Origin of the sequence: Kitasatospora sp. LaBMicrA B282, from assembly GCF_050325825.1 — a bacterium.
GTDB lineage: Bacteria > Actinomycetota > Actinomycetes > Streptomycetales > Streptomycetaceae > Kitasatospora.
In genome coordinates, this window is sequence record NZ_JBNQTI010000012.1 from 1 (window position 1) to 55,259 (window position 55,259).

At 73.7% G+C, this 55,259-nt stretch carries 48 protein-coding genes and 2 pseudogenes (2 of these 50 only partly in view); 22 read left to right on the top strand and 28 right to left on the bottom strand.

Features of this window, described 5'->3' with window-relative positions:
- Positions 1 to 489 (bottom strand): annotated as a pseudogene (locus ACQRUO_RS05950) (hypothetical protein); the annotation flags it as partial.
- Positions 490 to 621: 132 nt separating this feature from the next.
- Complete coding sequence (locus tag ACQRUO_RS05955) at positions 622 to 1,203, bottom strand: nucleotidyltransferase family protein (protein ID WP_428314739.1); 582 nt, start codon at positions 1,201 to 1,203, stop codon at positions 622 to 624.
- 208 nt (positions 1,204 to 1,411) lie between these two features.
- On the opposite strand from ACQRUO_RS05955, the gene moaA reads away from it, so the two are divergent.
- Positions 1,412 to 2,425, top strand: a complete 1,014-nt coding sequence (gene moaA, locus ACQRUO_RS05960) for a GTP 3',8-cyclase MoaA (RefSeq protein ID WP_428314664.1) — start codon at positions 1,412 to 1,414, stop codon at positions 2,423 to 2,425.
- 138 nt (positions 2,426 to 2,563) lie between these two features.
- Complete coding sequence (locus ACQRUO_RS05965; RefSeq protein WP_428314665.1) at positions 2,564 to 4,231, top strand: alpha/beta hydrolase; 1,668 nt, start codon at positions 2,564 to 2,566, stop codon at positions 4,229 to 4,231.
- 28 nt (positions 4,232 to 4,259) lie between these two features.
- Here ACQRUO_RS05965 and ACQRUO_RS05970 read toward each other — a convergent pair whose 3' ends face one another.
- Positions 4,260 to 5,417 (bottom strand): alpha/beta hydrolase, encoded by a 1,158-nt coding sequence (locus ACQRUO_RS05970; RefSeq protein ID WP_428314666.1) that lies wholly within the window; start codon positions 5,415 to 5,417, stop codon positions 4,260 to 4,262.
- A 175-nt stretch (positions 5,418 to 5,592) separates the two neighbouring features.
- Here ACQRUO_RS05970 and ACQRUO_RS05975 point away from each other — a divergent pair, with 175 nt between their 5' ends.
- A complete protein-coding gene (locus ACQRUO_RS05975; RefSeq protein ID WP_428314667.1) occupies positions 5,593 to 6,576 on the top strand; it encodes a hypothetical protein in 984 nt (327 codons plus the stop codon).
- Positions 6,577 to 6,591: 15 nt separating this feature from the next.
- Here ACQRUO_RS05975 and ACQRUO_RS05980 read toward each other — a convergent pair whose 3' ends face one another.
- Positions 6,592 to 8,601: a CocE/NonD family hydrolase gene (locus ACQRUO_RS05980; RefSeq protein ID WP_428314668.1), complete on the bottom strand. Its 2,010-nt coding sequence runs from the start codon at positions 8,599 to 8,601 to the stop codon at positions 6,592 to 6,594.
- Between the two features lie 167 nt (positions 8,602 to 8,768).
- Here ACQRUO_RS05980 and ACQRUO_RS05985 point away from each other — a divergent pair, with 167 nt between their 5' ends.
- Positions 8,769 to 9,902, top strand: coding sequence for a HoxN/HupN/NixA family nickel/cobalt transporter (locus ACQRUO_RS05985; RefSeq protein WP_428314669.1), 1,134 nt, complete (start codon positions 8,769 to 8,771; stop codon positions 9,900 to 9,902).
- Between the two features lie 34 nt (positions 9,903 to 9,936).
- Here the strand turns inward: ACQRUO_RS05985 and ACQRUO_RS05990 are convergent, their stop codons facing one another.
- On the bottom strand, positions 9,937 to 10,878 hold the full coding sequence (locus ACQRUO_RS05990; RefSeq protein WP_428314670.1) for an SGNH/GDSL hydrolase family protein: 942 nt from the start codon (positions 10,876 to 10,878) through the stop codon (positions 9,937 to 9,939).
- A gap of 296 nt (positions 10,879 to 11,174) precedes the next feature.
- Between ACQRUO_RS05990 and ACQRUO_RS05995 the strand changes: the two genes are divergently transcribed.
- From ACQRUO_RS05995 to ACQRUO_RS06005, 3 genes are all read left to right on the top strand, one after another.
- The gene (locus ACQRUO_RS05995; protein WP_428314671.1) at positions 11,175 to 12,830 is read left to right on the top strand and encodes an FAD-binding dehydrogenase; all 1,656 of its coding nucleotides are present in this window, start codon (positions 11,175 to 11,177) and stop codon (positions 12,828 to 12,830) included.
- Positions 12,831 to 13,039: 209 nt separating this feature from the next.
- Positions 13,040 to 14,125 (top strand): S-(hydroxymethyl)mycothiol dehydrogenase, encoded by a 1,086-nt coding sequence (locus ACQRUO_RS06000; RefSeq protein ID WP_428314672.1) that lies wholly within the window; start codon positions 13,040 to 13,042, stop codon positions 14,123 to 14,125.
- Positions 14,125 to 14,769 carry an MBL fold metallo-hydrolase gene (locus tag ACQRUO_RS06005; protein WP_428314673.1) on the top strand — a complete coding sequence of 215 codons (645 nt, stop codon included), beginning with the start codon at positions 14,125 to 14,127 and terminating at the stop codon, positions 14,767 to 14,769. The genes ACQRUO_RS06000 and ACQRUO_RS06005 overlap by 1 nt, the downstream gene beginning before the upstream one ends.
- A 165-nt stretch (positions 14,770 to 14,934) precedes the next feature.
- Here ACQRUO_RS06005 and ACQRUO_RS06010 read toward each other — a convergent pair whose 3' ends face one another.
- Positions 14,935 to 15,411, bottom strand: coding sequence for a peroxiredoxin (locus tag ACQRUO_RS06010; RefSeq protein WP_428314674.1), 477 nt, complete (start codon positions 15,409 to 15,411; stop codon positions 14,935 to 14,937).
- A 104-nt stretch (positions 15,412 to 15,515) separates the two neighbouring features.
- Here ACQRUO_RS06010 and ACQRUO_RS06015 point away from each other — a divergent pair, with 104 nt between their 5' ends.
- Positions 15,516 to 16,112 (top strand): TetR/AcrR family transcriptional regulator, encoded by a 597-nt coding sequence (locus tag ACQRUO_RS06015; RefSeq protein ID WP_428314675.1) that lies wholly within the window; start codon positions 15,516 to 15,518, stop codon positions 16,110 to 16,112.
- A 22-nt stretch (positions 16,113 to 16,134) separates the two neighbouring features.
- On the opposite strand, the gene ACQRUO_RS06020 is transcribed toward ACQRUO_RS06015, so the two are convergent.
- The 4 genes from ACQRUO_RS06020 to ACQRUO_RS06035 form a co-directional block, all read right to left on the bottom strand.
- Positions 16,135 to 16,467, bottom strand: coding sequence for a YnfA family protein (locus tag ACQRUO_RS06020; RefSeq protein WP_428314676.1), 333 nt, complete (start codon positions 16,465 to 16,467; stop codon positions 16,135 to 16,137).
- Between the two features lie 104 nt (positions 16,468 to 16,571).
- Positions 16,572 to 17,330, bottom strand: a complete 759-nt coding sequence (locus tag ACQRUO_RS06025; protein ID WP_428314677.1) for a maleylpyruvate isomerase family mycothiol-dependent enzyme — start codon at positions 17,328 to 17,330, stop codon at positions 16,572 to 16,574.
- 71 nt (positions 17,331 to 17,401) lie between these two features.
- Complete coding sequence (locus tag ACQRUO_RS06030) at positions 17,402 to 19,807, bottom strand: terpene synthase family protein (RefSeq protein ID WP_428314678.1); 2,406 nt, start codon at positions 19,805 to 19,807, stop codon at positions 17,402 to 17,404.
- Positions 19,808 to 19,993: 186 nt separating this feature from the next.
- Positions 19,994 to 21,205, bottom strand: coding sequence for a pyridoxal phosphate-dependent aminotransferase (locus ACQRUO_RS06035; RefSeq protein ID WP_428314679.1), 1,212 nt, complete (start codon positions 21,203 to 21,205; stop codon positions 19,994 to 19,996).
- Positions 21,206 to 21,291: 86 nt separating this feature from the next.
- Between ACQRUO_RS06035 and ACQRUO_RS06040 the strand changes: the two are divergent.
- Positions 21,292 to 21,642: pseudogene (locus ACQRUO_RS06040) on the top strand (winged helix-turn-helix transcriptional regulator); the annotation flags it as partial.
- A 143-nt stretch (positions 21,643 to 21,785) separates the two neighbouring features.
- On the opposite strand, the gene ACQRUO_RS06045 reads toward ACQRUO_RS06040, so the two are convergent.
- Positions 21,786 to 22,670, bottom strand: a complete 885-nt coding sequence (locus tag ACQRUO_RS06045; RefSeq protein WP_428314680.1) for a MerR family transcriptional regulator — start codon at positions 22,668 to 22,670, stop codon at positions 21,786 to 21,788.
- Between the two features lie 209 nt (positions 22,671 to 22,879).
- On the opposite strand from ACQRUO_RS06045, the gene ACQRUO_RS06050 reads away from it, so the two are divergent.
- Complete coding sequence (locus ACQRUO_RS06050; protein WP_428314681.1) at positions 22,880 to 25,543, top strand: S53 family peptidase; 2,664 nt, start codon at positions 22,880 to 22,882, stop codon at positions 25,541 to 25,543.
- A gap of 125 nt (positions 25,544 to 25,668) precedes the next feature.
- Here the strand turns inward: ACQRUO_RS06050 and ACQRUO_RS06055 are convergent, their stop codons facing one another.
- A complete protein-coding gene (locus tag ACQRUO_RS06055) occupies positions 25,669 to 26,373 on the bottom strand; it encodes a helix-turn-helix transcriptional regulator (protein ID WP_428314682.1) in 705 nt (234 codons plus the stop codon).
- Between the two features lie 34 nt (positions 26,374 to 26,407).
- Positions 26,408 to 27,331, bottom strand: coding sequence for an alpha/beta hydrolase (locus tag ACQRUO_RS06060; RefSeq protein ID WP_428314683.1), 924 nt, complete (start codon positions 27,329 to 27,331; stop codon positions 26,408 to 26,410).
- 105 nt (positions 27,332 to 27,436) lie between these two features.
- On the opposite strand from ACQRUO_RS06060, the gene ACQRUO_RS06065 reads away from it, so the two are divergent.
- The gene (locus ACQRUO_RS06065) at positions 27,437 to 28,234 is read left to right on the top strand and encodes an SGNH/GDSL hydrolase family protein (RefSeq protein WP_428314684.1); all 798 of its coding nucleotides are present in this window, start codon (positions 27,437 to 27,439) and stop codon (positions 28,232 to 28,234) included.
- A gap of 88 nt (positions 28,235 to 28,322) precedes the next feature.
- On the opposite strand, the gene ACQRUO_RS06070 is transcribed toward ACQRUO_RS06065, so the two are convergent.
- Positions 28,323 to 29,216: a hypothetical protein gene (locus ACQRUO_RS06070; RefSeq protein ID WP_428314685.1), complete on the bottom strand. Its 894-nt coding sequence runs from the start codon at positions 29,214 to 29,216 to the stop codon at positions 28,323 to 28,325.
- A gap of 122 nt (positions 29,217 to 29,338) precedes the next feature.
- Between ACQRUO_RS06070 and ACQRUO_RS06075 the strand changes: the two genes are divergently transcribed.
- Both ACQRUO_RS06075 and ACQRUO_RS06080 read left to right on the top strand, forming a co-directional pair.
- Complete coding sequence (locus ACQRUO_RS06075) at positions 29,339 to 31,042, top strand: AMP-binding protein (protein ID WP_428314686.1); 1,704 nt, start codon at positions 29,339 to 29,341, stop codon at positions 31,040 to 31,042.
- A 117-nt stretch (positions 31,043 to 31,159) separates the two neighbouring features.
- Positions 31,160 to 33,604, top strand: coding sequence for a Tex family protein (locus ACQRUO_RS06080; protein WP_428314687.1), 2,445 nt, complete (start codon positions 31,160 to 31,162; stop codon positions 33,602 to 33,604).
- Positions 33,605 to 33,658: 54 nt separating this feature from the next.
- On the opposite strand, the gene ACQRUO_RS06085 is transcribed toward ACQRUO_RS06080, so the two are convergent.
- Positions 33,659 to 34,210 carry an NUDIX domain-containing protein gene (locus ACQRUO_RS06085; RefSeq protein WP_428314688.1) on the bottom strand — a complete coding sequence of 184 codons (552 nt, stop codon included), beginning with the start codon at positions 34,208 to 34,210 and terminating at the stop codon, positions 33,659 to 33,661.
- 168 nt (positions 34,211 to 34,378) lie between these two features.
- On the opposite strand from ACQRUO_RS06085, the gene ACQRUO_RS06090 reads away from it, so the two are divergent.
- Positions 34,379 to 36,013: an isovaleryl-CoA dehydrogenase gene (locus tag ACQRUO_RS06090; RefSeq protein ID WP_428314689.1), complete on the top strand. Its 1,635-nt coding sequence runs from the start codon at positions 34,379 to 34,381 to the stop codon at positions 36,011 to 36,013.
- 58 nt (positions 36,014 to 36,071) lie between these two features.
- Here ACQRUO_RS06090 and ACQRUO_RS06095 read toward each other — a convergent pair whose 3' ends face one another.
- From ACQRUO_RS06095 to ACQRUO_RS06105, 3 genes are all read right to left on the bottom strand, one after another.
- Positions 36,072 to 36,674 (bottom strand): GNAT family N-acetyltransferase, encoded by a 603-nt coding sequence (locus ACQRUO_RS06095; RefSeq protein ID WP_428314690.1) that lies wholly within the window; start codon positions 36,672 to 36,674, stop codon positions 36,072 to 36,074.
- 52 nt (positions 36,675 to 36,726) lie between these two features.
- A complete protein-coding gene (locus ACQRUO_RS06100; protein ID WP_428314691.1) occupies positions 36,727 to 37,380 on the bottom strand; it encodes a nitroreductase family protein in 654 nt (217 codons plus the stop codon).
- 87 nt (positions 37,381 to 37,467) lie between these two features.
- Entirely contained in the window at positions 37,468 to 39,105 is a 1,638-nt protein-coding gene (locus ACQRUO_RS06105; protein ID WP_428314692.1) for an ABC-F family ATP-binding cassette domain-containing protein, read from the bottom strand.
- Positions 39,106 to 39,455: 350 nt separating this feature from the next.
- On the opposite strand from ACQRUO_RS06105, the gene ACQRUO_RS06110 reads away from it, so the two are divergent.
- On the top strand, positions 39,456 to 41,066 hold the full coding sequence (locus ACQRUO_RS06110) for an ABC-F family ATP-binding cassette domain-containing protein (protein WP_428314693.1): 1,611 nt from the start codon (positions 39,456 to 39,458) through the stop codon (positions 41,064 to 41,066).
- A 56-nt stretch (positions 41,067 to 41,122) separates the two neighbouring features.
- Here the strand turns inward: ACQRUO_RS06110 and ACQRUO_RS06115 are convergent, their stop codons facing one another.
- Together ACQRUO_RS06115 and ACQRUO_RS06120 are read right to left on the bottom strand one after the other, a co-directional pair.
- Positions 41,123 to 42,187, bottom strand: a complete 1,065-nt coding sequence (locus ACQRUO_RS06115; protein WP_428314694.1) for a hypothetical protein — start codon at positions 42,185 to 42,187, stop codon at positions 41,123 to 41,125.
- A gap of 82 nt (positions 42,188 to 42,269) precedes the next feature.
- The gene (locus tag ACQRUO_RS06120; RefSeq protein ID WP_428314695.1) at positions 42,270 to 42,803 is read right to left on the bottom strand and encodes a SigE family RNA polymerase sigma factor; all 534 of its coding nucleotides are present in this window, start codon (positions 42,801 to 42,803) and stop codon (positions 42,270 to 42,272) included.
- A gap of 100 nt (positions 42,804 to 42,903) precedes the next feature.
- Between ACQRUO_RS06120 and ACQRUO_RS06125 the strand changes: the two genes are divergently transcribed.
- Complete coding sequence (locus tag ACQRUO_RS06125; RefSeq protein WP_327069763.1) at positions 42,904 to 43,131, top strand: hypothetical protein; 228 nt, start codon at positions 42,904 to 42,906, stop codon at positions 43,129 to 43,131.
- Positions 43,131 to 43,502, top strand: coding sequence for a toxin Doc (locus ACQRUO_RS06130; protein WP_428314696.1), 372 nt, complete (start codon positions 43,131 to 43,133; stop codon positions 43,500 to 43,502). Before ACQRUO_RS06125 ends, ACQRUO_RS06130 begins: the two co-directional genes overlap by 1 nt.
- Positions 43,503 to 43,523: 21 nt before the next feature.
- On the opposite strand, the gene ACQRUO_RS06135 is transcribed toward ACQRUO_RS06130, so the two are convergent.
- Entirely contained in the window at positions 43,524 to 43,991 is a 468-nt protein-coding gene (locus ACQRUO_RS06135) for a hypothetical protein (RefSeq protein WP_428314697.1), read from the bottom strand.
- A gap of 109 nt (positions 43,992 to 44,100) precedes the next feature.
- Positions 44,101 to 44,559 carry an Lrp/AsnC family transcriptional regulator gene (locus ACQRUO_RS06140; RefSeq protein ID WP_428314740.1) on the bottom strand — a complete coding sequence of 153 codons (459 nt, stop codon included), beginning with the start codon at positions 44,557 to 44,559 and terminating at the stop codon, positions 44,101 to 44,103.
- A gap of 91 nt (positions 44,560 to 44,650) precedes the next feature.
- Here ACQRUO_RS06140 and ACQRUO_RS06145 point away from each other — a divergent pair, with 91 nt between their 5' ends.
- Positions 44,651 to 45,577, top strand: a complete 927-nt coding sequence (locus tag ACQRUO_RS06145; RefSeq protein ID WP_428314698.1) for an SMP-30/gluconolactonase/LRE family protein — start codon at positions 44,651 to 44,653, stop codon at positions 45,575 to 45,577.
- Positions 45,578 to 45,653: 76 nt separating this feature from the next.
- Here ACQRUO_RS06145 and ACQRUO_RS06150 read toward each other — a convergent pair whose 3' ends face one another.
- The 4 genes from ACQRUO_RS06150 to ACQRUO_RS06165 form a co-directional block, all read right to left on the bottom strand.
- Positions 45,654 to 46,364: a Pr6Pr family membrane protein gene (locus ACQRUO_RS06150; protein ID WP_428314699.1), complete on the bottom strand. Its 711-nt coding sequence runs from the start codon at positions 46,362 to 46,364 to the stop codon at positions 45,654 to 45,656.
- Between the two features lie 83 nt (positions 46,365 to 46,447).
- Positions 46,448 to 47,185, bottom strand: a complete 738-nt coding sequence (locus ACQRUO_RS06155; protein WP_428314700.1) for a response regulator — start codon at positions 47,183 to 47,185, stop codon at positions 46,448 to 46,450.
- 55 nt (positions 47,186 to 47,240) lie between these two features.
- Entirely contained in the window at positions 47,241 to 48,503 is a 1,263-nt protein-coding gene (locus ACQRUO_RS06160; RefSeq protein WP_428314701.1) for a sensor histidine kinase, read from the bottom strand.
- A gap of 64 nt (positions 48,504 to 48,567) precedes the next feature.
- Positions 48,568 to 48,726 carry a hypothetical protein gene (locus ACQRUO_RS06165; protein ID WP_428314702.1) on the bottom strand — a complete coding sequence of 53 codons (159 nt, stop codon included), beginning with the start codon at positions 48,724 to 48,726 and terminating at the stop codon, positions 48,568 to 48,570.
- A 298-nt stretch (positions 48,727 to 49,024) separates the two neighbouring features.
- Between ACQRUO_RS06165 and ACQRUO_RS06170 the strand changes: the two genes are divergently transcribed.
- From ACQRUO_RS06170 to ACQRUO_RS06180, 3 genes are all read left to right on the top strand, one after another.
- Positions 49,025 to 50,158: a CaiB/BaiF CoA transferase family protein gene (locus ACQRUO_RS06170; protein WP_428314741.1), complete on the top strand. Its 1,134-nt coding sequence runs from the start codon at positions 49,025 to 49,027 to the stop codon at positions 50,156 to 50,158.
- A gap of 77 nt (positions 50,159 to 50,235) precedes the next feature.
- On the top strand, positions 50,236 to 51,447 hold the full coding sequence (locus ACQRUO_RS06175) for an acetyl-CoA C-acetyltransferase (RefSeq protein ID WP_428314703.1): 1,212 nt from the start codon (positions 50,236 to 50,238) through the stop codon (positions 51,445 to 51,447).
- Between the two features lie 37 nt (positions 51,448 to 51,484).
- Positions 51,485 to 53,662 carry a 3-hydroxyacyl-CoA dehydrogenase NAD-binding domain-containing protein gene (locus tag ACQRUO_RS06180; protein WP_428314704.1) on the top strand — a complete coding sequence of 726 codons (2,178 nt, stop codon included), beginning with the start codon at positions 51,485 to 51,487 and terminating at the stop codon, positions 53,660 to 53,662.
- Between the two features lie 78 nt (positions 53,663 to 53,740).
- Here ACQRUO_RS06180 and ACQRUO_RS06185 read toward each other — a convergent pair whose 3' ends face one another.
- Entirely contained in the window at positions 53,741 to 54,694 is a 954-nt protein-coding gene (locus tag ACQRUO_RS06185) for a helix-turn-helix domain-containing protein (RefSeq protein WP_428314705.1), read from the bottom strand.
- Positions 54,695 to 54,805: 111 nt separating this feature from the next.
- Here ACQRUO_RS06185 and ACQRUO_RS06190 point away from each other — a divergent pair, with 111 nt between their 5' ends.
- Positions 54,806 to 55,259, top strand: partial view of a hypothetical protein gene (locus ACQRUO_RS06190; protein ID WP_428314706.1) — the 5' portion only. It continues 8 nt past the right edge of the window; only the first 454 of its 462 coding nucleotides appear in the window; it begins with the start codon at positions 54,806 to 54,808; its stop codon lies beyond the right edge, outside the window.
- Positions 55,209 to 55,259: the 3' portion of a hypothetical protein gene (locus tag ACQRUO_RS06195; protein WP_428314707.1), read on the bottom strand. The gene runs 933 nt beyond the window's last position; the window shows 51 of its 984 coding nt (coding positions 934-984); its start codon lies beyond the right edge, outside the window — the gene reads right to left on this strand; it ends in the stop codon at positions 55,209 to 55,211. The two genes, ACQRUO_RS06190 and ACQRUO_RS06195, sit on opposite strands and share 59 nt — an antisense overlap.

The following is a 55,259-nucleotide window of genomic DNA, read 5'->3' on the forward strand; positions in this document are numbered from 1 at the left end:
GCCGCCGGTCGCGCGCAGGTCCGGCCGGCCCTGGCGATCGGCGTAGAACGGGTCACCGGCGCCGGCGGTCGGGCCCAGCGGGCGCACCCCGAGCGGCCGCGAGGTCTGCGGCCCGACCGCCCCGGTGCGCGGCGCGCGGTCGACCGGCAGCCGCACGGTGGCCCCGCAGTTGCAGGTGAACTCCGGCTGCGGCCACTGGTCGGAGCGGCCGCAGCTCGGGCAGCGCATGCTCAGCCAGGAGTCCTCCCAGGAGCGGAACCGCACCTGCACCGGCACCCCGCCGCGCAGCAGCGGCACCTTGAGCGAGGCCCCGCACGGGCAGGGCAGCGCCGGCGGCTCGTAGACGTGCTCGCGGCGGCAGGCCGGGCAGCGGATCGGCCGTGCGGTGGCCGGGGTGAGCGCGGCCTCGGGGAGCTCGCCTCCGGACTGCGGCGTGCCGCGCCAGGGTTGGTCGCCGGAGTGGTCGTCAGGCAGCGGGTGTCCGGACAAGACGCGCACCGTCCGTTCGGGTGGAGATGGCCGGGTCGCCTCCCATGCTCCCCGAAATGCGCCGCAGCCGGTGCGGAACGGGTGGAATGATCAGGGATTTTTCAGGGTGATCCGGCCATCGCGGGCGCCGGGTCAACCCGCCGCCCAGCGGGCCAGATCGGCGGGCGTGTCCAGGTCGTCCGGGACCGCGACGTCGCCGCACTCCACCAGGCGCAGTTGGGCGCTGCGGCGGGCCAGCAACGCGCGGGCGCCGGCGTCGCCGCGGGCGCCGGCGGCCGCTTCGGCCAGGTGCGCGGCGCCGATCAGCACCGGGTGCCCGCGGCGGCCGGTGTAGCTCGCGGCGGCCAGCTCGGCGCCGGCCCGGTGCGCGGCCACCAGCCGGGCGACCGCGGCCGGGGTGACGCCCGGGGTGTCGACCAGGGCGACCAGCGCGCCCGAGCAGCCGGGCGGCAGCGCGGCCAGGCCGGCCCGCAGCGAGCCGCCCATGCCCTCGGCCCAGTCGGGGTTGGCCAGCACGGTGCAGCCGGTCAGGTCGGCCTCGGCCAGTACCTGCTCGCGGGCGGCGCCGAGCACCACCAGGACCGGGGTGCAGCCGCCGGCCCGCACCACCTCGACGGCGTGCTCGACCAGCGGCCGGCCGCGGAACGGGAGCAGCGCCTTGGGTCGCCCGCCCAGCCGCCGGCCGCCGCCGGCGGCCAGCACCACGGCGGCCACCGGCAGGGGTTCCCCGGTAGCAGCTGCGAGGGCAGTGTCGGGGGTGGGTTCGGGTTTGCGGGGGTCGGGTTCGGCCATGCCACCAGCATGACCCGCCCCGGGCGTCCTGCGCGCTGTGTGATTCCACAAGGGTGCCGTGTTGACCTCGGACGGAAGCCGGTCGAAGCACCCCTGGATCTTTGCCGCCCGACGGCTTCTACTGGCCACTATGCACACCGCACCCTCCCCGCTGGTCGACCGCTTCGGCCGGGTCCACACCGATCTGCGGGTCTCGCTGACGGACCGCTGCAACCTGCGCTGCACGTACTGCATGCCGGCCGAGGGCCTCGCCTGGCTGCCCAAGGCCGAGGTGCTCACGGACGACGAGATCGTCCGGCTGGCGCGGATCGCGGTGCAGCGGCTGGGGATCGCCTCGGTGCGGCTGACCGGCGGCGAGCCGCTGCTGCGGCGCGGGCTGCCGGGTCTGGTGGCCCGGCTGACCGAGCTCGGCGCGGAGCTGTCGTTGACCACCAACGGGATCGGACTGGCCCGGATGGCCGGGGAGTTGAAGGCCGCGGGGCTGCGCCGGGTGAACGTCAGCCTGGACACGCTGCGCCGCGACCGCTACCAGGAGCTCACCCGCCGTGACCGGATCGCGGACGTCTTCGCCGGTCTGGCCGCGGCCCGGCAGGCGGGGCTGGCACCGGTCAAGGTGAACGCCGTGCCGGTGCGCGGGGTGAACGACGACGAGATCGTCGACCTGGTGGAGTTCGCCGCCGACCACGGCTACCGGATGCGGTTCATCGAGTCGATGCCGCTGGACGCCCAGGGCGCCTGGGACCGGTCGGCGATGATCACCGCGGACGAGCTGCTGGCGGTGCTCGGCGCGCGCTTCGAGTTGGTCCCCGTCGAGCGGGCGCCGCTGGCCCGCGGGGCCGGCACCCCGCCGGCCGAGGAGTTCCGGATCGCCGGGACGGACACCGTGGTGGGCGTGATCGCCTCGGTGACCCGGCCGTTCTGCGGCACCTGCGACCGGGTCCGGCTGACCGCCGACGGCCAGCTGCGCAACTGCCTGTTCGCCACCGAGGAGTCGGACCTGCGGGCGCTGCTGCGCGGCGGGGCGACGGACGCGGCGATCGAGCAGGCGTGGCGCAACACCATCGCCCGCAAGGGGCCGGGGCACGAGATCAACTCGGCGGGGTTCACCCAGCCGGAGCGGCCGATGTCGGCGATCGGCGGCTGACCGGCGGTCGACCGCAGGCTGATCGGGGGCTGATCGGCGGCTGATCGGCGGTCAACTCCCCTCCCCTCGACCTGCGGTTGTGCGGATCGGGTGCCCCCGGGGTGTGTTCGTATGAAGAGAGGGTGATATCTCTCTGCGGTGACGAACTCTCTGGCGCACCTGTCGCGTCGCATCCTGCCCGCCGTCCTGGGAGTCACCGCGATCGCCGGCTGCAGCAGCTCCGGCGGCCACCCGGCGGCCACGCGCACCGCCACCCCCTCGGTGGTGGCCTCCGCCGCCGCGACCGGCAGCGCCGCCGCGTCGAGCCCCCCGGCCGCGCCGTCGGCCGGCCCGAGCAGCGCCGCGCCGAGCGGCCAGGCCGACCCGGCGCTCGAGCCCTTCTACGGCCAGCAGATCGCCTGGGGCCGCTGCGCCCCCGACCCGGAGGACTCCGGTGTCGACATGTCGGTCTTCCAGTGCGGCACCGCGCACGTCCCGCTGGACTACGGCAACCCCGGCCTGGGCACCGTCGACCTGGCGCTGATCCGCAAGAGCGCCACCCAGCCCGGCCACAAGCTCGGCTCGCTCTTCTTCGACCCCGGCGGCCCCGGCGGCTCCGGGGTGAACTACCTGGCCGAGACCGCGGTGCGCCAGTTCGGCGCCCTGAACGCCGACTACGACCTGATCGGCTTCGACCCGCGCGGCGTGGGCGCGAGCACGCCCGTGCACTGCCTGGACGACGCGACCCGGGACCGGTTCGTCGCCCAGCCGCACGCGACCGACACCACCGGCAAGGAGTTCGAGAGCGCCTGCGCCGCCAGGTCCGGCAAGCTGCTGGCCTACGTCGGCACCGTCAACGCCGCCCGCGACCTGGACGTGCTGCGCGCCGCGGTGGGCGAGCAGAAGCTCGACTACCTGGGCTTCTCCTACGGCACCTACCTCGGCGCGGACTACGCCGACCAGTTCCCCGACCGCACCGGCCGCCTGGTGCTGGACGGCGCGATGGACCCGAGCGTCGGCCCGCTGCAGGGCGACGTGCAGCAGCAGATCGGCTTCGAGGGCGTCTACGAGCGGTTCGCCAAGGACTGCGTCAGCCAGAGCGACTGCCCGCTCGGCAGCGACCCGGACACCGCCGCCAAGAAGGCCGCCGACTTCCTGGACGGCCTGGACGCGCAGCCGCTGACCTCCGCCACCAGCGGCCGGGTGCTGAACTCCAGCCTGGCCTGGACCGGCACCCTCGGCCTGCTGTACGGCTCCGCCAAGGACTGGCAGTACCTGCGGCTGGGCCTCTCCCAGGCGATGCGCCAGCACCGCCCGGACCTCATGCTGGCGTTCGCCGACAACTACAACGGCCGTGACCAGCAGGGCCACTACAGCAACGAGGCGGACGCCAACGCCGCGATCAACTGCGCCGACGAGGGTGGCCCGGCCCCCACCGCCGACCAGCTCCAGCAGGCCCTGCAGCAGCTGCACCAGCAGGCGCCCTACCTGACCCACCGGATGACCGTCGACGACCTGGCGCTGGGCATCGACTGCAGCGCCTGGCCGCACCAGCAGCCCACCCCGCCGCAGCAGATCAAGGCGGCCGGCAGCGCCCCGATCCTGGTGGTCGGCTCCACCGGCGACGACGCCACCCCGTACCAGTGGGCCCAGCACCTGTCCACCATGCTGGCCGACGCCACGCTGCTCACCCGGGACGGCGACGGGCACACCGCCTACGACAAGAGCAGCTGCGTGCAGCGCGCGGTCAACGCCTTCCTGCTCGGCGGCACCATGCCGGCCGCCGGCACGCACTGCGCCACCGACAACCAGGACGGCAACGGCTGAGCCGGCGGCACCGCCCGGGCGCCGGGGATCAGGCGATGGGCGCGGGCTGCGGGGTGGCGCCCGCGGCCGCGGCCGGGTCCGCCGCAGCGAACTGGCGGCCCAGCCAGGTCAGCGCGGGCGGGATCTCCCGGCCCCAGGTGCGGAAGTTGTGGCCGCCGACGTCCAACGTGATGGTGGACAGCTTGGTGGGCGCCTTGAAGGCGGCAACCATCTCCTGGGTGGCCTTGTAGTTGTCCTCGTTGGGGCTGGTCGCCAGCAGCAGCGAGACCGGCACCGCCGGGGTGTTGCGCAGCCGCCAGAGCAGGTCGTTCTCCTGCTTGAGCTGCGCGCTGCCGCCGAACAGGTCACCGGTGGTCGGGTCGTTCGAGACGCTGTAGTCGGCGGACAGGGCGACCGCCGCGCCGTAGGCGTCCGGCTTGCGCAGCGCGAACTTCAGCGCGCAGTAGCCGCCGGTGGAGTCGCCCAGCACGGCGTGCGCGCCGGCCTGCGGGGCGACCCGGTAGCCGGCGGCCATCGCCTTCGGCAGGTCCTCGGTGAAGAAGGTCTCCACCTGAGGGCCGCCGGGGACGTCCATGCACTCGGTGTCCCGGTTGGCGATCGGGCTCGGGCGCATCATCACCAGGATGGTCGGCGGCAGCTGCTTGGCGTTGATCGCCTTGAGCGTGCTGGCCGGGTACTGCATCAGCGAGATGAGCTTGTCGGCCGAGCCGGGGTAGCCGGAGAGCACCAGCGCCATCGGGAACTGCTTGCCCGCGTACGCCGGCTGGAAGTACTGCGGGGGCAGGTAGACGTACCCGTCGTTGCGCAGCCCCGAGGTGGCGCCGGTCACCGAGACCTTCTGGATCACCCCGGAGCGGTCCTCGGCCGAGCCCTGCGAGGAGTAGAACTTCTGCTCCCCGGTGACCTTCAGCGCGTTGCCCGGGGTGTGGTCCACCACCGTGCCCGGGCCGCCGGCGGTGCCGAGCAGGTCGGTCCAGGTGGTGTAGAAGCCGAAGTAGGAGTTGGCCACCAGGGCCATGGCGACCAGCACCAGCACCTGGGTGGCGAAGAAGGCGCCGAGCCGGCCGAGCAGGGCCTTGACCCCCTTGCCGCCGAGCTTGGGCCAGAGCCAGATGGTCGCGACGAAGGCGGCCACCGCGAGCACGCTGGCGATGATCTGCAGGGGGGTTCCGGTCAGGGCGAGCACTCGGCCGATCGTAGATGACGACTCGGCCACGGTGCCTCCCGCCCCCTCAGGGCGGCCCTGCACCCTCCGCACACGTATCTTCACAACTTGCGCACCACCGATTGACCCGGTCGGTAGGACTTTGGGACGCTGTCCGCGCACGCACGCGCGAGGGCCGTTTTGGGGGGCTTCTACTTTGCACGGATCAGCACGCACCAGCCGCACCGTCGCGGCCAAGCGGTTGCTCGGGGCGTCCGGACTGGCCGGCTCCCTGCTGCTGGCCACCGCCTGCAGTTCGGGCCCCGGCTTCCACGCCGGCCCGAGCACCGACGCGCTCGGGCCGCTGCCGAGCCCGAGCTCCACCGCGCTCCCGTACGGCGAGGCGCTCGACGACGCGGTCACCCCGGTCGGCGCCGCGCTCGCCCTGTTGAACAAGGCCACCAACCTCAAGGACCTGGGCACCGCGCTGGACAACGCCCAGCAGGCGGCCAGCACCGCCTCGCGGGACCTGCAGGACAGCACCGCGCCGGCCGACGCCTCGGACCAGAACCACAAGCTCTGGGCGGCGCTCAACGTCCTCTCCACCGACCTGGGCACGGTGCAGACCGACATCACCACCGACAAGGCGTGCGCCACCTCCTCGGCGCTCGCCGAGGCCGGCCAGCTGCAGTCCCTCAAGGACGTCGCCGGCGCGCTGCAGACCCTCAGCGCCGCCGGCTACGCGTCCAACTACACCGCGCCGACCCTGCCGGCTCCGCAGCAGCGGGCGCTGGGCAACGGGACCTGGGTCCGCCAGGGCGGCACCAGCGGCACCGGCGTGCTCAAGGTGGACAACAGCAACGGCGACGGCGACGCCGTGGTGACGCTCTCCAAGAGCGGTCAGTCCGCCTACTCGCTGTACGTGGTGAAGGGCCAGAGCACGACGGTGAACGGGATCGAGGACGGCACCTACGACGTCTACACGACCTCGGGCCTGGACTGGGACGCCAACGCGAAGATGTTCACCGAGAACTGCGACTTCCAGAAGTTCGACAGTCCGGTCCCGTATACCACCGACTACCACGGCGACGGCAGCTACACGTACTACGAGGAGACCATCACCCTGCACGCGAAGGCGGGGACCGACCCCGGCGACACCGCCTCGAGCAAGGTCCCGCCGGACCAGTACCCGACGCCGTGACCAGCCGCGGCGGCGCTACCCCGCGGTGCGCGGGATGCGCCGCTCCCAGTCCCGCTCGAAGAGCACCGCGCCGCCCTCCCAGGCGGTCAGCCGGCTGCGCACGGTGAACGCCGCCGCGTCGCAGCCGAGCTCCGAGCGGGCCTGCACGGTGACGTCCCAGCCGGACTCGGGACGCTCCAGCCGGACCGACCAGTGGGCCTCGGCCGTGGCGGACAGCGGGTCGTCGCGGTCGATCCGGCAGACCGCCCGGGCCTGCTCGGTCAGTGCCAGCCCGTCCGGGAAGGTGAGCGTGCCGGCCGGCCGCGGGTTCAGCTCCAGCCGCCACTGCTCGGCCGCCGCGTCGTGCACGGTCAGCCGGGCGGGGTCGGCCGCCGGGTCGGCCGAGTGCCGCACTGCCAGGGGCTCGGCCTGCTCCGGCTCGGCGAAGTCGACCGGGGCCCGGCCGACATCGGCGGCCAGGTGCCGGACCGGCAGGGTCAGCACGCTGGGCCCGGGGTCGACGGCGAAGCCCTCCGGGTCCGGCGCGGGCCACAGCCAGGGCCAGTAGGCGGAGGAGAGGGCCAGCCGGATCCGGTGGCCGGGTGGGAAGGCGAACCCGGCCGCGCCGAGCTCGAACTCCACCTCGCCCACCGCGCCCGGCTCCCAGGGCACCGCCACCTCCCGCCCGTGCCGGGCCGCCAGGTTGAGCGCGCCGCGGGTGACCAGGGTGGAGGAGCCGTCCGGTGCCACCGCGCAGAGCCGGGCGACCACCAGCGCCCGCGGCACCGCGCAGCGCAGCCGCAGCCGCACCGCGGGCCGGCCGAGCACCTCCAGCCGCTCGGCCAGCGGCGCGCTGTCGAAGCAGACCGAGCGGCCGTCCTCCGCGCGCTGCTCGCCGGGCAGGTCGGTGGCGGTGCCGTGCGGCAGCGGCCGACCGGCGTCGATGCCGGTGTGCTGCGGGGAGCGGACCGGCACCAGGCGCTCGCCCTCCGGGGTGCCGGCGGTGCGCAGCGTCTCGGCCAGGCCGTAGTGGATCTCCCGTACGTCGTCCGAGGGCCACCGCTCGTCGCCCACCCAGCGGCCGCTGCCGTCGGGGGCGGCGAGCCAGCAGCGCAGTGCCGGGTCCTCGGTCACCCCGGTGTCCACCTCCCGCAGCCACTGGTCCCACCAGCGCAGCGTCTCCTGCAGGAAGCCGATCGCCGGGCCGGGCGCCTGCTCCCGGTCCGGGTACTGGCGGCTCCACGGGCCGAGCAGCCCGCGCACCGGCGCCGCCCGCACCTCCTCCAGCAGCCGCAGCACGGTGTCCCGGGACGGCTCGGCCCAGCCGCCGACCGCCAGCACGGCGGCCCGGATGCCGGCCAGCTGCCCGGCGGCGCCGGCCCGCTGCCAGTAGTCGTCCCGGCTCTGGTGGGCCAGCCAGGGGTGCAGTGGCGGCTCCACCGCGGCCAGCCGCTCCAGCCAGCGCGGCCGCCAGTCGTCGCCGAGGTACTTGGGGTCCGGCGGCCGGGCGGCGAAGGCGAGCAGCGCGGTGGCGCGGGCGTGCTCGGCGGGGCCGAGCGGGGCGCCGCCGAGGTAGTGGCCGCCGTTGTCGTAGCGGTCGTCGCTGGCGCCGACCGCGACCACGGCGCGCAGCGCCGGTGGGGCTGCGGCGGCCAGCCGCAGCGCGGTGCCGGCGCCCCAGCCGAGGCCGAGCAGGCCGAGCCGGCCGGTGCACCAGGGCTGGTCGGCCAGCCAGGCGAGCACGGCCAGACCGTCGGTCACCTGCTGGGCGGCGTAGGGATCGCCGGGCAGCCCGTCGGAGTTGCCGTGGCCGCGCGGGTCCACCCGCAGGCTGGCGTAGCCGTGGCCGGCGTACCAGGGGTGGCGTTCGGCGTCCTGCTCGGCGGTGCCGTCGGTGAGCCGGCCGGGGTGGTACTCCAGCAGCGCCGGCACCGGGGCGTCGGTGACGGGGCGCCAGAGGCGGGCGAAGAGCTCGACGCCCTCGGCCACCGGGATCCGCAGGTCCTCGCGGGTGGTCCGGTACGGGTAGCTGACGGGGTGTCGCATGCACCGACCATAGATGAGGAATCGGACAAACGCCGCGAATCGCCACCAAAGATGTCCGCACACCGGGACCAATTGCACATCACTTGCAACTGCGCTGGTCGGGAGGGAAGGATGTGCCAGTCCCGTCGAAGTTCAATCCCCTTACTGCACGAAAGAGGTCGCCGCCCATGAGCAGCGCACCGGTCCCCGCCACCGCCCGGCGCCGCTGGACGGCCCGCCTCACCCGGGAGGAGTGGCTGCGGCTGGCCGGCATGGGCGGCTTCGTGCTCGCGCTGCACGTGATCGGCTGGTTCACCCTGCTCGCGGTGATCGCGCCCAAGCACTACTCGATCGGCAACCAGGCCTTCGGCGCCGGGCTCGGCCTGACCGCCTACACCCTGGGCATGCGGCACGCCTTCGACGCCGACCACATCGCGGCGATCGACAACACCACCCGCAAGCTGATGGGCCAGGGCAAGCGGCCGCTCTCGGTCGGCTTCTGGTTCTCGCTCGGCCACTCCTCGATCGTCTTCGGCCTCTGCGCGCTGCTGGCCTTCGGCGTGCGCTCGCTGGCCTCCTCGGTGGAGGCGGACGACTCCCAGCTGCACCGCACCACCAACCTGATCGGCACCTCGGTCTCGGGCACCTTCCTGCTGCTGATCGGCCTGGTCAACCTGGGGGCCTTCAACGGGATCCTGAAGGTCTTCCGGAAGATGCGCGGCGGCCACTTCGACGAGGCGGAGCTGGAGGCGCAGCTGGACAAGCGCGGCTTCCTCAACCGGATCCTCGGCCGGGTGACCCGCGCGGTCTCCAAGTCCTGGCACATGTACCCGGTCGGGGTGCTCTTCGGGCTCGGCTTCGACACCGCCACCGAGGTCTCGCTGCTGGTGCTGGCCGGCGGGGCGGCGGCCTTCTCGCTGCCCTGGTACGCGCTGCTGGTGCTGCCGGTGCTGTTCGCCGCCGGAATGAGCCTGCTGGACACCATCGACGGTTCGTTCATGAACTTCGCCTACGAGTGGGCCTTCTCCAAGCCGGTCCGCAAGATCTACTACAACCTCACGGTGACCGGCCTGTCGGTGCTGGTCGCGCTGGTGATCGGGGCGATCGAGCTGATCGGCCTGCTGGCCGACCGGTACGGCATCACCGGCGGTCCGATCGGTTGGATCGCCACGCTGGACCTGAACAACGTGGGCTTCGCGATCGTCGGCCTCTTCGTGCTCACCTGGGCCGGGGCGTTGGCCTTCTGGAAGTTCGGCAAGGTCGAGCAGAAGTGGTCGGCGCCGCTGGAGGGGGCGGGAACGGCGGTGCCGGAGGGGGAGTGATCCCCCCTCCGGCGGTCCCGGCCGTGCTCCCGCGTCAGTGCAGCGCGGCCAGGACGGCCTGGGCCATCGCCTGCTCGCCGGTCGCGTTCGGGTGGAACGGGACGGCGGGCTGGCCGGGCAGGGCGCCCTCGATCCAGCGGTCGTCGGAGCAGACGTCGTGGCCGGTGGTCGGGGTCTGGGTGTCCACGTAGGTGGCGCCGTTGGCGGCCGCGGTGCCGGCCAGCATGGTGTTCAGGTCGCCCAGGATGCCGTGCAGGTAGGCGACGTCGCCCACGGTCACCGGCTGGCGGCCGGCGCAGCCGGCGGCGTCGGCGGGCAGCACCGAGGGGTAGCCGACCAGCAGGATCTTCGCCTGCGGGGCCTTGGCGTGCAGTTGCTGCAGGGTGCTCGCCAACTGCGGTGCGGCGGCGTCGATCCGGTCGACCAGGGTGTCCTCGCCGTACTGCCAGGTGAAGCGGAGGGCGTTCCAGTCCCACGCCCAGTGGCCGTGCTCGTAGACGTCCTTGCAGGGGGTGCCGGTCGGGTTGACCACCGCGCCGCCGATGCAGGTGGCGATCACGTCGGCGATGCCGAGGTCCGAGGTGCCCAGGTCGTTGCCGCCGATGCCGAGGGTGATCAGCCTGGTGTCGGCCGAGACGGAGTTCAGCTGCGGGTCGTTGACCTTGATGAACGCGTCGTACTGGGCGCCGGTGATGTCCTTGATCTTGGCGGCCGAGCAGGTGGCGTCGGTGTACGAGGCGGTGCCGAGCGCGGCGGCCACCAGGTGGCCGTAGTTGTGGTCCGAGCGCAGGCAGAGGCCGTCCGACTGGTCGGGGACGCCGGCCCCGGCCGCGTAGGAGTCGCCGAGCGCCACGTAGGAGGGGTACGGCGCGGTGCCGGACGTGCCGGTGGCGGCGGTGGCCGACTGGACGGTCAGGGCGAGCAGTGCGGAGGCCAGGACGAGGCCGCCGGTCAGTTTCCGGGCAGGGGTGAGCACGGGTTCCTCCTGGGGGAGAGAAACGTGATGACGGGTGGGGGGAATTGCACAGTGGGGTATGCGCAGGGCCGCCGCGGCTACTTGCAAGTAAGTTACCGTCAGGTTACCTGCGAGTCCACAGAATTCGGAAAACAATTCGTTTCCGGAATTCCGCGTCACGGTGGAGCGAAATTCGAAATGCCGAAATGCCCAGCTCCCGGCCCCGGGCGTGGTTGACGCCCGCCGCACGACGCTGAAGGATCGGTTCACCCCGGCGCGAGGGCCGGGACCCGTCCCCGAGACCGGAGGGCCCGCGCATGGCACTGGACGCCGACGTCATCGTGATCGGAGCCGGGCTGGCGGGTCTGGTGGCCACCGCCGAACTGGCCGACGCGGGCCGCTCGGTGATCCTGCTCGACCAGGAGCCGGCCGCCTCGCTCGGCGGGCAGGCGCACTGGTCGTTCGGCGGCCTCTTCCTCGTCGACTCGCCCGAGCAGCGCCGGATGCGGATCCGCGACTCGCGCGAACTCGCCCGGCAGGACTGGTTCGGCACCGCCGGCTTCGACCGCGCCGAGGACCACTGGCCGCGCCAGTGGGCCGAGGCCTACCTGGACTTCGCCGCCGGCGAGAAGCGCGCCTGGCTGCACGCCCAGGGCGTGCGCTTCTTCCCGGTGGTCGGCTGGGCCGAGCGCGGCGGGCTGCTGGCCAGCGGCCCGGGCAACTCGGTGCCGCGCTTCCACATCACCTGGGGCACCGGGCCCGGGCTGGTCGCACCGTTCGCCCGTCGGGTGCGCACCGGGATCGCCAAGGGGCTGGTGCGCACCCTCTTCCGGCACCGGGTCACCGAGCTCGCGCAGAGCGCCGGGGTGACCGACACGGTGCGCGGCGAGGTGCTGGCGCCGAGCACCGTGCCGCGCGGGGTGGCCAGTTCCCGGGTGGTGGCCGGGAGCTTCGACCTGCGCGCGCAGGCGGTGGTGGTCGCCTCCGGCGGCATCGGCGGCAACCACGAACTGGTCCGCAAGGCCTGGCCGGCCCGGCTCGGCACGCCGCCGGCCAAGCTGCTCAGCGGGGTGCCGGCGCACGTCGACGGCCTGATGCAGCAGGTCGCGGTGGCGGCCGGCGGCCACCTGGTCAACGGCGACCGGATGTGGCACTACACCGAGGGCATCGAGAACTGGAACCCGATCTGGGCCAAGCACGGCATCCGGATCCTGCCCGGCCCGTCCTCGCTCTGGCTGGACGCCCGCGGCAACCGGCTGCCGGTGCCGCTCTTCCCCGGCTTCGACACCCTGGGCACCCTGCAGCACATCATGGGCACCGGGTACGAGCACACCTGGTTCGTCCTCACCCAGAAGATCATCGAGAAGGAGTTCGCGCTCTCCGGCTCCGAGCAGAACCCCGACCTGACCGGGCGCAGCCTGCGCCAGGTGCTCGGCCGGGCGCTGCCCGGCGCGCCCGGCCCGGTGGAGGCCTTCAAGCGGTACGGGGCCGACTTCGTGGTGGCCGACCGGCTCGGCGAGCTGGTGCGCGGGATGAACCGCAAGACCGGCGAGGCGCTGATCGAGGAGGCGGCGCTGCGCCGCGAGATCGAGGCCCGGGACCGGGAGATCGCCAACCCGTTCGCCAAGGACCTCCAGGTCACCGCGATCCACGGGGCCCGCCGCTACCTCGGCGACCGGCTGGTGCGCACGGCCGCGCCGCACCGCCTGCTCGATCCCGGGGCCGGGCCGCTGATCGCGGTGCGGCTGCACGTGCTGACCCGCAAGTCGCTCGGCGGCCTGGAGACCGACCTGTCCGGGCGGGTGCTGCGGCCCGACGGCACGGTGCTGGAGGGGGTCTACGCGGCGGGCGAGGTGGCCGGGTTCGGCGGTGGCGGGGTGCACGGCTACCGCTCGCTGGAGGGCACCTTCCTGGGCGGCTGCCTGTTCGGCGGGCGCGCCGTGGGGCGGGCGGCGGCCGCGGCCACCGGGTGAGGGCCGACGCGGCGTCGGCCGGGCCTGTCGGTTGCGGGCGGGCCTGTCGGTTGCGGCCGGGCGGTCGGTCGTGCGGTCGGTCGTGCGGCCGGGCGTCTGGTTGGGCGCTCGGATGGGCGTCGCACCGGGTCCGTCGGGAGAGAATGCTCTGTTGAGGGGCCGTTCGGCTTCGACCACGGCCGAATCAGGTTGCAGAAGGGGCAGACCGGATGTCACAGCAGGTCAGGGGCGTCATCGCGCGGGGCAAGGGCCTACCGGTGGAGGTCACGACGATCGTCGTGCCCGACCCCGGACCCGGGGAGGCGGTGGTCAGGGTGCAGGCCTGCGGGGTCTGCCACACCGACCTGCACTACCGCGAGGGCGGGATCAACGACGAGTTCCCCTTCCTGCTCGGCCACGAGGCGGCGGGCATCGTGGAGCAGGTCGGCGAGGGCGTCACCGAGGTGGCCCCGGGCGACTTCGTCATCCTCAACTGGCGTGCGGTCTGCGGCCAGTGCCGGGCCTGCCGGCGCGGGCGGCCGCAGTACTGCTTCGCCACCCACAACGCGAAGCAGAAGATGACGCTGACGGACGGCACCGAGCTGTCGCCGGCGCTGGGGATCGGCGCCTTCGCCGAGAAGACCCTGGTCGCCGCCGGCCAGTGCACCAAGGTCGACCCGGCGGCCTCGCCGGCCGCGGCCGGGCTGCTGGGCTGCGGCGTGATGGCCGGGCTCGGCGCGGCGATCAACACCGGCGGGGTCACCCGTGGCGACAGCGTCGCGGTGATCGGCTGCGGCGGGGTGGGCAACGCGGCGGTGGTCGGGGCCCGGCTGGCCGGGGCGGCGAAGATCATCGCGGTGGACATCGACCCGCGCAAGCTGGACACCGCGCTGAAGCTCGGCGCCACCCACGCGGTCGACTCCTCGACCGGCGACCCGGTGGAGGAGATCCGCGCGCTGACCGGCGGCCACGGCGCCGACGTGGTGATCGAGGCGGTCGGCCGGCCGGAGACCTACCGGCAGGCCTTCTACGCCCGCGACCTGGCCGGCACCGTGGTGCTGGTCGGGGTGCCGACCCCGGAGATGCGGCTGGAGCTGCCGTTGCTCGACGTCTTCGGCCGCGGCGGTGCGCTGAAGTCCTCCTGGTACGGGGACTGCCTGCCGTCCCGCGACTTCCCGATGCTGATCGACCTCTACCTGCAGGGTCGCCTCGACCTGGACGCCTTCGTCACCGAGACGATCGCGCTGGACGAGGTCGAGCAGGCCTTCGGTCGGATGCAGGGCGGCGGCGTGCTGCGCTCGGTGGTGGTGTTCTGATGCAGTTCCTGCCCCCGGAGCCCGAGATCGAGCACCTGGTCACCGCCGGCACCTTCGAACTGGACGGCGGCAGCTGGGAGGTGGAGAACAACGTCTGGATCATCGCCAACGACCGCGACGCGGTGGTGATCGACCCGGCGCACGACGCCGAGGCGATCGCCAAGGCGGTCGGCGACCGCCGGGTGCTGGCGATCATCTGCACCCACGCCCACAACGACCACGTGAACGCCGCCCCGGCGCTGGCCGCGCTCACCGGCGCGCCGATCCTGCTGCACCCGGACGACCTGCCGCTGTGGCGCCAGGCGCACCCGGACGACCACCCCGACGAGGAACTGGCGGACGGTCAGCGGATCACCGTGGGCGGCCTGTACCTGCACATCCGGCACACCCCGGGGCACAGCCCGGGCAGCGTCAGCGTCTACGTGCCGGCGCTGGAGGCGGTGTTCACCGGTGACACGCTCTTCCAGGGCGGGCCGGGTGCCACCGGGCGGTCGTTCTCCGACTTCCCGACCATCATCCGTTCGATCGAGCAGCGGCTGCTGACGCTGCCGCCGGAGACCGTGGTGCACACCGGGCACGGCCCGACCACCACGATCGGCGCGGAGGCGCCGCAGCTGGCGGAGTGGGTGGCGCGGGGCCACTGAGGTCGCGCGTGGTGACTGAGGTCGCGCGTGGTGACTGAGGTCGTGCGTGGTGACTGAGGTCGTGCGTGGTGACTGAGGTCGTGCGTGGTGGGGGTGGGCCCGGTGGTTCGGGCCCACCCCTCGGTATTGGGGGCACGGGCCGTCAGAGGGCGGCTCGGGGTCCGGTCAGAGGGCGGCGAGCTGCTCGGCCAGGGTGTCGCTCTGCTGGAAGGTCAGGCCGGCCAGCGCGACGTGGCGCCAGCGCACCGTGCCGTCGGCGTCCAGGATGAAGACCGAGCGGCGCAGGCCGAGCCCCGGCACCGCGATGCCGAAGGCCTTGGCCACCGCGCGGTCGGTGTCGGCGAGCAGCGGGAAGGCGAGCCGGTGGCGGCGGGCGAAGGACTCGTGGCTGTCCAGGTCCTGCGGGCTGATCGCCCAGACCGCGGCGCCCAGGTCCCGGAAGCGGTCCAGGTCCGAGGTGTACGAGCAGAGCTGCTTGGTGCAGACCGCGGTGTTGTCGCCCGGGTAGAAGACCAGCACCAGCGGGCTGCCCTGGGCCGCGCCGAGGCGGTACTCGCCGCGTTCGGCGTGCTCGCCGGTGAGCAGCAGGCCGGGGAGGGTGAAGTCAGGGGCGGCGGTGCCGACCTCGGGGGACTTGGCCATGGCAGGGGTGTCCTTCACTGCTCGGCGATGCGATGAGGCAGAACGTTCGTTCTTTGTGGGATCCTATACCGGTCGGGCGCCTCCCGTGCAGTACGGTCGAGGGCGTGAGTACGCCAGCTGTTCCCCGCGCCACCGTCGCCGCCCCCTCCGGCTCGCCCGCCCGCGCCAAGGTGCTGGCCGCGGCGACCCGGCTGTTCTACGCCGAGGGGATCCACACGGTCGGCGTGGACCGGATCGTCACCGAGGCGGGGGTCACCCGGGCCACCTTCTACCGGCACTTCCCGAGCAAGGAGGACCTGGTCCGCGCCTACATCGAGCAGTGGGACGCCCGGGTCCGGGCGGAGGCCGAGGCCGTCACCGCCGAGCTGACACCCGTTCAGGTGGTGGGTCTGCTGGTCACCCGGCTCGGGCAGGAGATGTGCGGCCGGGGCTTCCGCGGTTGCCCCTTCATCAACGCCGCCGCCGAGTACCCCGATCCGGAACACCCGGTCTCCCGGGCGATCGCCGCGCACCGGGACTGGCTGCGCGCCCTGTTCGTCCGGCTGCTGGTCGGCCTGGGCGTGGCCGAGCCGGAGCGGCGGGCGGAGGTGCTGGTGATGCTGCGCGACGGCGCGATGGTGGGGGCGGCGCTGGGGGATCCGGCGGTGGCGGCGGAGCGGCTGGGCGAGGCGGTGTCGGCGCTGGTGGCGTCGGCGGCGTGAGGGCGGTGGTGCGGCGGGCGGGTCAGCGGCGCGGGCCGGACATGATCACGCCCACGCCGACCAGGCAGATCAGCGCGCCGAGCACGTCGTAGCGGGTCGGCCGGAAGCCGTCCACCACCACGCCCCAGAGCAGCGATCCGGCGACGAACACGCCGCCGTAGGCCGCCAGCACCCGCCCGAAGTGGCTGTCCGGCTGCAGCGCGGCCACGAACCCGTACCCGCCCAGCGCCACCACCCCGAGCCCGGCCAGCCACCACGGCCGGGACTCCCGCATGCTCTGCCAGACCAGCCAGCAGCCGCCGATCTCCGCGACGGCGGCGAGGGCGAACAGGGCGGCGGAGCGCAGGGCGGTCATGCGGTCAGCGTACGGGGTGGGCGGGGTGACGGGCCGGGGGCGGTGGTGGCGGTGGCGCGGGGCGGGCGTCAGCGCCGGGTGCCAGTGCCGGGTGCTGCCGGGCGTCAGAACTGCGAGTGCTCGAACCAGCGGGTCAGCAGCTCCTGGTCACCGGTGGTCCGGACGGTCGGCGCGTCGGCGGGCACCCGGCGGTAGAGGAGCAGCAGCAGGTCGGCGGCGGTGCCCGAGATGGTGGCCTGCGGCTCGGCGCCGTCCTCGGGGACCAGGCCGAAGTCGTCGGCCCGCAGCTGGACCAGCCAGCTCTCCGGGCCGTCGGTGCGGGCGAACCGGATGGTCTCGCCGGTGCCGCGCAGGTTGGCGATGCCGGGGGCGAAGAAGCCGGCGTCCGGGAGGTTGGTGAGGAACTCCGCCACGCCGTCCGCGGCCAGGGCCGGGTCGATCGAGGGCTTGACGCCCACGGCGAGCTGGGCGTCCACCCGGTGCACCAGGGTCTCGAAGAGCATCCGGCGGGCCCAGAACCGGGCGTGGTGGTCGGGGCCGCCCCAGACCCACATCGGGGTCTCCGGCGCGGTGGCGGCGAACGCGGCGGCGGCCACCTCGGCACTGGCGGTGAGCCAGTCGGGCAGGCCGGCGTCGGTGTCGGGGAGGTCCAGCTCGACCTCACGACTGGTCGGCCGCTCCTGCACCCGCCGGGTCAGCAGCCCGGAGAACCAGCGCTGCGCGCTGCCGGCGTGCCGGGTCAGGTCGGCCAGGGTCCAACCCGGGCAGGTCGGGACCTCGGTGGCGAGGTCGGCAGCACGGACGGCGGCGACGAAGGCGGCGGTCTCGGTGGCCACGGCGGCCTGGTGGTCAACGGTAGTCATGCCGGGAAGCGTAGTCGGGCGGCGGACACGGACGGCCGCTGCCCGGGGCGGGCAGCGGCCGTCGGGGAGGGTCAGCGAAGGGCAGCGGCCGGGAGGCGGGCGCCGAGTTCGGCGCCGAGCCGGGCGGCGGAGGTGCCGAGGCCGCGGGCGGCCGGCGGGGTGAAGCGGGGCGGGGCGGCTGCGGCGCCGGTCGGGAGGGCCGGGACGGGTTCTGCTGCCGCGCTCGGCCGGGTGATCCGCCGGGCCAGCTTGGCGTAGAAGGCGGCCGGCTGCTGCTCCAGTTCCTCGGCCTGGTAGCTGGCCGTCTCGCGGTGCCAGTGGAGCAGGCTGACGATCCAGTCGCGCAGGCCCTGGACGTGGTCGGCCACGGCCTGGCGGCCGGTCGCGTCGAGCTGGAAGTCCGCGCAGAGGATCGGGAGTTCGTGGGTGGCGACGTGCTCGAACTGCTCGAGGCGGGAGGTCATCAGGTCGTGCACGATGGCCACCGCGTGGTCTCGGTCGGTGTCGAAGAAGTTCTGCACGACAAGCACGCTGTTGTGGAAGTCGCCCTGGAACTCGATCTCCTTCTGGTACGAGTACAGGTCGTTGATCATCCAGCCGTAGTCGAAGGCTGAGTTCTCCAGGGCCTTGACCGTGCCGGAGCGCCAGACCTCGGCCGGGACCGCCTCGTACTGGGCGCACCGGCTCAGGTTGGCGACCACCTCGGAGCCGTAGGTGACCCGGCGCATCTCGATGAAGTCGACCGGGTCCGGGATGCGGTGCTGGGCCAGGTTGCTGATCTCCCAGACCCAGGAGTCGAGCATGGCCTCGAGTGCGCCGCGCAGCTCGCACCGCTGCGCTTCGTCCAGCGGGCCGGTGGTGCGCTGCCAGAGATCGGCGAGCCCGCGCTGCAGGGCGGTGGTCGGGACCGGGTCGTCGTCCTGGGAGTCCAGTGGCAGGTGCTCCTTGAGCCCCTCTGCCCAGGCCTTGGCACCGACCGGGTTGGGCGGGTGGGCGAAGGCGAGCGGAACCCAGTCGTCGGCGTAGGTGCCCCAGTTGAGCCAGTCGGCGGAGAGCTCCAGCGTGGCCTGCGAGGTGTCGGGGGTGTTGGCGGCCACGAAGAGGGCCATGTCGGTGCTGCGCAGCCAGCGCTCGCTCCAACTACCGGAGTCGGGGACGCCGGGCACGGGCTCGGTGAAGTGCATGTCGCGGGCCCAGGCCGTGGTGTGTTCGCGGGCCGCGTCCAGGTGCGGGTTGAGCCGCAGCGGGTACGGGAGTTGTAGGTCGGGCAGCGGGGTCGGGCCGACCTGCTGGTGGGGCACGTGGGTGAACTGGCGCAGTGCGCCGGGCAGGTCGACGTACCGCTTGAGCTCGGCGAGCGGGCCGGCGGAGCCGGATGCGGCACCCGGTCGGCCGAGGGCGGCGGCCGAGGTGCCGATGCCGACCGGGCCGAGCGGCAGCCGGGCGGGGGCGGCAGCGGTGGCGGTGGCCCCGCGGTCGTTCATGTAGCGGCTGGAGCGCAGGTGCCACTCGTGGCCGCCGGCCTGCCAGTCCTGCATCCCCTTGACGTACCGGGCGACGCGCTCGACCTCCTCGGGCTCGAGCGCGAACTCGGCGGCGAGCGGCGGGACCTCGGCCAGCGCGGTGTTCTCGAACTGGTGCAGCCGGCTGGTCAGGATGTCGTTGACGGCGTCGGCGGCCTGCTGGGTGGAGTAGCCGAGGAAGCGCTCCAGCACCAGCACGCCGTTGCTCAGCTCGCCCTCGTCGGTGACCTCGCGCTGGTAGGAGAAGAGGTCGTTGCGCAGGTGCACGGCGTCCGCGAAGGTGTCGCGCAGCACCCGCAGCGGGCGGCTGCGGGACACCCGCTCGGGCACCTCGGCGTTGGCGGCGTACTCCACCAGGCCGGCCGACCAGGGGGCGCCGCCGACCTTGCGGCGCATCTCGATGTACTCGACCGGGTTGGCCACCCGGTCGCGGTTGATGTTGGAGAGCTCCCAGATCGACTCGTACAGCAGGTGTTCGGTGCTCTCCCGGAACCGGGCCCGCCAGTCCTGCGACATGCCCGGCACGGTGCGGGCCCACAGGTCGGCCAGGCCGGTCTCGACCGGGTTGGTCGGCTCGGGGAAGCCTGCCGCGCCCTGCTCGGGGGTCCACTCCATCGGCATGAAGGCGGGCAGCCGGTCGAGGTAGGCCTGGCCGCCGTGGCGGTCGCCGGAGCGCTTGAAGGTCTCCAGGAAGTGGTCGTCGAAGAAGAAGACCCAGACGTACCAGTCGGTGACCAGGTCGAGCACGGCGCTGTCGCAGTCCGGGTGGGTGTAGGAGCAGAGCAGCGCGTAGTCGTGGTCCTCCAGGTCCTGGAGCTCCCAGATGCCGCTGCCCTCCAGCATGCCCATCTCGCGGGCCCAGGCGCGGGTGTGCGCCCGGGCGCCCTCCAGGTGGGGGTTGAGGCCGGCCGGGTGTGGCAGGTAGAAGTCGGGCAGTTCGAACGGCTTGGCCATCGGGATCCCCCCGCCGGAAGTCGGCCCGCTCCGGTCGTCAGGCCGTCGATCACCTTCAGTGTCGGCAGCGGGGGTACGGCTCGTAAGACGCGTACGGCAGCACGGCGGCGGCGTGCGACCTTGGGTTCACCTTGATCTTTCGAGTGAATGTCCGGCGGATCGCCCGCGCCGCCGTACGGCCGGCGACTACTGCCGGTACGTGGCCAGGAAGCGGCCGATCCGGCTGATCGCCGTCTCCAGGTCGTCGGCCCGGGGCAGCGTGACGAACCGGAAGTGGTCCGGGCGGGGCCAGTTGAAGCCGGTGCCCTGGACGATGTGGATCTTCTCGCGGAGCAGCAGGTCGAGCACGAAGCGCTCGTCGTCCTTGATCTTGTGCACCGCCGGGTCCAGCTTGGCGAAGGCGTAGAGCGCGCCCTTCGGCTTGACGCAGCTGACCCCCGGCAGCTCGTTCAGCGCCCGCCAGGTGACGTCGCGCTGCTCGGTGAGCCGCCCGTTGGGCAGGGTCAGGTCGTGGATCGACTGGTGGCCGCCGAGCGCGGCCTGCACCGCGTACTGGGCCGGCACGTTGGGGCACAGCCGCATGCCGGCCAGCATGGTCAGCCCCTCCAGGTAGTCCCGGGCGTGCTGCTTGGGCCCGGAGACCACCATCCAGCCGCTGCGGAAGCCGGCCACCCGGTAGGACTTGGAGAGGCCGTTGAAGGTGAGGGTGAGCACGTCGTCGGAGAGCGCGGCCAGGCAGTGGTGCTCGACGCCGTCGTAGAGGATCTTGTCGTAGATCTCGTCGGCCAGCACCATCAGGCCGTGCCGACGGGCCAGGTCCAGGATCCCGAGCAGCAGTTCCTTCGGGTAGACCGCGCCGGTCGGGTTGTTCGGGTTGATCACCACGATCGCCCGGGTGCGCGAGGTGATCTTGGCGGCGATGTCCTCGAGGTCCGGGTACCACTCGGCCTCCTCGTCGCACAGGTAGTGCACCGCCTTGCCGCCGGCCAGCCGCACCACGGCGGTCCACAGCGGGAAGTCGGGGGCCGGCACCAGCACCTCGTCGCCGTCGTCGACCAGGGCCTGCACGGCCATCTGGATCAGCTCGGAGGCGCCGTTGCCCAGGTACACGTCGTTGACGTCGACCCCGGCCACCCCGCGCTGCTGGTAGTACTGGACCACGGCGCGGCGGGCCGGCAGGATCCCGCGCGAGTCGCTGTAGCCGTGCGCCTGGGGCAGGTTGCGGATGATGTCCTGCAGGATCTCCTCGGGCGCCTCGAAGCCGAACGGCGCCGGGTTGCCGGTGTTCAGCCGCAGCACGCTGTGCCCGGCCTCCTCCAGCGCGTTGGCCTGGTCGACCACCGGGCCGCGGATCTCGTAGCACACGCCCGCGAGCTTGCTGGACTGCCGAAACTCCACTGCCGCCTCCCGGCCTCGCCAACCTTGTTGCTTTGTTCTACCAAGTGAGCACTTGGAAAGTCCAACCTTTTGGCTATGCTGATGCCATGTCACGCCGAAGCTACGACCAGTACTGCGCCGTCGCCCGGGCCCTGGACGCGGTCGGGGAGCGCTGGAGCCTCCTGATCGTCCGTGAACTCCTCGGCGGGCCGCGCCGGTACACGGACCTGCACGCCGACCTGCCCGGAGTCAGCACGGACATCCTGGCCACCCGGCTCAAGCAGCTGGAGGCCGAGGAGCTGGTGCACCGGCGCAAGCTGGAACGGCCGGCCAACGCGACGGTCTACGAGCTGACCGCGCGCGGCGCCGAGCTGGGCCCGGTGATCGCGGCGCTCGGCGTCTGGGGCCTGCCGGCGCTCGGTGAGCAGCGGCCGACCGACGCGGTGCGCGAGCACTGGGTGACGGGGGCCGCGCTGACCGGGGGCGCGGCGCCGGAGGCTGCGGTGCCGGTGCCGGTGGCGGTGGCCGCGGTGCCGGTGGCGTCGCCGGTGTGACGAAGACTCCCGGGGCTGCCGAGAGGGAAGCTCGGCGGCCCCGGGCCTTACTGCTGCTGCGCCACCCACACCCTGAGCCCCGCGCCCAGCCAGGTGTGCAGGGTGGCCATGTTCGGCCGCGGATCCAGCTCGCCGACCAGCTCCCAGTAGCGCACCAGCATCGGCGGCCCGGCCGGCCGGGCGGCCAGCTCGCGGCGGAACTCCGCGCTGTCCGGTCGGCGCTCGGCCCGGGCGTGCGCGGCCACGAAGGCGTCCACCGCCACCCCGGGCGCGGGCGCCGCGCCGCCGGCCAGCTCGGGGGCGGCCAGCTTGTAGGCCTCGCCGATCGCCTCGGTCAGCACCGCCGACCCGCCGTAGCTCGCCGCCCGCGCCCCGGCGGCGACGGCCCGGTCGGTGGTCAGCGCGCGCAACTCGGCATAGGCCAGCGCCTGCCCGGGCGTGGGTTCGGTGGGCAGCTGCGGCAGCACGGCCTCCACGATCGCGGCCTGCACCCCGGCCGGCAGCCGCACCGGCAGCACCCGCCGCCAGAACTCGGCGAACCCGTCCTTCGCCGGTCCGTCCCGCAGCGCGTCCCCGAGCAGCACCAACTGCTCGGGCGTCGCAGCCGCGGCCAGCGCGGCCGACCGCCACCGCAACTCGACCAACTGCCGGTCCACCTCGGCCCGCTGCCCGGCCAGCACCTGCTCCAGCGACGCCTCCCCGCGCACCACCGCCCCCGCCACCGGCAACGGCAACCCCAACCCCCGCAGCCCGCGCAGCGTCCGCAACACCCCCAACGCCTCCACCCCGTACCGCCGGTGCCCCCCACTGCTGCGCTCGACGGTGTCCGGCAACAACCCCTGGTCCGAGTAGTACCGCACGGTCTTCACACTGACCCCGGCGGCCTCGGCGAGCATGCCGATGCTGTAGACCTGCGGCGCTTCCGTCGTCATACAGCTCATCGTACGAACCGGCGCCGGCGCGCCGACGGGACGGCCGCACCGCCAGGTGCGCCCTGGCCGCGTCGCCCCCACCCACTCCCGCCACCGCATCGAACATCGAGCTGAGGCAACCTCCCTGAGCCGCTGTCTGTGCGTACTGATAGAACTCCTGTCGGATTCTCATTCGAGATTCGTTCACATCATCCACAGGGGGAGCGCGGATGCCCAATCCGACGCGGCACGTCCACCCACCAGTGACCGCGGGAGTGCTGCCGCGCGCAGCCACGCTGGCCGTTGCCACCGCGGCCCTGGTCGGCTGCGTGGGCCTGCCCGCCGCTCAGGCCGACGAGCCGACGACGCAGCGCGTCGGCACCGTGCTGGCCGCGCCGAGCGACGCGGTCAAGACCGCCGCTCCGGCGGACGACACGCCGGTCCAGCTGAGCGTGCACCTGAAGTCGCGGGACGAGGCCGGCGCCAGGGCGCTGGCCGCAGCGGTGACGGACAAGTCCTCGCCGCTGTACCACCACTTCCTGCGGACCGGCGAGTTCGCCCAGCGCTTCGGCGCGGATCCGGCCGCCGTCGTCAAGGTCGAGCAGGCACTCGCGGCGCAGGGCCTGCACCCGGGCAAGCTCGAGGCCGACGGTCTCACCATTCCGGTCGCCACGACCGTCGCGCAGGCCAAGCAGGCCTTCGACACCGACCTGGCCGGCTATCGGCTGCCCGACGGCAGCACCGGGTTCCTGAACACGCAGGCTCCCGCGGTGCGAGCCGACGCCGCCACGGCGATCGACTCGGTCGTCGGACTGAACACGCTGGCCCGGGCGCACAACGACCACATCATCGGCGCCACCGCCCAGGCCGCCCCGCTCGCACACCCGGCGGTCACGGCGAGCGCGACCGGCAGCTACCCGCAGCTCTGCTCGGACGCGGCTGCCCGGTTCCCGGGCAAGAGCGACGGCAAGGACTACTTCAGCCCCTCCGCGCTGGCCTCGGCCTACGGGCTGAACAGCATGACCGACGGTGGCGCCGGCACCACGGTCGCGATCTTCGCGCTGGAGGACTACTCGGACGCCGGTCTGAACACCTTCCAGTCCTGCTACGGCACCAGCGCCTCGGTGCAGCGGGTCAAGGTCAACGCCGGCACCCAGGCCCCGCCGGACAACACCAACGTGGGTGTGGAGACCGCGCTGGACCTCGACACCGTCATAGGCCTCGCGCCCAAGGCGAACGTGCTGGTCTACCAGGGGCCGGACGCCGCCAACGCGAAGCCGGTGGACATCCAGAACACCTACCGCCAGATCGTCACGGACAACCGCGCTCAGGTGATCACCACCAGCTGGGGCATCTGTGACCAGGTGATGGCCGGCAGCGACGCGCAGGCCGAGCAGGCCATCTTCCTCCAGGCGGCGCTGCAGGGCCAGACCGTGCTGGCGGCCTCCGGTGACGACGGTTCCAGCTCCTGCAACAGCCTGCGGAGCGCCGGTGCTCCGCCGAGCATCACCAACGCGCTGAGCGCCTCGGACCCGGCCAGCCAGCCGTACGTCACCGGCGTCGGCGGCACCACCCTGAGCGACAACGCCGGTGCCGTCTCCGAGACGGTGTGGAACAGCCACGGCGGCGCGAGCGGCGGCGGCATGTCCCTGTGGGCCGTCAGCGGTCCCCTGGCCTACCAGGTGGGCTTCGCAGCCCCGGGTTACAGCAACAGCTGCCAGGCCCCGACGGGGTCGATCTGCCGGGAGACCCCCGACGTGGCCGCCGACGCCGACCCGTCGACCGGTTACATGATCGCGACCGGCGCCGCCAACTGGACGGTCGTGGGTGGCACGAGCGGTGCCGCTCCGCTCTGGGCGGCGATCGCCGCGCACCAGAACGGCCCGGGTACCTGCTCCGACCGGGTCGGTTTCCTCAACCCGACGCTCTACCAGGCCGCCCGCAACGGCGCCGCGCCGCTGCGGGACGTCACCGTCGGCAACAACGACATCGGCCTGCAGGGCGGTCTCTACCCCGCCGCGGTGGGCTATGACATGGCCAGCGGTCTCGGTACCCCGAAGGCCGACCAGGTGATGAGCCTGGTCTGCGCCCCGGCCGCCGGCGCCAACCGGACGGTCGAGGTGGCCGAGAACGGTCAGCTGCACGAGGTCTACACCGACACGTCCGGCTGGCACGACGGCACCGTGCCGGGCGTCAGCGGCCTCACGGCGCTGAGCTTCAGCTACAACTCCTCGGGCGCGCGGGTGATCGAGGCGATCGAGAACGGCCAGCTGCACGAGATCTACACCGACGCGGCCGGCTGGCACGATGGTGTCATTCCGGGTCTGTCCGGGATCACGGCGTTGAGCTTCAGCTACAGCCCTTCGGGTGCGCGGGTGATCGAGGCGATCGAGGGCGACCAGTTGCACGAGGTCTACAGCGCCTCCGACGGTTGGCACGATGGTGTCATTCCGGGTCTGTCCGGGATCACGGCGTTGAGCTTCAGCTACAACTCCTCGGGTGCGCGGGTGATCGAGGCGATCGAGAACGGCCAGTTGCACGAGGTCTACAGCGCCTCCGACGGCTGGCACGACGGCGTGATCCCCGGCGTCAGCGGCATCACGGCGTTGAGCTTCAGCTACAACTCCTCGGGTGCGCGGGTGATCGAGGCGATCGAGAACAACCAGTTGCACGAGGTCTACAGCGCCTCCGACGGCTGGCACGACGGCATGATCCCCGGCGTCAGCGGCATCAGCGCGCTGTCGGGCAAGATCAAGCCGAGCGGTGACCGCGTGATCGAAGCCGTCGAGGGCGGCCAGTTGCACGAGGTCCACAGCGCCAACGGTGCCTGGTACGACTCCGTGCTGAACGTCAACAGCGCGGGCGCGACGGCGCTGTCGCTCGCGCTCCACTGAGGAACCGAGCATCTGACATCGGCGGGTCGCCCAACGGGCGGCCCGCCGAACCGTTTCCGCACCAGGGGTTTTCATCGGGCGACGACAGGACGGGACCGGCCTGCTCAGGGTCGATGCCCCCGGGTTCACCCCAGGGGATCCAGCGTGCTCGGGCGCAGTGCCGTGGCGGCGGCCGAGCCGCGGAGGAGGGTGGGGAGGTCGTGGGGGCGGGACGGTTCGGTGGTCGGGGTGGCGGTGGTGATGCGGTCCAGGCGGAAGCCGCGGCCGGCGCGGCGGGTGCGGCACCAGGCGATCAGGTACCAGTGGCCGTCGGTGGTGAGCAGGCCGGCCGGTTCGACCTCGCGCTCCGACGGGGTGCCGGCGGCGTCGAGGTAGGTCAGGTGCAGCACGGTGCGGGTGGTGAGGGCCTGTTCGACGGCGGTGCGCACGGCGGTGTCGGTGCGGGAGGGGAGGGCGACGATCCGGGCCGCGAGGTCGCGGGCCGCGGTGGCGGCCGGGCCGGTCATGGCGGCGGCGATCTTCTGGGTCGCGGTGCGGGCCGCACCGGCGAAGGGGGTGGCGACGGCGGCGAGGGCGGCGGTCAGGGCCGCGGCCTCGTCGGGGGTGAAGCGGATCGGGGGCAGGGTCAGGTCCGGGTCGATCGACCAGCCGCCGCCGCGCCCGGTGGTGGTGCGCACCGGGACGCCGGTCTCCATCAGCGCCTGCAGGTCGCGCTGCACGGTGCGGGTGCTGACCTCGAGGCGGGCGGCGAGCGCCGCGACCGTCACCGGCCGCGGTGCCGCCGCGCGCAACTCCTCCACCAGGGCGTAGAGCCGGGCCGTGCGGTTCATGGGGCCGAGGTTAGCGGCGGGGGCCCGCCACGCCTCATGCCGCCGCCAGGTAAGCGTGTTGGCGGCGCAGTTCCCGCTCGGTGACGGTCAGCGGGAAGAGGGTGAACCCGTGCATCGCTCCCGCGACGACGCAGAGGTCCACCGGCGCGCCCGCCGCCTGCCAGCGGGCGGCCAGGAAGAGCGAGTCGTCCAGCAGCGGGTCCTCGGTGCCGACGCTGATCCGGGCCGGCGGCAGGCCGGTCAGGTCGGCGTGGAGCGGGGAGATCCCGGGGTCGCGGCGCTGCTCGGGGGTGAGTCCGGGGGTGCACAGCTCCGCCGAGGCGCGGATCGAGTCGGTGTTGCTCAGCAGCCGCCGCGAGCCGAAGAGCCGGGCGCTCGGGGTCAGCGACAGGTCGAACGGGCCGAAGGTCAGGTGGGCGGCCCGGAACGCGCCGGTGATGCCGTGCCGGTCGCGCAGGCGCAGCAGGGTCAGCACGCTCAGGTGGGCGCCGGCCGACTCGCCGCCGATCAGCAGCCGGTCGGTGCCGAACTCGGCCTGCGCACGGGCCACCAGCCACAGCGCGGCAGCCTCGCAGTCGTCGGGGCCGGCGGGGAAGGGGTGTTCGGGGGCCAGCCGGTACTCGACGCTGACCACGGCCAGCCCGGTCTGCTCGGCGAGCTGCCAGAGCCGCTCGTCCTGGCCGTCGGCCGAGCCGACCGCCCAGCCGCCGCCGTGGATGTGCAGGTAGACGCCGTTCACCCGGTCCGGCACGAAGGTGCGCACCGGCACGCCGTCGACCACGCGGTCCCGGCCCTGCGGCAGGCGCACCGGCGGGGTGTCGCCGGCGAGCCGGTTGCGCCGCGCGGCGGCCAGCGTGGCCGCGTCGCGCGGTCCGGTCGGGCGCTTCGCGGCGGCGAGCTCGAACTGCTTGTTGAAGGCCAGGGTTTCGGTGAGGCAGTCCTCGTCGGTGAGCTTCATGACGGGCACTCTGGCAGGCGAGCGCGACACCGTGGTGTCACCCTTTCGGAGTGAGGTGCATCACGGCCCGCCGGTACCCGACCCGCGAGTAGCATCGAGGACGCCATGGACCAGACCGCCGCCGCCCCCGCGCCCTTCGCCAGTTACCTCGCCCTCGGCGACTCCTTCACCGAGGGCATGTGCGACGACCTCGGGCCCGACGGCCACTACCGGGGCTGGGCGGACCGGGTGGCCGCCGCGCTGGCCGCCGAGCGGGCACCCGCGGAGTTCCGGTACGCCAACCTCGCGGTGCGCGGGAAGCTGATCGGGCAGATCTGCGCGGAGCAGCTGGCCCCGGCGGTGGCGGCCGGCGCCGAGCTGGTGACGCTGGCCGGCGGGCTGAACGACGTGCTGCGCCCGGGCTGCGAGATCGCCGAGGTGGAGGCGAAGCTGGGCGCGGCGGTCGACGAGCTGCTCGCCACCGGGGCGACCGTGGTGCTCTTCACCAGCACCGATCCGACCCGGCGGATGGCCGGCAGCGCCCGGTTGATGCCGGCGATCGACCGGCTGCGGGCGTTCGTCCGGGAGTACGGGCGGCAGCCGCGGGTCGCGGTGGTGGACCTGTTCGGGGCCCGCTGCTTCGACGACCGGCGACTGTGGGCGGAGGACCGGCTGCACCTGTCGCCGGAGGGGCACCGGCGGGTGGCCGAGGCGGTGCTGCAGGCGCTCGGCCGGCCGGCCGCCTTCGACTGGCGGGAGCCGCTGCCGCCCGCGGCGCCGGTCGCCTGGCCGGCGAAGCTGCGCGGGGACCTGCGCTGGCTGCGGGTCCACGTGCTGCCCTGGCTGGGGCGGCGGCTGACCGGCCGCTCGTCCGGGGACGGGCGGCCGCCCAAGCGTGCCGAACTGCTGCCCTACGAGGGCTGACGGAAGGCGCTCGGATCACGCGGGCCCGGCGCCCGACCGCGCGGGCCCGACACCCGACCGCGCGGGCCCGACACCCGACCGCGCGGGCTCAGCCGCTGATCGAGCAGCCGCCCGCCTTGTTGCTCCACAGCGGCTGCATCGGGAAGGTGCCGGTGGGCAGGGTGACGTTCTGGAAGTTGCTCTCGCACAGGTCGCCGATCTCCTCGCCGGAGGGGTCCACCCAGCCGCTGGAGGGCTGCGGGTCGGAGATCGACTCGGCGTACTCGTGGCCCTCGACGATGCTGAAGGCGGAGAGCGGGTTGCCGAGCAGGTTGTTGGGGCAGCGGCTGCCGGCGGGGGCGTCCAGCTGGTAGGGCATGTTGGTGTAGGAGACGCTGCCGGTGTAGTCGTGCCAGGCGCAGAAGCCCGAGGCCGGCCAGCCGTCCGGCGAGGTGCCGCTGGGGCTCATCACCACGATCTGCGCGTCCGGGTTGCCGGCCACCCCGAAGTGGGCGGCGGCGCTGTCGGCCTCGGCGGCGATGTCCTGCTGCTGGGAGGAGGCCGGGGCGGGGGAGGCGTCGTCGACCCAGCTGCCGCCGAGGACCGGGCCGGTGAAGGTGGGGCCGGAGCCGGAGGAGTCGGTGTACTGCGAGGTGACGGTGGACCAGTTGTCCTGGCCGGTGCCCAGGCCGTTGAAGAGGTTGGCCATGTACTGCTCGACGCCGTTGGTGTCGCTGTCCCACTGGCTGCCCCAGAAGTCCAGGTAGACCACCGGGCTGTGCTGCACCGGGCCGCCGTTGTAGTACATCTGGTCGGCGCCGGGACGCTGCCGGGTCGGAGTGGTGTGGTGGGTGGCGGCCTGGCCGAGGTAGGCACCGGGGCGGCTCTGGTGGGGGGCGGCGACGGCGCCCGGTGCGTTGGCGAAGCCCGGGAGCAGGGCGAGCGAGAGGACGGCGCCGGCGGCGGTGAGGACGCGCCGGAGCCGGGTGTGGGGGAGTGTCATGTCCCAGATGGTGGGTGCGCGTGCGGACGGCCGGAAAGCCCGCCGACTCGACGTATACACGCCAAGACGGGAACCTGACGGAGCCCTATGATCAGCCGCACCCCCGCCCTCGAGGAGTCGCCGTGACCAGCTCCACCGCCACCCAACGCTACCGCGCCGCACGTGACCTGCTGCTGCGTCAGCCCGGCCCGCAGCAGGGGGCGGGGGCGGCCGACTTCGCCTGGCCGGTCTTCGAGGGCCGGTTCAACTGGGCCGTCGACTGGTTCGACGCGATCGCCCGCGGCAACGACCGCACCGCGCTGTGGATCGTGGAGGAGGACGGCCGTCAGGCCCGGTACAGCTTCGCCGACCTCGCCCACCGCTCGGACCAGGTCGCCCACCACCTGGCCGGGCTCGGGGTGGCCCGGGGCGACCGGGTGCTGCTGATGCTCGGCAACCAGGTCGAGCTCTGGGAGGCCATGCTGGCGGTGATGAAGCTCGGCGCGGTGATCATGCCGACCACCACCGCGCTCGGCCCCGCCGACCTGGCCGACCGGATCGAGCGCGGCGGTGCCCGGCACGTGGTGGCCAACCTGGCCGACACCGCCAAGTTCACCGACCTGCCCGCCGCCGAGCGGCTGACCCGGGTCGTGGTCGGCGGCGAGGCGCCGGGCTGGACCCCGTTCGAGGCGGCCCACCGGCTTGCCGACCCGGCGCCCTTCACCGCCACCACCGCCCCCGACGACCCGCTGCTGGTCTACTTCACCTCCGGCACCACCAGCCGCCCCAAGATGGTCGAGCACACCCAGGTCTCCTACCCGGTCGGCCACCTGACCACGATGCACTGGGCCGGCCTGCGCCCGGGCGACGTGCACCTCAACATCTCCTCGCCCGGCTGGGCCAAGCACGCCTGGAGCTGCTTCTTCGCGCCGTGGATCGCCGAGGCGACGATCTTCGTGTACAACTACGCGCGGTTCGACGCCGGCCGGCTGGTCGACCAGCTGCACCGGGCCGGGGTGACCACCTTCTGCGCCCCGCCCACGGTCTGGCGGATGCTGATCCAGGCCGACCTGTCGGCCGGGCCCGGGTCGCTGCGCGAGCTGATCGCGGCCGGAGAGCCGCTCAACCCCGAGGTGATCGCGCAGGTCGAGCGGGCCTGGGGGCTGACCATCCGGGACGGCTTCGGGCAGACCGAGACCACCCTGCTGGTCGGCAACCTGCCCGGCGAGCCGGTCAAGCCCGGCTCGATGGGCCGCCCGCTGCCCGGCGTCCCCGTGGTGCTGGTCGACCCGGTCAGCGGCGAGCCGGCCGAGGAGGGCGAGCTCTGCCTGGACCTGGCCGCCCGCCCGGTCAACCTGATGACCGGCTACCTCGCCGACGAGCAGCGCAACGCCGAGGTGACGGCCGGTGGTTACTACCACACCGGCGACGTGGCGAGCCGGGACGCGGACGGCCACATCACCTACATCGGCCGCACCGACGACGTCTTCAAGGCCTCCGACTACAAGATCTCGCCGTTCGAGCTGGAGAGCGTGCTGATCGAGCACCCCGCGGTGGCCGAGGCGGCCGTGGTCCCCGCGCCCGACCCGACCCGCCTCGCGGTGCCCAAGGCTTACGTGGCGCTCGCCCCCGGCTGGGCCCCGGACCGGGAGACCGCGCTGGCCATCCTGCGCCACGCCCGGGAGAACCTGGCGCCCTACCTGCGGGTGCGCCGGCTGGAGTTCTTCGAGCTGCCGAAGACCATCTCCGGCAAGATCCGCCGGGTCGAGCTGCGCACCCGGGAGGCCGAGGGCCCGGTCGGCGGCACCGAGTGGCGCGACGACCAGTTCCCTGAGCTGAAGGGCTAGGGCCCGGCGGGGCCGCCGACCGGCCGGGTCGCCGTGGGGCTGGCCCGGCCGGTCGGCGGTAGCTGACACAATGCGGTGCGTACCCGCCAGGCAACTCATGAGAAGGTGACCGGCTTCGTGACCACGCCAGCCGAGCAGTCAGCACAGGCAGCAGCGGCGGCCGAACAGGCCGTCGGGCGGCGGATCGCCGAGGAACTCGGGGTCCGCGAAGGGCAGGTGAAGGCGGCCGTCGAGCTGCTCGACGGCGGCGCCACCGTGCCGTTCATCGCCCGCTACCGCAAGGAGGTCACCGGCGAGCTGGACGACGCGCAGCTGCGCACCCTGGAGGAGCGGCTGCGCTACCTGCGGGAGCTGGAGGAGCGCCGGGCCGCGGTGCTGGAGTCGATCGCGGCGCAGGGCAAGCTGGACGACGCGCTGCGCGCCCAGATCCTGGCCGCCGACTCCAAGGCCCGGCTGGAGGACATCTACCTCCCCTACAAGCCCAAGCGCCGCACCAAGGCGCAGATCGCCCGCGAGGCCGGCCTGGAGCCGCTCGCGGACACCCTGCTCGCCGACCCGACCCAGGACCCGGCCGCGCTGGCGGCCGGCTACCTCGGCGAGTCGGTCGCCGACGCGCCGGCCGCGCTGGAGGGCGCCCGGGCGATCCTGGTCGAGCGGTTCGCCGAGGACGCCGACCTGATCGGCACGCTGCGCGAGCGGATGTGGGGCCGCGGCCGGCTGGTCGCCACCGTGCGGGCGGGCAAGGAGCAGGAGGGCGCGAAGTTCGCCGACTACTTCGACTTCGCCGAGCCCTTCACCAAGCTCCCCTCGCACCGGATCCTGGCCATGCTGCGCGGCGAGAAGGAGGAGGTGCTCGACCTCGACCTGTCGCCCTTCGACGGCGAGGGGGAGGGCGACCTGCCCGGCGCCGGCGACTACGAGCAGCGGATCGCCGCCCGCTTCGAGATCGCCGACCGGGGCCGCCCGGCCGACAAGTGGCTCAACGACACCGTCCGCTGGGCCTGGCGCACCCGGATCCTGGTCCGGCTCGGCCTGGACCTGCGCGGCCGGCTGCGCCAGGAGGCGGAGGACGAGGCGGTCAAGGTGTTCGCCGCCAACCTGCGCGACCTGTTGCTCGCCGCCCCGGCCGGCACCCGCGCCACCATGGGCCTGGACCCGGGCTTCCGCACCGGCGTCAAGGTCGCCGTGGTCGACTCCACCGGCAAGGTGGTCGCGCACGACACCATCTACCCGCACCAGCCGGCCAACAAGTGGGACGCGGCGCTGGCCACCCTGGCCGAGCTGGCCGCCGCGCACGCGGTCGACCTGATCGCGATCGGCAACGGCACCGCCTCGCGGGAGACCGACAAGCTCGCCGAGGACCTGATCAAGCGTCACCCGGAGCTGAAGCTGACCAAGGCGATGGTCTCCGAGGCCGGCGCCTCGGTCTACTCGGCCTCCGCCTTCGCCTCGCAGGAACTGCCCGAGCTCAACGTGTCGATCCGCGGTGCGGTCTCGATCGCCCGCCGGCTGCAGGACCCGCTGGCCGAGCTGGTCAAGATCGACCCCAAGTCGATCGGGGTCGGCCAGTACCAGCACGACCTGAGCGAGCTCAAGCTCTCCCGCTCGCTGGACGCGGTGGTCGAGGACTGCGTGAACGCGGTCGGGGTGGACGTCAACACCGCCTCCGCGCCGTTGCTCACCCGGGTCTCCGGGGTCACCGCCACGTTGGCCGACAACATCGTGGCGCACCGCGACGCCAACGGCCCGTTCCGCACCCGCAGGGCGCTCAAGGACGTGGCCCGGCTCGGCCCCAAGGCCTTCGAGCAGTGCGCGGGCTTCCTGCGGATCCCCGGCGGCGACGACCCGCTGGACGCCTCCGCGGTGCACCCCGAGGCCTACCCGGTGGTGCGCCGGATCCTGGCGAAGACCGGCGGCACGCTCCAGGAGCTGGTCGGCAACGGGGTCGCGCTGCGCAGCCTGCGCCCGGGCGACTTCGCCGACGAGACCTTCGGCATCCCGACCGTCACCGACATCCTGGGCGAGCTGGACAAGCCCGGCCGCGACCCGCGCCCGGCCTTCCGCACGGCGACCTTCAAGGAGGGCGTGGACACCATCGGCGACCTGGAGGTCGGGATGGTGCTGGAGGGCGTGGTGACCAACGTCGCCGCGTTCGGGGCCTTCGTCGACGTGGGCGTCCACCAGGACGGGCTGGTGCACGTCTCGGCGCTCTCCGCGAAGTTCGTCAAGGACCCGCGCGAGGTGGTCAAGCCCGGTGACGTGGTGACCTGCAAGGTGGTCTCGGTCGACGTGCCGCGCAAGCGGATCGGGCTGTCGCTGCGGCTCGACGACGAGGCCGCGCCGCGCCAGGGCGGCGGCGGTGACCGGCGGGAGCGCGGGGACCGGGGCGGCGACCGCGGGGCGCGCCCGCCGCGGCAGGACCGGCGCCAGGGCGGCGGTCAGGGTGGTGGCCAGGGCAGTGGCCAGGGAAGTGGTCAGGGCGGTGGCGGCCGCGGGGCGGCGGCGCCGGTGGCCAACAGCGCGATGGCCGACGCGCTGCGGCGGGCCGGGCTGACCAAGTGAGCTGACGCCGGGGGTGGGGGAGGTCCGACCGGGCCTTCCCCACCCCCGGTCCGGTCAGCCGCGCAACTCGGCAGCGAGCGCCACCAGTTCGCCCCACCACAGCTCGTTGCGCCGGGTCAGCAGCTCGGCCGCCTCGGCCGGGGTCACCGCGCGCACCTCCACCACCTGTTCGCCGTCCGCCGGGTTGGTCGGCGCGCCGTCCACCTCCACCTCGGCGTAGCCCCAGAGCCAGGCCTTGCGCGGGTGCGGCTGCCAGGGGCGGTAGGGCTCGGGGCGGTCGGTGACCGCCAGGTGCGCGCCCACCCAGACCGGCTCGTCGAGCAGCCGGGCGCCGGCCTCCTCGCGCAGCTCGCGGGCCAGGCAGTCGAGGACCGGCTCGTTTGCCTCGCGGGTGCCGCCGGGCAGGAACCAGTGGCCCTGGTCGTTGCGGCAGAGCACCACCTTGCCCTCGGTGAAGCCGATCAGGTGGATGTTGGTGATCAGCTCGTCCGGCGGCAGCCCGGTGCCGAACTGGGCGTCGATGCCGCCCCACTCCCAGCGCTGCGGGGCGAACAGGGCGGGGTAGCGGTCCTCGGGCGGGCTGGCGAGCTCGGTGCGTTCCGTCATCGGATGATCGTAGCGAGCGGCGCCCGGGCCGCTCCGGGTCAGGCCGGGAACCGACCGCTGGGCGAAACCGACCGCCGTGCGAGACCGACCGCCGTGCGCACCGGCGACGCGGAGAAGGCGAACCCCTACGCTGGTGCCGTCCACTTACTCGCGAGTAGGGAGCAGCCAGTGCCGCACACCCACGAGGTCACCAACCAGGTTCCGCCGCCGTACGGGCACAACCTCGCCGAGGATCCCGCGCTGCTCGCCGCGCTGCACCGGGCCGGCGCCGGCTGGGCCGAGGCCGAGCTGCGCGAGCTGGGCGCGCTGGCCGGCACCGAGCAGGCGGCCGAGTGGGGCCGGTTGGCCAACGAGCACGAGCCGGTGCTGCGCACCCACGACCGGTTCGGGCACCGGATCGACGAGGTCGAGTTCCACCCGGCCTGGCACCAGTTGATGACCGTCGCCGTCGAACACGGCCTGCACGCCGCCCCCTGGCGCGACCCGCGGCCCGGCGCGCACACCGCCCGGGCCGCCAAGTTCTACCTGTGGAGCCAGGTCGAGGCCGGCCACGGCTGCCCGATCTCGATGACCTACGCCGCGGTCCCCGCGCTGCGCGCCACCCCGGAGCTGGCCGAGTGGCTGGAGCCGCTGCTTGCCTCCAACGTCTACGACTTCGGGTTGCGCGAGCCGCAGGGCAAGCGCGGTCTGATCGCGGGCATGTCGATGACCGAGAAGCAGGGCGGCTCCGACGTGCGGGCCAACACCACGGTCGCGCTGCCCGCCGGTGACGGCACCTACCACCTGACCGGCCACAAGTGGTTCACCTCCGCGCCCATGTCGGACGTCTTCCTGACCCTGGCCCAGGCGCCCGGCGGCCTCAGCTGCTTCCTGCTGCCCCGGGTGCTGCCCGACGGCACCCGCAACGCGCTGCGGATCCAGCGGCTCAAGGACAAGCTGGGCAACCGGTCCAACGCCTCCGCCGAGCTGGAGTACGAGGAGGCGGTCGGCTGGCTGATCGGCGAGGAGGGCCGCGGGGTGCGGACCATCATCGAGATGGTCAACATGACCCGGCTGGACTGCACCCTGGGCGCGGCCGCCGGGATGCGGCTCGGCGTCCAGCGGGCGATCCAGCACGCCACCCACCGGCGGGCGTTCGGCACCGAGCTGGTCCACCAGCCGCTGATGCGCAACGTGCTGGCCGACCTGGCGCTGGAGTCCGAGGCCGCCACCACGGTGGCGCTGCGGCTGGCCGAGGCCACCGACCGGGCGGCGGGCGGCGACGAGGGCGAGGCCGCGTTCAAGCGGCTGGCGCTCGCGGTCACCAAGTACTGGGTCTGCAAGCGCGGCCCGGCGCACGCGGCCGAGGCGCTGGAGTGCCTGGGCGGCAACGGGTACGTGGAGGAGTCCGGGATGCCCAGGCTCTACCGCGAGGCGCCGCTGGTGTCGATCTGGGAGGGCTCGGGCAACGTGGCGGCGCTGGACGCGCTGCGGGCGATGGGGCGCAGCCCCGAGTCGGTGGAGGCGTACTTCGGCGAGCTCGCCGCGGTGGCCGGGGCCGACCGCCGGCTGGACGCCGCGGTGGCGGGCCTGCGCAAGGAGCTGGGCGACCTGACGGACCTGGAGTACCGCACCCGCCGGCTGGTCGAGTCGATGGCGCTCACCCTGCAGGCCGCGCTGCTGGTGCGGCACGGCGACCCGGCGGTGGCCGACGCGTTCTGCGCCTCCCGGCTGGGCGGCGACCACGGGGGCGCGTTCGGCACGCTGCCGCCGGGGGTGGACACCGAGGCGGTGATCGCGCGGGCGCGGATGGTGCCGGCGTGAACCGGTGACCCGGCGGGCCCGGGCGGCGCGCCTGCCGCCCGGGCCGGTTGACGGTGCGTCAGCGGCAGGCCGGCTGCTCCTGCACCCAGATCTCCTTGCGGTCGGTCTCGGCCGGCGCCTCGGCCGGCCGCTGTGCGACCCGGTCGAGGCGGTAGCCGAGCCGGCGCGGCACCCGGCCGCTGGGGGTGTTGGCCGCGTCGACGTGGATCTCCACCCGGTCGACGTCCGGCAGTCGCAGCGCGGCCTCGGTCAGCGCGGCGGCGCCGTTGGTGGCCAGCGAGCGACCGGTGTGCTCCTGGTCGATCCAGTAGCCGATCTCGATCGCGCGGGGGCCCACCCGCCGGTGCAGTCCGAACATGCCCAGCACCGTGCCGGGCCGGTCGGCGTGCTCCAGCACGTAGAGGAAGTCCGAGCCCGCCTCCCAGAGTTGCCAGCCGCGCCGGGTCGCCTCGGTGCTGTGCTCCATGGTGGGCGCGCCGGTGGCCCAGCTCATCCACGGGCGCAGGTGCGCCAGGTTGCGGATGATCACCGCGTTCATCTCGCCCGCGTGCTCCGGGGTCCGTCGGAGCAGCAGGTAGCCGTCGGGGAGGTCGATCCGCTCCGGCGGGCGGTGGGGGGTGGGCGGCGCAGCGCTGCCAGGGCCATCGGCGGTGTGGGTCATGACAGAAATGATGGCAGTCGCCGAGCGCCGCCGACCAGATGATTTCGCCCGGTTACAGCCGCACCAGCACCTCGTCCAGCTCCTTGCGCCGCAGGTCGGGCACGTGCGCCGCCGCGGCCGGGTAGCCGACCGGGATCACGTACGCGGCGCGTTCCTCGGCCGGGCGTTCGCAGACCTCGTTGAGGAACTTCATCGGGCTCGGGGTGTGGGTCAGGGTGGCCAGCCCGGCCTGGTGCAGCGAGGCGAGCAGCAGCCCGACCGCGATGCCGACCGACTCCTTGGTGTAGTACGGGCGCGGCGAGTCGGGGCCCTTGTGCACCTCGAAGACCACGATCACCGCCGGGGCGTCCTCGAGGAACGGCTTGTGCCAGTCGGTGCCGATCGGCTCCAGCGCGGCCAGCCACTCCGCCGAGGCCCGGTGGCCGTAGAACTCGCGCTCCTCCGCCTCGGCGGCCTCGCGCAGCCGCCGCTTGCGGTCCGGGTCGGTGACCACCACGAACCGCCAGGGCTGGACGTGCGCGCCGCTCGGCGCGGTCGCCGCGGTGCGCACCGCCCACTCCAGCACCCCGTCCGGGATCGGACGGCGGTCGTAGTCGCGGACGGTCCGGCGTCGGGCCATCACCTCGTGGAACTCCCGGGCGCGCGCCTGGGCCTGCTCGGCGGGCACCACCAGCGGGTGCAGCGGGACGGTCTGATAGGGGCTCATACCTCGATGTATGGGAAGCCGAGCGGAGGTCTAAACCACTCGGCTTCCCCTGGCTCCCCCGGGTCAGAGCTCGGGTCCGCCCCCGGGTCAGAGCTCGGTGACCCGCCCGCCGTCGACCACCAGGCGGCGGTTGACCGTGACCGTCTCCAGCATCCGCCGGTCGTGGGTGACCAGCAGCAGCGTGCCCGGGTAGCCGGCCAGCGCCGACTCCAGCTGCTCGATCGCCGGCAGGTCCAGGTGGTTGGTCGGCTCGTCCAGCACCAGCAGGTTGACTCCGCGGGCCTGGAGCAGCGCCAGCGCCGCCCGGGTGCGCTCGCCGGGGGAGAGGGTGTCGGCCGGGCGCAGCACGTGCACCGCCTTGAGCCCGAACTTGGCCAGCAGCGTGCGCACGTCGGCCGGCGACAGCTCCGGGACCGCCGCCTCGAAGGCGGCCAGCAGCGTCTCGGTGCCAAAGAACAGCCCGCGCGCCTGGTCCACCTCGCCGACCACCACGCCCGAACCCAGCGACGCCTGCCCGGAGGCCAGGTCCAGCCGGCCGAGCAGCGCCGCCAGCAGGGTGGACTTGCCGGCGCCGTTCGGGCCGGTGATCGCCACCCGGTCCGCCCAGTCGACCTGGAGGTCCACCGGGCCGAAGGCGAACTCGCCGCGCTGCACGGTGGCCTGGCGCAGCGTCGCCACCACCGAGCCGGAGCGCGGTGCCACGGCGATCTCCATCCGCAGCTCCCACTCCTTGCGCGGCTCCTCGACCACCTCCAGGCGCTCGATCATCCGCTGGGTCTGCTTGGCCTTGGCGGCCTGCTTCTCCGAGGAGGAGGCGGCCGCCGCCTTGCGGAGCTTGTCGCTGTCCGGGCTCTTCTTCAGCGCGTTGCGCACGCCCTTGTCCGCCCAGCCCTTCTGCATCCGGGCCCGGGCCTCCAGGTCGGACTTGGTGTCGGCGTACTCCTCGTACTCCTCGCGGGCGTGCCGGCGGGCCCGGGCGCGCTCCTCCAGGTACGACTCGTAGCCGCCGCCGTACAGGTTGACCTGCTGCTGGGCCAGGTCCAGCTCCAGCACCCGGGTCACCGTGCGGGCCAGGAACTCGCGGTCGTGGCTGATCAGCACGGTGCCGGCGCGCAGGTTGAGGACGAACTCCTCCAGCCGGGCCAGGCCGTCCAGGTCCAGGTCGTTGGTGGGCTCGTCGAGCAGGAAGACGTCGTAGCGGGAGAGCAGCAGCGAGGCGAGGCCGGCGCGGGCCGCCTGGCCGCCGGAGAGCCCGACCATCTGCTGGTCCAGGCCGACCGCCAGGCCCAGCGAGGCCGCGACCTGCTCGGCCCGCTCCTCCAGGTCGGCGCCGCCGAGCACGAGCCAGCGCTCCAGCGCGTCGTTGTAGGCGTCGTCGGCGCCCGGGCGGCCCTCGACCAGGCCCTCGGTGGCCTCGTCCAGCGCGGCCTGGGCGGCGGCCACCCCGGTGCGGCGGGCCAGGAAGTCGCGCACCGACTCGCCCGGGCGGCGCTCCGGCTCCTGCGGCAGGTGGCCGACGTTGGCGGTGCGCGGGCTGAGGGTGATCGACCCGTTCTCGGGGCGGTCCAGGCCGGCCAGCAGGCGCAGCAGGGTGGACTTGCCGGCCCCGTTGACCCCGACCAGCCCGGTCACCTCGCCGGGGGCGACGACCAGGTCCAGGCCGGAGAAGAGGGTGCGGTCGCCGTGGCCGGCGGCCAGGTCCTTGGTGACGAGAGTGGCGCTCATGATGCCCCGATCCTAATCGGCCCGCCCGGGCGGTCCGGAAAACCCGTTGCGGGCCCCGGGGCGGCGGCCTAGCGTGGTCGAGGTCGGTCCGGTCACACCGGGCCGCAGGTCGCCGGTCCATCCGCCGGCGCAGCCCGTTGGAAGCAGTCCGTCGGAACAGGAGAAGGCCGTTGCTCTACTGAGGTCAGGAGACACCGCTCCCGCGCTGATGCCCTCGCGCGGTTGAGGAGTGTGCTCGGCCTCGGTGGTCGCCTTCCGCGCTGCCGTCCGCTACCCATTCCGTTTCCGCGGTGTCTCCGTGCTGCCCGTTGCCCCATCTTCTTCGACGAGCAACCCCGCAGGAGGCCCCCATGGCACCGACGACCACCGCGATCCTCTGCACCGACCTCTGCTTCGAGTGGCCGGACGGCAAGCCCGTCCTGGACCGCTTCCACCTCGCCGTCGGCCCCGGCCGGACCGGCCTGATCGGCCTCAACGGCGCCGGCAAGTCCACCCTGCTGCGCCTGCTGGCCGGTGACCTCACGCCCACCGGCGGCACCGTCAGGGTGGCCGGCGAGATCGGCTACCTGCCGCAGGACCTGACCCTGGACACAGCCCTGCGGGTGGACGAGGCCCTGGGCATCCGGGCCAAGCGCGAGGCGCTGCACGCCATCGAGGCCGGGGACGTCGCCGAGCAGCACTTCGCCGTGATCGGCGAGGACTGGGACGTCGAGGAGCGGGCCCGGGCCACCCTCGACAGGCTGGGCCTGGCCCGGCTCGACCTGGACCGCACCGCCGGCGAACTCTCCGGCGGCGAGGTGGTGCTGCTGCGGCTGGCGGCCCTGCTGCTGGCCGGGCCCGACGTCCTGCTGCTGGACGAGCCGACCAACAACCTGGACCGCACCGCCCGGGCCCGCCTGTACGAGGCGGTGGCCGGCTTCGGCGGGGTGCTGGTGCTGGTCAGCCACGACCGGGAGCTGCTCGGCCGGGTGGACCAGATCGCCGACCTGCGGGACGGCGAAGTCACCTGGTACGGCGGCAACTTCGAGGACTACGAGCGGACCCTGGCGGCCGAGCAGGAGGCCGCCGAGCGGCTGGTGCGGGTGGCCGAGGCCGACGTCCAGCGGCAGAAGCGGGACCTGGCCGAGGCGAACGTCCGGCTGGCCCGCAGCGCCAGCTACGGCAAGAAGAAGTCGATCAGCCGCAACGACCCGAAGATCATGGCCGGGGCGTTCAAGCGGAAGGCGGAGGTGACCGCGGGCCGGGTGCGCGGCCTGCACCAGGACCGGCTGGCCGACGCCCGCGAGCGGCTCACCGCGGCCGAGGACGCGGTGCGCGACGACGCCGAGATCAGGATCGACCTGCCGCGCACCGAGGTGCCGCCCGGGCGCACCGTGCTGACCATGGAGAACGTCCGGCTCGGCACCGGGCACCGGATCAAGCTCGACCTGCGCGGGCCGGAGCGGATCGCCCTGGTCGGCGCCAACGGATCGGGCAAGACCACCCTGCTGCGCACCATCGCGGGCGAACTGGCCCCACTGGAGGGCGAGATCACCCGCCCGGTGCCGATCCGGTACCTGCCGCAGCGGCTCGACCTGCTGGACGACGCGCTCAGCGTGGCGCAGAACGTGAAGGCGCTGGCACCGGGGACCGGGGACAACGTCGTCCGGGCCCGGCTGGCCCGCTTCCTGTTCCGTGGCGGGCGGGCCGACCAGCCGGCCGGCACGCTCTCCGGCGGCGAGCGCTTCCGGGCCACCCTGGCCGCGCTGCTGCTGGCCGACCCGCCGCCGCAGCTGTTGCTGCTCGACGAGCCGAGCAACAACCTCGACCTGGCGAGCATGGGACAGCTGACCGACGCGCTCGACTCCTACCAGGGCGCGCTGGTGGTGGTCAGCCACGACCTGCCGTTCCTGCGCGGGCTGGGGCTGACCAGGTGGCTGCAGCTGGACGGGTCGGGGCTGCGGCAGGTGGACCCGCAGTAGTGGCGGCGCGCCCGGTCCTCGCCTCACGGGGGTGGGCGAGGACCGGGCGCGGTGCGTCACGCCGGCGGCAGCTGGGCGCCGACCGCGAGCCAGACCGGGTCGAGGGCGATGCTGCTCAGCTGGTCGACGGTGAGCGGGACGGTGGCCCGGTCGGCGGGGGCGCGACCCTGGTCCGGGGCGTTCTCCGTGGCCACCGTCACCACCAGGCCGGTGGGCAGCTGCAGCTTCGCGGAGCGCAACCACGGCTGGAACTGCTCCCCGGACGACGGCGCGAGGCCGCGGTCCGTGATGAGCAGCGTGCTGCCGTCGGGCCGGACGGTGCAGGGGCCGCCCTGCGGGGGAGAGGCGGGCGGGCAGCTGGTGTCGGCCTGCCCCTGGGAGGAGACCGGCTGGCGGTAGACCTGGATCATCGTGCTGGCGGCGCCCTGGCCGTCGGTGATGGTGAAGGAGGCCATCGCCATGCCGGGGGGTGCGACCGAGGACGGGTGCGCGGTGGTGCCCTGGGCCGTCCTGGCGCCCTGGGACTGGGGCTGGCTCAGCTGGAGGCCGGCGGGCAGGCGGGCGCGGAACAGCTCGAGCATCGTCGCGTCGTCCACCGGGCCGAGGCTCGGTGGGGCGGAGGCGGAGGCGGAGGCGGAGGCGGGGGCCGAGGCCGGGGCCGTGGGGGTGGCGGTTGCGGTGGGGCTGGTGGCGGTGGGCGTGCTGGGGGTGGCGGTGGGGCTGGTGGCGGTGCCGGGGCTTGGCGCCGTGCTGGGCGTGGCAGCCGGACCGGGCGTCGCGGCGGTGTTCGGCGCGGCGCTGGTCACGGTGACGCTCGCCGGTGCGGCCGTGCTCCGGGTGCCGGTCAGCTGGGGGGCGACGAACGCCCCGCCCGCCGCCAGCACCGCCACCGCGGCCGCGCTCGCCAGGACGGTGCGCTGCCGCTTGCGCCGCCGCCCGCGCCGCTCGGCGCCGGTGGCGAGCAGCTCCAGTACGGGGGTGGGGGTGGCCTGCCCGGTCTCCCGCAGGGCTTGGCCGAAGGCGGTGGCGAACTCCGGGCCGAGGCGGTCGGGGTGGTCGGGGCGGCCGGGGTGATCGGAGTGGTCGGGGTGGCCGTCGGGGTGCTGGTGTCCGGGGGGCATGGCGAAGCCTCGCTTTCTCGTCCGTAGGGACGCGCGAAGGGTCGGGGGAAGGGTCGGGGGAGGGGCGGCGGCGGTCGGGGGGTCAGCCGAGCCCGCTGTGCTCGGCGAAGGTGTCGCCCAGCAGCGCGCGCATCCGGCCCAGCGCGCGGTGGCTGCGCGAGCGGACGGCGGTGGAGGTGAGGTCGAGCGTGGCAGCGGTCTCCTCGACGCTGCGGTCCTCCCAGAACCGCAGCACCAGCACGGCCCGGTCCGCGGCCGAGAGTTCGCGCAGGGCGCGCAGCAGGGTCAGCCGGAGCGCGGGGTCCTGGTCGGTGACGCCCAGGTCGGGGAACTCCTCGGTGACCCGCTCGCGACTGCTGCGCCGGCGCCGCAACGACAGGAAGGCGTTGACCAGCACCGTCTGTGCGTACCCGGCCGGGTTCTCCAGTCGGGCCAGCCGTTTCCACCGCACGAACATCCGGCTCAGCGCCTCCTGCACCAGGTCCTCGGCGAGGTGCGTGTCACCGCCCGTCAGCAGGTAGGCCGTCCGGTACAGCTGTCCGCCGCAGGCCGTGGCGAACTCCAGGAAATCCAGCGGGCCTGGGGGCGCCGGGTCGGTGGTCGGGGAGTGGTCCATGCCTCACTAACGCGATGAGCTGATGATGATGTTGCAGGGGTTCTCGGCTAATCCTCCCAATGCTGTTCGGGTCCGGTACCGCTCCGGTACCCTGAGGCGCATGCCGGCACTCAACATCGAGTACACCGAGGCGGAACTGGCCGCGATCCGCGAGGCCGCAGCGGCCGACGGCAAGTCGGTCAAGGCGTACGTGCACGACCTGAGCGTGCGTGAGCAGCAGCGCCGAACCTTCGTCAACCACGCGGTCGCGTTCTGGAACGCGCACCTGGAGGAGTTCGACGCGGCCTTCCCGGAGGACACGCCCGCCGCCCGGCGCAGTGCTGCCTGATGCTGCTGCACGTCGACATCCGCTGGCTCCTCGATGTCCAGGAGCAGGCCTCGCCCGAGGACCTGAGCGTGCGCGACTACTCCGCGCTGCAGGCGGCGGTGGCCCGGCACCGGGTCAACACCGCCCAACTCGGCCATGACGCGGACCCGGCCTGGTGCGCCGCGGCGCTGATGCACACCATCGTGCTGCTCCGCCCGCTCCCGGTCCGCAACAACCTCTACGCCTGCATGGCGACCGCCGCCTACATGCACGCCGCCCTCGAGGGCATCGACCCGCCCTACGGCGCCCTGGTCGAACTGGCCCGCGACGTGGCCGACACCAAGGCGGACATCTTCGCGGCCGCCGACCGCATCCGCTCCTGGCGCATCTAGGAGCGCCTCAGTCGCGCGTCGCTACCACTCCTCGGTCGTCCGCAGCAGCCAGCTCCACTCGGCGTCCGCGAGCGGCTCCCCGTCGACGGAGATCGAGCTCCGCACCTTGAAGGTGTTCGAGCCCGGCCACCCATAGGGAGCCTTCTCGGCGGGGTAGAGGAGGACCGTGTACGGCTCGGACGAGGGCGCGAGGGCCTCCAGCAGGACGCTGTCGGACTGCGGCTCAAGACCCCTCATGGAGAGGACCTTCGTGCACCGCGCCTTCTCCAGGGGAGAGTTCCCGGTCAGGATCTCCACGCTGATGCTGTAGCGGGTGCCCTCCTTGAGGACGATGATGGTGCGGCGCGCCACATCCCGCTCGGCGGCGGTGGCGATCTCTATCCGGAGGGGCTCGCACCCCTCGCCCTGGACGATCATCGCCAGCAGCCTCGCGGTGCTCGGACCGTCCGTCACCACCGGCCCGCCGGAGGTGCTCTCACCGTTGCTCATCGACAGGTCTCCTTATCCGTCTCAATGAACTGACTGGCCATCATCCATCCGGCCGCGGACGACTGGAAGGACGCCGGCCGGCGCCGAACGGTTCGGAGGGCGGCCCGAATCAGTCGCCGACCTGGTCGTGGGGGACGGCTGACGGCGGGCGTTCGAAGAAGGTCTCCAGGGAGACCGTCGCCTGGGTTCCGCTCACGCCGTCGATCGCGTAGAGGCGGCGCAGGACGTCCTGGAGTTGTTCGGTGGTCGCGGTGCGCACCTTGACGAAGACCGAGGCGCTGCCGGCGATGACGTGGGCCTCCTCGATCTCCGGGATGGCGGCGAACGCCGCGGCGGACTCGCCGATCCAGGCCGAGGACTCGACCATCACGAAGGCCAGCACGCCGAGTCCGAGCGCCTTGGGGTCGACCTCGACCGTGGTGCGGCGGATCACCCCGCGCTCGCGCAGCTTGCGGACCCGTTCGTGGGTGGCGCCCGCCGAGAGGCCGACGGCCTTGCCGAGGGCGGCGTAGGCCAGTCCCGCGTCCTGCTGGAGCAGGGTGAGCAGGCGGCGGTCGATGTCGTCCAGGTTCTCCGATGCCATGGTCCAACCCTATGACGTTCTGCCATACTCGAACAGCTCCGAACGAGATTCGGAATCTGGCGACTAGGGGTGGACTATGTCTGGCGAGATCAAGCACGGGCTGTATCAGATCCTGGACGAGCGTTTCCGTACCGGCAAGTGCGCCAACGGTGACTACCGGCTGGAGCAGCTGTACGGGGACTGCCGGTGGGCCGAGGGGCCGGTCTACCTGCCCGCCTGGCGTCAGCTGATCTGGAGCGACATCCCCAACGACCGGATGCTGCGCTGGGACGAGGCCACCGGCACGGTCGCCGTCTTCCGCTCCCCGGCCGGGCACAGCAACGGCAACACCCTGGACCGCGAGGGCCGACTGATCACCTGTGAGCAGGGCAACCGCCGGGTCACCCGCACCGAACACGATGGGTCGATCACGGTGCTGGCCGACCGTTACCAGGGCAAGCGGCTCAACTCGCCCAACGACGCGGTGGTGCACTCCGACGGGTCGATCTGGTTCTCCGACCCGGACTTCGGCATCACCAGCGACTACGAGGGCCACCGCGACGTCGCCGAGATCGGCGCCTGCAACGTCTACCGGATCGACCCGGCCGACGCCGCCGTGCGCAAGGTGGCGGACGGCTTCGTCGGGCCCAACGGGCTGGTCTTCTCCCCGGACGAGCAGCAGCTCTACGTGTCGGACAGCCGGGCCGGGCACATCCGGGTCCTCGACGTACGGGAGGACGGCACGCTCTCCGACGGGAAGGTGTTCGCGAAGGCGTCGAACGGCAGCTTCGACAACATCCGCTTCGACGACGGCGGTCGGCTCTGGGCGGCGGCCTTCGCCGACGGGGTGCACTGCTACGACCCGGACGGCACCCTGATCGGCCGCCTGCTGGTGCCCGAGGACGTCTCCAACCTGACCTTCGGCGGTCCGAAGAACAACCGGCTCTTCATCACCGCCAGCACCTCGGTCTACTCGCTGGTGATGGCGGTGACGGGGACCCACCGGGCGCGGTACCAGCGGTAGCGGGTAGCGGGTAGCGGGTAGCGGGCGGTGGGGCCGGTGTGCGGGCCTCCGGGGCCGGCGCCTCGGGCGCGGGACTTCAGCGGTCGGCGCCGACCTCCGCGCCGACCCCCGCGGCGGCTGCGGTGCCGACCGCAGCCGGGGAGGCAGCCGGGCGCAGGCGGGCGCGCAGGGCGGTGCCCAGGCGGTCGAGGCCGACCACGGTGGCGGCCAGGACGATGAACTCCACGGTCAGCTGGGCGATCTGGAGCCAGACGTAGCCGTAGCCGTGGGTGGTCGGGTCGAAGAAGAAGTACGGGTACTTGTTCGGGAAGCTCGGGAAGAGCGCGGCGCGGATCATCACCACGGCGGCGTAGCCGAGCGGGAAGGAGAGCCAGAGCGGCAGGTCGCGCCAGCGCGAGGCGTTGCGCGGGCGGGCGCAGAACCAGTCGAGCAGCACCAGCACCGGGGTGGTGTAGTGCAGCAGGAAGAGCGACCAGTTGGCCAGCCGGTCGGGGCCGGAGACCAGGCCGGGCAGCGGGTTGGCGCCGTGGTTCAGCAGGATGTGCGCGACCAGGCCGGTGATCAGGATGTACAGGGTGGCCGCGCCGCGCAGCCGGGGTGCGGGGGCGTCGAGGGTGCGGCGCTTGGTCATCCAGTAGACCGCGCCGGCGAAGTAGCCCAGGACCAGGGTGTTGCTCTCGACGGTGAAGTAGACCAGTGAGCTGGTGCCCAGGGCCAGGCCGATCCCGCTGGAGAGGACGATGGCCAGGCGCCACCAGAGCGTGGGGCGGGTCCAGACGTTGATCATGAGCTCACCGGTCCGTCGTGCGGGTTGATCGACGTACTGTACCCATGGGTACCGGCGCCGGGCAGGCCAGCCCGCGGCATGCGTCACAGCGGGAGCACGAAGCCCGACTCGTAGGCCCTGATCACCGCCTGGGTGCGGTCCCGCGCGCCGAGTTTGGCGAGCACGTTGGCGACGTGGCTCTTCACGGTCTCGGGGCTGAGGACCAGGTCGGCGGCGATCTCCGCATTGTTCAGGCCGGTGGCCATCAGCCGCAGCACCTGGCCCTCGCGCTCGGTGAGCCGGGCCAGCGCGGTGGCGGCGCGGCGCAGCGCGGTGGCCCGGGGGCCGGTGGCGGTGGCCGCGGGGTGGGCCGGGGCCGGAGCGTGGGCGGCGGCCAGCTCGCGGATGGCCGCGGGGTAGAGCAGCGAGTCCCCGCGCGCGACCAGGCGGATCGCCTGCACCATCTCCTCGGCCCGGGCCCGTTTGAGCAGGAAGCCGGCGGCACCCACCCGCAGCGCCTGGTACACGTAGTCGTCGTTCTCGAAGGTGGTCACCACCAGCACCCGGGGCGGCTGCGGCAGCGAGCCGAGCACCAGCTCGGTGGCCCGGATGCCGTCCACCTCGGGCATCCGGACGTCCATCAGCACCACGTCCGGCCGCTGTTCGCGCACCACCGGCAGCACCGTGCTGCCGTCGGCGGCCTCGCCGACCACGGTCAGGTCGGGCTCGGCGTCGATCACCACCCGCAGGCCCTGGCGCACCAGCCGCTCGTCGTCGGCGATCACCACCCGGATCGGGGCGGCGGCGCCCGTCGCGTCGGTGCCCGTCGTGCCGCTGCTCATCGTTCGTCCCCTCGTCGTCGTTGCTGCTGTCGCCGCTGCCGTGGTGTCGGGCTGGTCATGGCACCCCCAGCGCAGCCGCCCCCAGGGCGGCCGCGGGCGGCGCGACCGGGAGCCAGACGGCCAGCCGCCAGCCGCTGCCGTCCGCCGTGCGGCCGCTGACGCAGCCGCCGTGCAGGGCAGCGGCGCGCTCGGCGACACCGCGCAGCCCGCGGCCGCCGCCCGGCCGGCTGGGCCGCCCGGCACCGAGCGGGTTGGTCAGCTCCAGCTCCAGCCGCTCGCCCCGCACCTCCAGCCGCAGGGTGGCCGGCACCGACCCGGCGTGCCGCAGCACATTGGTCAGCCCCTCCTGGACGATCCGGTAGGCCTCCCGGGAGAGCGGCTCCGGCAGCAGGGGCAGGCCGGCCCCGGTGTGCGTCTCCACCGCGACGCCGGCCAGCGCCAACTGCCGGACCAGTGGCTGCAGGGCCGCCAGCGTGGGGCCGGCGCTCGCGCCCTGGCGCTCCTGCTCCTCCTCGCGCAGCACGCCCAGCACCGCGTCGAGTTCGCCGACCGCCTGCCGGGACAGCTCCTCGATCGCGGCCAGCGCCTCGGCGGCGAACTCCGGATCGCTGCGCAGCACCCGGGCGGCCGCCGCGGCCTGGATCGACACCGCGCTGAGCGCGTGGCCGACCGAGTCGTGCAACTCGCGGGCCAGGCGGTTGCGCTGGGCCAGCAGCAGGGCGCGCTGCTCGGCGGCGGCGAGCCGCTCGGCCGGGGTCGGCCCGAGCAGCACCGGGGCGCACCGGGCCAGCAGCGCGCCCGCCGCCGCGTTGGTGAGCAGCACCAGCAGGAGCAGGCCGGCACCCAGCAGCAGCGAGACCGGGTAGGGCAGGTGGTGCGCCCAGCTCAGCCGGCGCACGGTGGCGGGGGAGAACCAGAGCACCAGGACCGCGGGCGCGACCGAGAGCGACATCCCGCTGACGATCGCGCCGAGCAGCAGGTGCAGGGAGAACCAGGCGGCGGTGCGCCGCCGGGCCGCCCAACTGGTGGCCGGCCCGACCGCCAACTCGCCGGCGCGGGCCGCCGCCAGCGCCCGCGCGGCCGTGCCGACCAGCACCCGGACCACCGGCAGCAGACCGGCCACCCAGGCCAGCGGCACGGCGATCACCAGCGCGAGCAGCTGGACCAGCACCGAGCGCACCGGGGTGTCGGTCGGCAGCTCGACCAGCAGCACCGTCGCCAGCAGCCAGAACGGCATCAGCAGCGCACCCCCGAGCACCAGGTGCACCCAGCGCACCCGGGCCCGGCGACCGAGCAGGGTCGTGATGATCCGTTCCATGTCGCCGACCCTACAAACCGTCAGCTGCCCGCGTCTTCGAGCCGACGGTTGATTCGGCCCTCGATCATCCGGTGGATGCGGGCTCCCCCGCGCGGGGGAGTCCGGGCGGGGTCCAGGGGAGTGCGGGCGGGGTCCAGACGTACCGGGTGGCCGTGGTCAGCGGCAGCAGCCCGAGCCGGCGCAGGATCGGCGCGCTCTGCGCTGCCGGCGCCATGAGCGCCATGAGCGCCATGAGCACTATGAGCGCCGTGAGCGCCGTGAGCGCTGTCGGGGCGATCGGGGTACCCGCGGTCCTCGGGGTTCTCGGCGTACTCAGCGTGCTCGGCTCGGTTCATCCGGGCGACCCTACGCGCCGCGCCGCCGCGAGGCCCCGCCCACTCTTGTTACTCGCCGGTCACCGGCATACCATCCCGAGTGTTACAGCTTTACTGTCACGCTCGCGAGGAGGCGGCCGGGTGACTGGTGACGCGCCGGCTGGTGCCCACGCACCCACCACCCCCGTGCCCGGCCCGCTGGCCGGGGTGCGGGTGGTCGAGCTGGCCGGGATCGGCCCCGGGCCGTTCGCCGCGATGCTGCTCGCCGACCTGGGCGCCGACGTGGTCCGGGTGGACCGCCCCAGCGCCTCGCCGCTGGCCGGCGACCCGGCCCTGGACCTGACCAACCGCAACAAGCGCTCGGTGCTGGTCGACCTCAAGGACCCGGCCGGCCCGGCCCGGCTGCTCGACCTGGTGGAGCGCGCCGACCTGCTGATCGAGGGCTACCGGCCCGGGGTCGCCGAGCGGCTCGGCGTGGGTCCGAAGCCCTGCCTGGAGCGCAACCCCGCCCTGGTCTACGGCCGGATGACCGGCTGGGGCCAGGACGGCCCGCTGGCCGCCACCGCCGGGCACGACCTGGACTACATCGCGCTCACCGGCGTGCTCTCCATGATCGGCCCGGCCGACGGGCCGCCGGCCGTCCCGGTCAACCTGCTCGGCGACTACGCCGGCGGCGCGCTCTACCTGGTGGTCGGCCTGCTGGCGGCGCTGCAGCACGCCCGGGCCACCGGGCAGGGGCAGGTGGTGGACGCCGCGATCGTGGACGGCACCGCGCACCTGGCCACGCTCTTCTGGGGCCTGCTCGCCGAGGGCCGCTGGCAGGACCGGCGCGGCGTCAACTTCCTGGACGGCAGCGCCCCCTGCTACGCCGTGTACCAGGCCCGCGACGGCGGCCACTTCGCGGTCGCCGCACTGGAGCCGCAGTTCTACGCCGAGTTCGCCCGCCTGCTGGAGCTGGGCGAGGACGCCCCCGCGCAGTACGACGGCAGCCGCTGGCCCGAGCTGCGGGCGTTGATCGCGACCCGGTTCGCGAGCCGCGACAGCGCCCACTGGGCCGCCGTCTTCGCGGGCTCGGACGCCTGCGTCACCCAGGTGTTGACGCTCGCCCAGGCGGCCGTTGACCCGCACCTGGCGGCCCGCGGCACCTACCTGACCCACCACGGCGTCACCCAGCCCGCCCCCGCCCCGCGCTTCTCCGCCACCCCCGCCACGCTGCGCCGCCCGCCCGCCCGACCGGGCGCGGACGCCGCCGAGGTGGCCAGCGACTGGGGCCTGCCCGAGCCGGCCCGGCCCACCGACCTGCCCGACCCGACCCGGCCCACCGACCCGTCCACGCGATGACCACCCCCAGGTGACCACCCCCGGATGACCACCCCCGGATGACCACCCCCGAGAGCTCCCCCCGAGAGGCAGCAACCGTGAGTACCGAAGCCTACGTCTACGAGGCGATCCGCACCCCGCGCGGCCGCGGCCGGAACGGCTCCCTGCACGCCACCAAGCCGGTCGACCTGGTGGTCGGGCTGATCCGCGAACTGCGGGCCCGGATGCCCGAGCTGGACCCGGCCGCGATCGACGACGTGGTGCTCGGCGTGGTCAGCCCGCTGGGCGACCAGGGCTCCGACATCGCCCGGATCGCGGCGATCGCCGCCGGCCTGCCGGACACCGTGGCCGGCGTCCAGGAGAACCGCTTCTGTGCCTCCGGCCTGGAGTCGGTCAACCTGGCCGCCGCCAAGGTCCGTTCGGGCTGGGAGGAGCTGGTGCTGGCCGGCGGCGTCGAGTCGATGTCCCGGGTTCCGATGGGCTCGGACGGCGGCGCCTGGTTCGCCGACCCGATGACCAACTACGAGGCCCACTTCATCCCGCAGGGCGTCGGCGCCGACCTGATCGCCACCATCGAGGGCTTCACCCGCGCCGACGCGGACGCGTTCGCCGCCGAGTCCCAGGCGCGCGCCGCCAAGGCGCAGGCGGACGGCCTCTTCGACCGTTCGGTGGTCCCGGTCCGCGACCGCAGCGGCCTGGTCGTGCTGGAGCGCGACGAGTACCTGCGCCCGGGCACCACGGTGGAGACCCTGGCCGGCCTCAAGCCCGCCTTCGCCGGGGTCGGCGAGGCCGGCGGCTTCGACGCGGTGGCGCTGCAGAAGTACCACTGGGTGGAGCGGATCGACCACGTGCACACCGCCGGCAACTCCTCCGGCATCGTGGACGGCGCCTCGCTGGTGGCGATCGGCTCGCCCGCGATCGGCGAGCGCTACGGCCTGCGCCCGCGGGCCCGGATCGTCTCCGCCGCGGTCTCCGGCTCCGAGCCGACCATCATGCTCACCGGCCCGGCGCCGGCCACCCGCAAGGCGCTGGCCAAGGCCGGCCTGACCGCCGCCGACATCGACCTGGTGGAGATCAACGAGGCGTTCTCCGCGGTCGCCCTCCGCTTCATGCGCGAACTCGGCTTCAGCCACGAGCAGGTGAACGTGAACGGCGGCGCGATCGCCCTCGGGCACCCGCTGGGCGCCACCGGCGCGATGCTGCTGGGCACCCTGATCGACGAGCTGGAGCGGCGCGAGCTCCGGTACGGCCTGGTCACCCTGTGCGTGGGTGGCGGCATGGGCATCGCCACCATCGTCGAGCGCATCTGACCGCCGTCCTGATCCGACGTTCCTGGAGACACCTGTCATGACCGACCTCACCGTGATCCGCTGGGAGCAGGACCAGGAGGGCATCGTCACCCTCGTCCTGGACGACCCCGACCAGTCCGTCAACACCATGAACGCCGCCTTCACGGCCGACTTCCAGGCCGCGGTGGCGCGCCTGGCCGGCCTGGCCGAGGCGGGCGAGCTGCGCGGGGTGATCGTCACCTCCGCCAAGAAGACCTTCTTCGCCGGCGGCGACCTGCGCATGCTCGGTGCCGTCGAACCGGCGAACGCCGCCGAGTTCTTCGAGCACTCGATGGCCCTCAAGCGGGCCATGCGCACCCTGGAGACCCTGGGCAAGCCGGTGGTCGCCGCGATCAACGGCAGCGCGCTGGGCGGCGGCCTGGAGCTGGCGCTGGCCTGCCACCACCGGGTGGCGCTGGACAGGCCCGGCAGCAAGCTCGGCTTCCCCGAGGTGACCCTCGGCCTGCTGCCCGGCGGCGGTGGCGTGGTGCGCACCGTGCGGCTGCTCGGGATCGCCGACGCGCTGCTGAAGTGGTTGCTGACGGGTCGTCAGTACCGCCCGGCGGACGCCGTGCAGCACGGCCTGGTGCACGAACTGGCGGCCGATCAGGACGAGTTGCTCGCCAAGGCGCGGGCCTTCGTGCTGGCCAACGAGAGCGCCCAGCAGCCCTGGGACGTCAAGGGTCACAAGATCCCCGGCGGCACCCCCGCCACCCCGGCGCTCGCCGCCCAGCTGCCCGCCTACCCGGCCAACCTGCGCAAGCAGCTGAACGGCGCCCCCTACCCGGCCCCGCGCAACATCATGGCCGCGGCCGTCGAGGGCAGCCAGGTGGACGTGGACAACGCCCTGGTGATCGAGGCGCGGTACTTCACCGAGCTGGTCTGCGGCCAGACCGCCAAGAACATGATCCAGGCGCTCTTCTTCGACACCCAGGCGGTCAACGCCGGTGCCTCGCGGCCCGCCGGCATCCCGGAGCGGCAGGTGCGCAAGGTCGCCGTGCTGGGTGCCGGGATGATGGGCGCGGGCATTGCCTACGCCTGCGCCAAGGCCGGGCTGGAGGTGCTGCTCAAGGACGTCAGCGTCGAGGCGGCCGAGCGCGGCAAGGCCTACTCGGCCGGCCTGCTGGACAAGGCGGTGGCCCGCGGGCGCAGCACCGCCGAGCAGCGCGAGGAGTTCCTGGCCCGGATCACCCCGACCGCCGAGACGGCCGACCTGGCCGGCTGCGACGCGGTGATCGAGGCGGTCTTCGAGGACGTCTCGCTCAAGCACAAGGTGTTCCAGGAGGTGCAGGAGGTGCTGGCGCCGGACGCGCTGCTCTGCTCCAACACCTCGACCCTGCCGATCTCGCTGCTCGCCGAAGGCGTCGAGCGCCGCGCCGACTTCATCGGCCTGCACTTCTTCTCGCCGGTCGACAAGATGCCGCTGGTCGAGATCATCAAGGGGCAGGCGACCGGCGACGAGGCGGTGGCCCGCGCCTTCGACCTGGTCCGCCGGATCGGCAAGACGCCGATCGTGGTCAACGACTCGCGCGGCTTCTTCACCTCCCGGGTGATCGGCCAGTTCATCAACGAGGGAGTGGCGATGGTGGCCGAGGGCGTCGAGCCCGCCAGCATCGAGCAGGCCGCCGCCCAGGCCGGCTACCCCGCCAAGGTCCTCTCGCTGCTCGACGAGCTGACCCTCACGCTGCCGCGCAGGATCCGCGGCGAGGCGCAGCGGGCCGCCGAGGAGGCCGGGCAGGAGTACCTCCCGCACCCGGCCGAGGTGGTCTTCGACCGGATGGTGGAGGAGTTCGGCCGGCCGGGGCGCAGCGGCGGCGCCGGTTTCTACGACTACGACGAGAACGGCAGGCGCGGCCTGCTCTGGCCCGGCCTGCGCGAGCACTTCGGGCGCGAGGGCGTGGACGTCCCGTTCGAGGACCTGAAGGAGCGGATGCTCTTCGCCGAGGCGGTGGACACGGTGCGCTGCCTGGAGGAGGGCGTGCTCACCTCGGTGGCGGACGCCAACGTCGGCTCGATCCTCGGGATCGGCTTCCCGGCCTGGACCGGCGGCGTGCTCCAGTACATCAACGGCTACCCGGGCGGCGTGGCCGGGTTCACCGCGCGGGCCCGGGAGCTGGCGGCCGCGTACGGGGAGCGGTTCACGCCGCCGCCGATGCTGGAGCGGGTGGCGGCGGAGGGCGGGGTGTTCCGGGACTAGGTTCTCGGGCACGTCAGCAGGAGCGCGTAGGGGCGGCCGCCGTGGGTGGCCGCCCTTCGCGCTGTCCGGTGCTCCGCCCTACCCGCGTTCGCCGAAGGTGCGGCGGTAGGCCCCAGGCGTGGTGCCCAGCGCTGTGTGGAAGCGGCGGCGCAGGTTGACGGCCGAGGCGAGGCCGACCTTGCCGGCGATCGCCTCCACCGGCAGGTCGGTCTGCTCCAGCAGCACCCGGGCCGCGTCGATCCGCCGCTGCAACAGCCACTGGCCGGGGCTGACGCCGAGTTGCTCGGTGAAGCGCCGGGCCAGGGTGCGCCCGGAGACCCCGGCGCGGCGGGCGAGCAGCGGGAGGGTGAGCCGGGTGTCCAGCCGCTCGGCGGCCCACTCCAGCAGCGGCGCCAGGGACTCGTCCGCCCGGGCGGGGACGGGCCGGGCGGCGTACTGGAGTTGGCTGCCCTCGCGATGCGGGGGCAGCACCATGTGCCGGGCCACCTGGGCGGCGTAGGCGGCGCCGTGGTCGCGGCGGATCAGGTGCAGGCACAGGTCGACGCCCGCGCCGGAGCCCGCGCTGGTCGCCACGTCCGCCAGGTCCACGTACAGGACGTCCTGCTCCACCTGCACGGTGGGGAAGGCGGCGGCGAGTTGGGCGGTGCGGTTCCAGTGCGTGGTGGCGCGGCGGCCGTCCAGCAGGCCGGCCTGGGCGAGGACGAACGCCCCGGTGCAGATCGACACGATCCTGGCCCCGCGCCGGTGCGCGGCACGCAGGGCGGCGAGCACCGGTTCCGGCACCGGGGCGCCGGCCGGCTGCCAGCCCGGGACGACCACGGTGTCCGCCGCGTCGAGCGCCTCCAGCCCGGCGGTCACCAGCAGCGGTGCCCCGAGGGTGGTTGCCACCGGCCCCGGGTTCCGGGTGCACAGCCGCAGCTCGTAGTGGGACGGCAGCCCCGGCCGCTCGGTGCCGAAGGCCTCGGCGGCGCAGGCGAGTTCGAAGAGCGACTGCGGGTCGTTGAGCAGCGCGACGACCTGGTGACGGGGCATGACGGGAATCTACCCGCTGGTCGGCGGGGGTGGGTTCGTGCCCCGGGGGGAGGGCACGGGGGAGCGTGGCGGGCGAGGATGGGGCGGTCGGGCGAGGATCGGGGGAACAGGGTGACCGGGGACGGGGCTTACCGCAGCTTCGACGACCTGGTGGTGCTGGTGCTGCTGCCGGTCGGGGTGCTGGTCGGCGGCTGGCTGCTGGGATCCGGGGCCTGGCGGCTGAGCCGGGCCCGGGAGCGGCAGCCGCTGCTCGACTCCGCCGCCTCGCTGGCCTGGGGCGCGGCGGTGGCGCTGTACAGCTGGGGGCTGGAACGGGCGCTCTTCCTCGACGACCAGGCGCAGGCCCGGGTCTGCCGGGCGGCGACCGGCTCCGACCAGGTGGCCGGCTACGACCCCTCCTTCGTGCCGCTGCGGTTCGGGTGCGTGGTCGGCGACGGGCACGTGGTGGACGCGGGGGTGTTCCCGCACCACCTGAACCTGGCGGTGGCCGTGCTGGCGCTGGTGGCGGTGACGCTCACCGTGGCATCCCGGCAGTGGGCGTCCGCCCGTCCAGTGCCTGCTGGGT

What these genes read in the sequence shown, in the direction of transcription:
- ACQRUO_RS06185 (WP_428314705.1), bottom strand. Translation starts at nt 54,694, where the DNA reads ATGCCCCGTCACCAGGTCGTCGCGCTGCTCAACGACCCGCAGTCGCTC.
- ACQRUO_RS06045 (WP_428314680.1), bottom strand. Translation starts at nt 22,670, where the DNA reads ATGACGACGGAAGCGCCGCAGGTCTACAGCATCGGCATGCTCGCCGAG.
- ACQRUO_RS06055 (WP_428314682.1), bottom strand. Translation starts at nt 26,373, where the DNA reads ATGAACCGCACGGCCCGGCTCTACGCCCTGGTGGAGGAGTTGCGCGCG.
- ACQRUO_RS06010 (WP_428314674.1), bottom strand. Translation starts at nt 15,411, where the DNA reads ATGGCCAAGTCCCCCGAGGTCGGCACCGCCGCCCCTGACTTCACCCTC.
- ACQRUO_RS06005 (WP_428314673.1), top strand. Translation starts at nt 14,125, where the DNA reads ATGCAGTTCCTGCCCCCGGAGCCCGAGATCGAGCACCTGGTCACCGCC.
- ACQRUO_RS06070 (WP_428314685.1), bottom strand. Translation starts at nt 29,216, where the DNA reads ATGACACTCCCCCACACCCGGCTCCGGCGCGTCCTCACCGCCGCCGGC.
- ACQRUO_RS06065 (WP_428314684.1), top strand. Translation starts at nt 27,437, where the DNA reads ATGGACCAGACCGCCGCCGCCCCCGCGCCCTTCGCCAGTTACCTCGCC.
- ACQRUO_RS06000 (WP_428314672.1), top strand. Translation starts at nt 13,040, where the DNA reads ATGTCACAGCAGGTCAGGGGCGTCATCGCGCGGGGCAAGGGCCTACCG.
- ACQRUO_RS06110 (WP_428314693.1), top strand. Translation starts at nt 39,456, where the DNA reads ATGGCACCGACGACCACCGCGATCCTCTGCACCGACCTCTGCTTCGAG.
- ACQRUO_RS06030 (WP_428314678.1), bottom strand. Translation starts at nt 19,807, where the DNA reads ATGGCCAAGCCGTTCGAACTGCCCGACTTCTACCTGCCACACCCGGCC.
- ACQRUO_RS06050 (WP_428314681.1), top strand. Translation starts at nt 22,880, where the DNA reads ATGCCCAATCCGACGCGGCACGTCCACCCACCAGTGACCGCGGGAGTG.
- ACQRUO_RS06105 (WP_428314692.1), bottom strand. Translation starts at nt 39,105, where the DNA reads ATGAGCGCCACTCTCGTCACCAAGGACCTGGCCGCCGGCCACGGCGAC.
- ACQRUO_RS05980 (WP_428314668.1), bottom strand. Translation starts at nt 8,601, where the DNA reads ATGCGACACCCCGTCAGCTACCCGTACCGGACCACCCGCGAGGACCTG.
- ACQRUO_RS06095 (WP_428314690.1), bottom strand. Translation starts at nt 36,674, where the DNA reads ATGACCCACACCGCCGATGGCCCTGGCAGCGCTGCGCCGCCCACCCCC.
- ACQRUO_RS05995 (WP_428314671.1), top strand. Translation starts at nt 11,175, where the DNA reads ATGGCACTGGACGCCGACGTCATCGTGATCGGAGCCGGGCTGGCGGGT.
- ACQRUO_RS06120 (WP_428314695.1), bottom strand. Translation starts at nt 42,803, where the DNA reads ATGGACCACTCCCCGACCACCGACCCGGCGCCCCCAGGCCCGCTGGAT.
- ACQRUO_RS06145 (WP_428314698.1), top strand. Translation starts at nt 44,651, where the DNA reads ATGTCTGGCGAGATCAAGCACGGGCTGTATCAGATCCTGGACGAGCGT.
- ACQRUO_RS06180 (WP_428314704.1), top strand. Translation starts at nt 51,485, where the DNA reads ATGACCGACCTCACCGTGATCCGCTGGGAGCAGGACCAGGAGGGCATC.
- ACQRUO_RS06060 (WP_428314683.1), bottom strand. Translation starts at nt 27,331, where the DNA reads ATGAAGCTCACCGACGAGGACTGCCTCACCGAAACCCTGGCCTTCAAC.
- ACQRUO_RS06125 (WP_327069763.1), top strand. Translation starts at nt 42,904, where the DNA reads ATGCCGGCACTCAACATCGAGTACACCGAGGCGGAACTGGCCGCGATC.
- ACQRUO_RS06160 (WP_428314701.1), bottom strand. Translation starts at nt 48,503, where the DNA reads ATGGAACGGATCATCACGACCCTGCTCGGTCGCCGGGCCCGGGTGCGC.
- ACQRUO_RS06025 (WP_428314677.1), bottom strand. Translation starts at nt 17,330, where the DNA reads ATGACTACCGTTGACCACCAGGCCGCCGTGGCCACCGAGACCGCCGCC.
- ACQRUO_RS06100 (WP_428314691.1), bottom strand. Translation starts at nt 37,380, where the DNA reads ATGAGCCCCTATCAGACCGTCCCGCTGCACCCGCTGGTGGTGCCCGCC.
- ACQRUO_RS05985 (WP_428314669.1), top strand. Translation starts at nt 8,769, where the DNA reads ATGAGCAGCGCACCGGTCCCCGCCACCGCCCGGCGCCGCTGGACGGCC.
- moaA (WP_428314664.1), top strand. Translation starts at nt 1,412, where the DNA reads ATGCACACCGCACCCTCCCCGCTGGTCGACCGCTTCGGCCGGGTCCAC.
- ACQRUO_RS06135 (WP_428314697.1), bottom strand. Translation starts at nt 43,991, where the DNA reads ATGAGCAACGGTGAGAGCACCTCCGGCGGGCCGGTGGTGACGGACGGT.
- ACQRUO_RS06020 (WP_428314676.1), bottom strand. Translation starts at nt 16,467, where the DNA reads ATGACCGCCCTGCGCTCCGCCGCCCTGTTCGCCCTCGCCGCCGTCGCG.
- ACQRUO_RS06130 (WP_428314696.1), top strand. Translation starts at nt 43,131, where the DNA reads ATGCTGCTGCACGTCGACATCCGCTGGCTCCTCGATGTCCAGGAGCAG.
- ACQRUO_RS06155 (WP_428314700.1), bottom strand. Translation starts at nt 47,185, where the DNA reads ATGAGCAGCGGCACGACGGGCACCGACGCGACGGGCGCCGCCGCCCCG.
- ACQRUO_RS06085 (WP_428314688.1), bottom strand. Translation starts at nt 34,210, where the DNA reads ATGACGGAACGCACCGAGCTCGCCAGCCCGCCCGAGGACCGCTACCCC.
- ACQRUO_RS06150 (WP_428314699.1), bottom strand. Translation starts at nt 46,364, where the DNA reads ATGATCAACGTCTGGACCCGCCCCACGCTCTGGTGGCGCCTGGCCATC.
- ACQRUO_RS06115 (WP_428314694.1), bottom strand. Translation starts at nt 42,187, where the DNA reads ATGCCCCCCGGACACCAGCACCCCGACGGCCACCCCGACCACTCCGAT.
- ACQRUO_RS06165 (WP_428314702.1), bottom strand. Translation starts at nt 48,726, where the DNA reads ATGGCGCTCATGGCGCCGGCAGCGCAGAGCGCGCCGATCCTGCGCCGG.